Source organism: Pseudomonas sp. TAA207 (assembly GCF_001529285.1).
Taxonomy (GTDB): Bacteria; Pseudomonadota; Gammaproteobacteria; order Pseudomonadales; family Pseudomonadaceae; genus Aquipseudomonas; species Aquipseudomonas weihenstephanensis.
The window spans coordinates 1-57,671 of sequence record NZ_LLWJ01000058.1 but is presented as its reverse complement, the minus strand read 5'-3'; the positions used below and the strand labels follow the sequence as shown (position 1 = coordinate 57,671).

The window sequence follows — 57,671 nt, the reverse complement described above, 5'->3', positions numbered from 1 at the left end:
CATGCCTGTACCGGCAGCAATCAGCACCAGCGGGCCGTCCGGTAATTGGGACAAATGCGTATCACCAAACGGCAGTTCGACGCGGATCATGCCATTGCGCTGCAATTGTTCGATCAGGCTACGGGCGCTGTCTTCGCGTACCAACACATGCAGCTCAAGGTCACGCCCGCTGTGCGGCGCACTGGCCAGCGAGAACGCGGACTTTTCACCGTTCTCGCGCTCCAGCATCACGTACTGGCCTGCGTAATAACGCGGCGCTTTGCCAGCCGGTGCGCGCAGGCGCACCCGCCACACATCGCCGCCCATTTCTACGCACTCAACCAACTGGCACGACACGGTTTTCACCGGCAACTCCCCTAACGCAAGCACACCGTCCCACAACACGATGCAGTCTTCCTGCGGCTGCGCCAGGCAGGTGTAAATCTCACCACGGTCACGCGTCTCGCCCGCCTGCTGCACGCTGCCTTCAACCAGCAAGGCGGCACACACATGGCAATTACCGTTGCGACAGCTTTGCGGGCATTCATAGCCCAAACGCTGCGCCGCATTCAAAATCGGCTCGCCAGGCAAGGTGTCCAACACCGCGCCTGATGGCTGCAAGGTTACTCGCATCAATCTATTCCTAATTGATTCCAGATGTCATCGACCCGGCGTGTCACCGCCTCGTCCTTGACGATGACTCGACCCCATTCACGCGTGGTTTCACCCGGCCATTTATTCGTCGCATCCAGCCCCATCTTCGAGCCAAGACCCGATACCGGCGAGGCGAAATCAAGGTAGTCGATTGGCGTGTTTTCGATCATGACCGTGTCACGTTTGGGGTCCATGCGCGTCGTGATCGCCCAGATCACGTCATTCCAGTCACGCGCATTGATGTCGTCATCGGTCACGATCACGAACTTGGTGTACATGAACTGACGCAAAAATGACCACACGCCGAGCATGACCCGCTTGGCGTGGCCCGGATACGACTTTTTCATGGTCACAATGGCCATGCGGTACGAGCAGCCTTCAGGCGGCAGGTAAAAGTCGGTGATTTCCGGAAACTGCTTTTGCAGGATCGGCACAAACACTTCGTTGAGTGCCACACCCAGAATCGCGGGCTCATCCGGTGGACGGCCGGTGTACGTGCTGTGGTAAATCGGTTTGACCCGGTGGGTGATACGTTCAACGGTGAACACCGGAAAGCTGTCCACTTCGTTGTAGTAACCGGTGTGATCGCCGTAAGGGCCTTCAGGGGCCATCTCGCCGGGGTGAATCACGCCTTCAAGGATGATTTCCGCAGTGGCGGGCACTTGCAGGTCATTGCCGCGGCATTTCACCAGCTCGGTGCGATTGCCCCGCAGCAACCCGGCGAACGCGTATTCGGACAGGCTGTCCGGCACGGGCGTCACTGCACCGAGAATAGTTGCAGGGTCTGCCCCCAGGGCCACCGATACCGGGAACGGCTGGCCGGGGTGTTTTTCACACCACTCGCGGTAATCCAGTGCGCCACCCCGGTGACTCAACCAACGCATGATGACTTTGTTGCGGCCAATCACTTGCTGACGATAAATACCGAGGTTCTGGCGGTCCTTGTTCGGTCCCTTGGTGACGGTCAGGCCCCACGTAATCAACGGCGCCACGTCGCCCGGCCAGCAGTGCTGTACGGGCAACATGGCCAAGTCGACATCATCGCCTTCGATCACAACTTCCTGGCACACCGCGTCTTTGACAACTTTCGGGGCCATGGAAATGATCTTGCGGAAGATCGGCAGTTTGGACCACGCATCTTTCAGACCCTTAGGCGGCTCAGGTTCTTTAAGAAACGCCAGCAGCTTGCCGATTTCGCGCAATTCACTGACCGATTCCGCCCCCATGCCCATCGCCACGCGCTCAGGCGTACCGAACAGGTTGCCAAGCACCGGGATCGTGTGGCCGGTCGGGTTCTCGAACAACAGCGCCGGGCCTTTGGCACGCAGCGTGCGGTCGCAGATTTCGGTCATCTCCAGCACTGGAGAGACGGGAATCTGGATGCGTTTCAACTCTCCGCGCTGCTCTAGCTGCTGCACGAAATCCCGAAGATCCTTGAATTTCATTGACGTTGGCACCCTCAAAATAGGCGTACATCCTACCTGCAATGCCGCCCGCTGGCAGCTTATCGCTGCTTAGCGGGCGCTATTGGCTTCACGCGGGCCAGGCGTGTTTGGCTCGGTCACGGCCTCAAACAGCGCAGCCACCACAGGCAGCATTAACTTGGCACCCACTTCAGACAAGTGATTGTCGTCGGTGTACAACGAGTCACCGTCCCGCTCAGCCCGACATAGACCGGTGGCATCGCACAGCTGTGGTGCAGGGTCCAGCACCTTGACGCCGGGGTCGCTGGCAGCAATTTGAGCGAACAACCGGTTAATAAAGGCCGTGTGTTTGAGGTGATCGGCCAGTGGGAAACCGGTGCCCTCTGTGGGCTTGTTCAGCATCGCTAAACGGCTCAGGCGATAAGGCGGATTGAACGGCTGCAACGGCGCCTCTTTCATCAGCCACACACGATGACCGGCCTGACGCAGCTGTTCAATGCGTGTGCGCAAGCCTTGCGCCAGCTGCTGCTGGGCCACCTCACGGTCGTAATGGCCATCCGCAGCTTTCAGCGCATGACCCCGATCACCTTTGGCATCGCCATAAAGATAAAGGCTCCAGCGTGCCACCAACATCACGTCGCTCACCGGTTCGGTGTTCAATGTGCGCACCACACGACGGTTGTAGGCCGCACATCGAGCGCCGTGCTCCAGCCCTTCAAGGGGCAGACAACCCGCCGAGCTGGCCAACATCACATTGACCCCGTAGCGCTCGGCACTGTCTTGCAACGCAGGGATCAGCGCCGTGGCGTGGCTGTCGCCCCACACCAGTAACTGCGCAGGGGCATCGGGCGTGCCGTATCGGCAAAACGGCGTGTCTGCAGGGCTTTTGTCATCCGTGATGCAGGCCATCAATTCGGGCCGCCAGTGGCTGGCGTTGGCGTAGTGCAACGCCTGCTCTGACAAACGCTGCGGCAAACCATCACTCCAGCGCAGCGCTTGCCCAGCCAAACCCAATACCAGGATGCCCACACCCGCGGCCGCCAGAATCTGCCGCCGCCCGGCTAACAGTCGACGCTCACGAAAGGGCGTTTCGACAAAGCGCCAGGACAAATAGCCCAGGATCAACGTCAGCGCGATGAGAGCGCTGGTCAAGCCCGCGCCAAATTCACCCACGCTGGCATAGCTGCCAAACACAAAGACCGGCCAGTGCCACAAGTACCACGAGTAAGAAATCAGCCCGAGACCGACCATTACCCGCGTGCTCAACAAACGCCCCACCCAGGTGGTGTGATGTTCATTGGCCCAGATCAGTACCACCACCCCCAGTACCGGCAGCAATGCCGCGGCACCGGGGAACGGTGTGCTTTTGTCGTAGCCAAAGACCGCCATCAGGATAAGCCCCAGCCCCAAGAGGCTGAAGCCTTGCGCCGCCGCAGGTGTCAGGCGTTTTTGGGTGACGGGGGCAATGGCCAGCATCCCGCCAGCCAGCAACTCCCACGCCCGCATCGGCAACAGAAAAAACGCCTTTTGCGGGTGTTGGGCAACGGCCCAGACGCTCAAGCCAAACGAAATCAGCAGCAGGCCGAACAACGCCAGTCGCCAGTGCTTAAAGCGAGCCGACAGCACCGTCAGTACCAGGGGGAAGACGATGTAGAACTGTTCTTCAACGGCCAGTGACCAGGTGTGCAGCAACGGTTTCAGGTCGCTGGCCGCGTCGAAATAACCGTCCTGGCGCATGAACAGCAGGTTGGACACGAACAACACCTGGTAGCGCACGGAACGGCCCAGTTCTTCGTAGTCCTTGGGTGCCATCAAAAACCAGCCAGCCACAAGCACTGCCGCCAGCAGTACAAACAAGGCGGGCAGGATACGTCGCGCTCGGCGAGCCCAAAAATCCACGAAACTAAAACGCCCCGCTTCACGCTGGCGCCAGATGATCGAGGTAATCAGGTAACCGGAAATGACGAAGAACACATCAACACCGACGAACCCGCCGGTGAAACCGGGCACCCCGAAGTGAAAAAGCACCACCGCTATCACGGCAATTGCGCGCAGGCCATCAATGTCCCTGCGATAAACAAGTGAACTCATCACGCTCAACACCCGCCAGTACAGTGCTGTTATTGACCGGCGCTCAGCGCAAACCTTCCTTTTTTTTATCCAAAAAAAATGGCGCCCTTGCGGGGCGCCATTTTTTGATCGAGAAACCGTGTTACTTGCGTTTCATCGACAGGAAGAACTCATCGTTGGTCTTGGTCTGTTTCAGCTTGTCGATCAAGAACTCGATCGCTGCGACTTCATCCATCGGGTGCAACAGCTTGCGCAGGATCCACATGCGTTGCAGCTCGTCATCCGCGGTCAGCAACTCTTCACGGCGGGTGCCGGAGCGGTTGATGTTGATCGCAGGGAAGACGCGCTTTTCAGCGATTTTGCGGTCCAGAGGCAGTTCCATGTTGCCGGTGCCTTTGAACTCTTCGTAGATCACTTCATCCATCTTCGAGCCGGTTTCAACCAGCGCTGTAGCGATGATGGTCAGCGAGCCGCCTTCTTCGATGTTTCGCGCCGCACCGAAGAAACGCTTTGGCTTCTCAAGGGCGTGGGCATCAACACCACCGGTCAACACCTTGCCGGAGCTTGGGATCACGGTGTTGTAAGCGCGGGCCAGACGGGTGATGGAGTCAAGCAGGATCACCACGTCCTTTTTGTGTTCGACCAGGCGCTTGGCCTTCTCGATCACCATTTCGGCCACTTGTACGTGACGGGTTGGCGGCTCGTCGAAGGTCGACGCAACCACTTCGCCGCGCACCGTGCGCTGCATTTCGGTCACTTCTTCAGGACGCTCGTCGATCAACAGAACGATCAAGTGAACTTCAGGGTTGTTACGCGAAATGTTCGACGCGATGTTCTGCAACATCAGGGTCTTGCCCGCTTTTGGCGGAGCAACGATCAGACCACGCTGACCTTTACCGATGGGCGCGCAGAGGTCGATCACACGACCGGTCAGGTCTTCAGTGGAACCGTTACCGATTTCCATCTTCATGCGTACGGTCGGGAACAGCGGGGTCAAGTTCTCGAAAAGAATCTTGTTTTTCGCGTTCTCGGGACGATCGTAGTTGATCGTGTCGACTTTCAGCAGTGCGAAGTAACGCTCGCCTTCTTTTGGCGGGCGGATTTTACCGACGATGGTGTCGCCGGTGCGCAAGTTGAAGCGACGAATCTGGCTAGGCGAGACGTAAATATCGTCCGGGCCGGCAAGATACGAGGCGTCAGCGGAGCGCAGGAAGCCGAAGCCGTCCTGGAGGATCTCCAGCACGCCATCACCGGAGATTTCCTCGCCGCTTTTCGCGTGCTTTTTCAGCAGGGAGAAAATCACGTCCTGCTTGCGCGAACGGGCCATATTTTCTATGCCCATTTGTTCGGCCAATTCGAGCAGTTCGGTAATCGGCTTTTGCTTGAGTTCAGTCAGGTTCATATAGGAATGACGTAATCATTTATGGAGGGGGGAAATTAAGCTTTTGGCTTAATGAGGCCGCGCCGCAGAGAAGGCGACAGGATCGCGTACTAATTCGATAAGGAGTGCGTCGGCGACGGCTTGCAGGGGGCAGTGGAGAAACCAGTGCGGGGCCGAATGTAACACTTGCTTTTCATAGCGTCTAGTCCTTGAGCCATGAAAAAGCCCCGCATTTTGCGGGGCTTTTATCGACACTTAAATGTTAGCGTCGAGGAATGCAGCCAATTGCGACTTCGACAGCGCACCGACCTTGGTGGCTTCGACATTGCCGTTCTTGAACAGCATCAGCGTCGGAATACCACGTACGCCATGCTTGGCCGGGGTTTCCTGGTTTTCATCGATGTTCAGTTTGGCAACAGTCAGCTTGCCTTTGTAAGTCTCGGCGATCTCGTCCAGAACTGGCGCGATCATTTTGCAAGGGCCACACCATTCAGCCCAGTAGTCGACCAGTACAGCGCCTTCAGCCTTGAGAACATCGGCCTCAAAGCTAGCGTCGGTGACGTGTTTAATAAGATCGCTGCTCATGGAAGTCTCCGTGGTTGTAAGCAAAAACGTAGCACATCATAGCCGTCATCAACGCGTTCAGGAAGCTGAGGCTTAATTGAGTCTGACTATAAAGAAGCATGAGTCAGAGTATGGCTGATGAATTTAAACATCGCGTCCATGGGTTAACGCCTTTAATGATATGAAGCCAGACGTTACGAAAAATTGCTTGAGCCACATCAAGCCTTCTGACATCACGCGTTGGCGCGAGCGTTTGATCGTGGCACGATGGCGAAGTTATCGACCGAGACCCCTCAACCATGCCCCAATCCCAAGCCAAGAATCCGTCCCTGATCGCCGCCATTGATCTGGGTTCTAACAGCTTTCACATGGTGGTGGCCAAGGCTCAGAACGGTGAAATCCGTATCCTGGAGCGTCTTGGTGAAAAGGTGCAGTTAGCAGCCGGCATCGACGAAGATCGCAAACTCAACGAAGAATCCATGCAGCGCGGGCTCGATTGCCTGAAACGTTTTGCCCAACTGATCAACGGTATGCCTTTGGGCGCCGTGCGAATTGTGGGCACCAACGCCCTGCGTGAAGCACGTAACCGCAATGAGTTCATCGTGCGCGCCGAAGAAATCCTCGGCCACACGGTAGAAGTCATTTCCGGACGTGAAGAAGCACGCCTCATTTACCTGGGCGTGTCCCACACCCTCGCTGACACGCCGGGCAAGCGCCTGGTGGCAGACATTGGCGGTGGCAGTACCGAATTCATCATCGGCCAGCGCTTTGAACCGTTGCTGCGCGAAAGCCTGCAAATGGGCTGCGTCAGTTACACCCAGCGCTATTTTCGCGATGGCAAGATCACCCCGGCGCGTTATGCACAGGCGTACACCGCTGCGCGCCTTGAGATCATGAGCATCGAGCACGCCTTGCACCGCTTGGGCTGGGACGAAGCCATCGGCTCGTCAGGCACCATCCGCGCCATTGGCCTGGCCCTCAAGGCGGGCGGTCATGGCAACGGCGAGGTCAATGCCGAAGGTCTGGCGTGGCTCAAGCGCAAACTGTTCAAGCTGGGCGAGGTCGAAAAAATCGACTTTGAAGGCATCAAGCCTGATCGGCGCACCATCTTCCCGGCCGGGCTGGCCATCCTGGAAGCGATCTTCGATTCTCTGGAACTGCAACGCATGGATCACTGCGACGGCGCGTTGCGTGAAGGGGTGCTGTACGACCTGCTGGGCCGCCATCATCACGAAGACGTGCGCGAGCGCACCCTCAGTTCGTTGATGGACCGCTATCACGTTGACCGCGAGCAAGCGGCACGGGTTGAGCGCAAAGCCTTACGCGCCTTCGACCAAGTGGCCAAGGCGTGGGATTTGAAAGACGGCGTGTGGCGTGAATTATTGAGCTGGGCGGCCAAGGTGCACGAAGTCGGCCTCGACATCGCGCACTATCATTTCCACAAACACGGCGCCTACCTGATTGAGCACTCCGACCTTGCCGGCTTCTCCCGTGAAGACCAGCAAATGCTCGCGCTATTGGTACGCGGCCACCGCCGTAATATTCCCAAAGACAAGTTCGCAGACTTTGGTGAAGACGGCATCAAGCTGATTCGCCTGTGCGTGTTGTTGCGCTTTGCGATTTTGTACCACCACATCCGTGGCGACCAGCAAGCCTCGCAGGTAAAACTGCGGGCCGATGGCGATCACCTTGAAGTGATCTTCCCCGAAGGCTGGCTTGAGCAGAACCCGCTGACCCAGGCCGACTTTGAGCAAGAAGCCCAATGGCTGACACGGGTCGGGATTGTACTGACGGTGTCCTGAATTGAGCCTGCGTAGCCGCTGGCGCAGCGGCTACGACACCGGGCGGTTACTTACACCGATGGGCCGGTGTTGACGGTCAATACCGGCAGGCTCAAACGCTCAAGCAAAGTGGCCTGGGCGCTGCGCGGGTTTTGATTGCCGGTTGGCGTGTTGCGAATGTAACGCCCGTCCGACTGCAAGCTCCAGCTGTGGGTGTTGTCGGTCAGGTAGCACTCCAACTCTTTCTTGACCCGCAAAATCAGCTTTTTGCCTTCAATCGGGAAGCACGTCTCGACGCGCTTATCCAGGTTGCGCTCCATCCAGTCGGCACTCGACAGGAACATCTGCTCTTCCCCGCCGTTGAGGAAGTAGAACACCCGGGTGTGCTCCAAAAAGCGGCCGATGATCGAGCGTACGTGAATGTTGTGCGACACCCCCGCAATCCCCGGACGCAGGCAGCACATGCCGCGCACGATCAAATCGATCCGCACGCCGGACTGGCTGGCCTTGTACAACGCACGAATGATTTTAGGGTCGGTCAATGAGTTGAACTTGGCGATGATGTGCGCAGGTTTGCCCTCCAGCGCGAATTGCGTTTCGCGGGCGATCATATCGAGCATGCCCTTCTTCAGCGTGAACGGCGCGTGCAGCAGCTTCTTCATGCGCAGCGTCTTGCCCATGCCGATCAACTGGCTGAACAACTTGCCGACGTCTTCGCACAGCGCATCATCGGAGGTCAGCAAGCTGTAGTCGGTGTACAACCGCGCGTTACCCGCGTGGTAGTTACCCGTGCCCAAATGCGCGTAACGCACGATCTCGCCTGCCTCGCGACGCAGAATCAGCATCATCTTGGCGTGAGTCTTAAAGCCCACCACCCCGTAAATCACCACCGCACCGGCCGCTTGCAGACGGCTGGCCAGTTGCAGGTTGGACTCTTCGTCAAAGCGGGCGCGCAACTCAACCACAGCGGTCACTTCCTTGCCGTTACGCGCAGCGTCCACCAGCGCGTCAACGATTTCGGAGTTGGCGCCGCTGCGGTACAGCGTCTGGCGCACGGCCAGCACATGCGGGTCTTTGGCGGCCTGACGCAGCAAATCAACCACCGGGGTAAACGACTCAAACGGGTGCAGCAGCAAGATGTCCTGTTTGCTGACCACACTGAAAATATTTTCGCTGTTCTGCAACAGCTTCGGAATCGCCGGGGTAAACGGTGTGTATTGCAGCTCGGGATGGCTGTCCAGGCCCGTGATGCTAAACAACCGCGTGAGGTTCACCGGGCCGTTAACCGTGTACAGCTCGGTTTCGTGCAGATTGAACTGCTTGAGCAGGTAATCCGACAGATGTTTAGGGCAGGTATCGGCCACTTCCAGACGCACCGCGTCACCATAACGACGCGAGAACAATTCGCCGCGCAGTGCACGGGCCAGGTCTTCTACATCTTCAGTGTCGACCGCCAGATCGGCGTTTCGGGTCAGACGGAACTGGTAGCAACCCTTGACCTTCATGCCCTGAAACAAGTCGTCGGCATGCGCATGGATCATCGACGACAGGAACACGTAGTTATCGCCCGGCCCACCGACGTCTTCCGGCACTTTGATTACACGCGGCAGCAAACGCGGGGCGGGGATGATTGCCAGGCCAGAATCACGGCCGAATGCATCAATGCCTTCGAGTTCAACAATGAAGTTGAGGCTCTTGTTCACCAGCAACGGGAATGGGTGCGTAGGATCAAGGCCAATCGGGGTGATGATCGGTGCGATCTCATCGCGGAAGAATTTACGCACCCAGGCTTTGATTTTGGTATTCCAATGACGCCGACGAATGAAGCGCACCTGATGCTTTTCAAGCTCAGGCAGCAGGATGTCGTTGAGAATCGCGTATTGGCGATCGACATGGCCATGCACCAGTTCACTGATGCGCGCCAACGCCTGATGCGGCTGCAAACCGTCGGCACCGGCCTGTTCACGGGCGAAGGTGATTTGTTTCTTTAGACCCGCGACGCGAATTTCGAAGAATTCGTCGAGGTTGCTGGAGAAGATCAGCAGAAATTTCAGGCGTTCAAGTAACGGGTAGGACTCATCCAGCGCCTGTTCCAGCACGCGAATGTTGAACTGCAATTGCGACAACTCACGATGGATATACAGGCTGCTGTCATCTAGGCCCGGAATGGCAATCGCCGGATGCGCCGCGGCATGCGGCTCGGCCGCTGCGGGCGCGTGCACCTCGGGCGTGGGCGGGGTTTCAGAGACCTGCTCAACCATCGGTTGAGGCTCAGTGGCAACGAGTTCTGTCTGTCCTTCGGTATTCATTGAAAGTTCCTGATAAGAGCGGGTTTGACTCTCGTAACAGTTAAGCGGCGCGGCCAGTCAAGTTGACAGCCAGAATGCCACCAACGCCTGCGGGATTAAACCGCTCAAAGGCGCTTTATGCGGGCTGAGGCCTACTTAGAGGGTGATTTCGTGAAATTGTTCTGAGGCCAGTAGCGCGTCGCCGCGACCATTGGGTAACGGACTGTGTAGACGGTTCGACTTTAGTCGGCCAAGCCGTGCGCAGCGCCGTGTTGATCAGCGCCTGAAAAATCCCGTTTGCCCCAGACCTGAACGCGCGCGACCTTTATACCGGCGCCTCATGAACAGCAGATGACAGCGCTCATGACGTAAGTCAAAACCATATGCATTGTAGGATTTGTTCACGGCAAGACACATTTCGATACTTTCATACACGCGCTTGAAGGCGTAGGCTGCGCGTTCATTTCGCCAGCACCCAGACAATGCTCCAACAATTTCTTCAAGAATTCGGCTACTTCGCCCTGTTTCTAGGGACGTTCTTTGAAGGTGAGACCATTCTGGTTCTCGCAGGCTTCTTGGCGTTCCGCGGATACATGGACCTCAAACTGGTGATGATCGTGGCGTTCCTCGGCAGTTATGCCGGCGATCAGCTGTGGTACTTCCTGGGGCGCAAGCATGGCCGCAAACTGTTGGCGCGCAAGCCGCGCTGGCAACTCATGGGCGACAAGGCACTGGAGCACATTCGCAAGCACCCCGACATCTGGGTCTTGAGCTTTCGCTTCGTCTACGGCCTGCGCACCGTCATGCCTGTCGCGATTGGTTTGTCCGGCTACCCGCCGGGCCGCTACTTGCTGCTCAACGGCATTGGCGCGGCCATCTGGGCCATCGCGCTGGCAACTGCCGCCTACCACTTTGGCGCGGTGCTTGAAGGCCTGCTGGGCAGCGTCAAAAAGTATGAGCTGTGGGTATTGGGCGCATTGCTGGTGCTGGGCGTCTGCCTGTGGATCCGTCGGCGCTTCAAAAATGCGCGCCAGGCCAAACAAATCGCCCTTGAAGAAGCCAAACAAAAGGCAGGCGAGGCTAACACTCCGCCAGCGGAGTAACCCTGGCTCTGCACGCGTACAGGCCCATCACGCTCAAGGCGCTGTAACTGAACAGGCCGACCCAGCCCCACGCGCTGGCCGGCCACAGCCCCGCCCACGGGGCCAGCCACACCAGCGGCACGTTCAGCGCCAGGCGCACCCCCTCAAGACGCAATGCCCAGGGCCGATTCTCAAGCCCGGCCCCCAACACAAACAGACCTAGCGCCATGTAACCCCAGCCCAACAGCAATGCCTGGGGCGCTAAATGCTCGCCCAGATTGAGCAGATAACTGCCCAACCCCACATACACCGCAAATTGCAGGGCGATATACACCTGCTGCGGTAGCGGCAGCGCCACCTCAAACTTTTTGAATTGACTCAAATCGGGTTTGTTCACCGGGTGCTTGCCCGCCACATCCGCCGGGCGCCAGCCGGTGGGCATAAACCAGATGCGCACTTTGTCCCACCAGCGCTCAGTGCGCCGCGCATCAGCCAACAGTTGGGCATAAAACTGCCAATTGGCCCACAGCGGGTTCCAGCTCGACAGCGGCGTGGTCACGCCGAAAATGACCGGTTCGGCGTCATCTTCTTCCTGGAAGGTGCCAAACAGGCGATCCCAAAAAATGAACACCCCGCCGTAATTGCGATCCATGTAGAGAGCATTCTGCGCATGGTGAGCCCGGTGATTGGACGGCGAAACAAAGCACCACTCGAACCAGCCCAGCTTGGGCACGTGACGGGTGTGTACCCAGAATTGATAAAGCAAATTGAGCGTCGCCACGGTGACGAACACCAGCAACGGTACGCCAAGCACGGCCATCGGCAGGTAAAACACCCAGCCGAATATAAAACCGGTGCTGGTCTGACGCAGAGCGGTGGACAAGTTGTAGTCCTCGCTTTGGTGATGCACCGAGTGCGCCGCCCACAGCACATTGCGCTCATGCCCAAGGCGGTGGTGCCAGTAGTAGCAAAAGTCATACAGCACGAACGCAAACAGCCACACCCAGCCACTGTCTTCGGGCAGCCTGATCAAGGCCAGATGGTCGAGCGCCAGGGCATAGGTCACCAGACCCACGCCTTTGGTCAGCAAACCGGTGGTGGTCGACAGCACGCCGGTGCTCAGGCTGCTGATGGTGTCGGCCAGCCGATAAGTGCGCATGCCGCGCCAGCGGTCGGCCAGCAGCTCGATCGCGATCAGCACAAAGAAAAACGGCACTGCATACAAAATCAGCTTCATGGCACACCCCGACCAATGTTCCTACAAGCGTAGGCCGGGTTTGCATGAACACCCTATGGCATCAAGTGCCAAATCAGGCGACATTAGCGCCACGTACTAGGAGAACCAACATGACCCAGAAAAAAGTGGCTGTGATTTTGTCGGGTTGCGGCGTCTACGACGGGGCCGAAATCCACGAAAGTGTTATCACCCTGCTGCGCCTCGATCAACGTGGCGCCAAGGTTCAGTGTTTCGCGCCCTACATTGCGCAGCTGCACGTCATCAACCACCTGACCGGCGAAGAGATGCCCGAGTCGCGTAACGTGTTGGTTGAGTCTGCGCGCATTGCCCGTGGCGACATCAAGGATATCCGTGAAGCGAAAGTCGACGACTTCGACGCGCTGATCGTGCCGGGCGGGTTTGGTGCGGCAAAAAACCTTTCAAGCTTCGCCACCGAAGGCGACAAATGCACAGTGCAAGCCGACGTGCTGGCTCTGGCTGAAGCCTTTGCCGAGGCGGCCAAGCCGGTGGGCCTGATGTGCATCTCACCTGCCATCGCCGCCAAAATCTACGGCCCTGGCGTGACCTGCACCATTGGCAAAGATGCCGATACCGCCGGCGCGGTGACCAAAATGGGCGCCATTCACCAAGAGTGCGAGGTGTCGGAGATTGTCGAAGACAAAGCCCGCAAGCTGGTCAGCACGCCTGCCTATATGTTGGCGCACTCCATCAGCGAAGCGGCGTCGGGGATCAACAAGATGGTCGACCGCGTGCTTGAACTGACCCACGAAGGGGATTGATCACGCCCGCGTCAAACGCGTCAGGATGCGGTCCAGCGCATTGGCGAACGCTTGCTTCTCACGTTCGCCATACGCGCCCTGCCCGCCGCCCATTTGCCCTTGCTCGCGCAGGTCGGTAAACAAGTTACGCACCGCCAGCCGTTCACCCATGTTTTGCGGGTCGAACTCTTTACCACGCGGGTCCAGCGCGGCCACGCCCTTCTTCACCAGCCGGTCGGCCAGCGGCACATCGCTGCAAATCACCAACTCGCCGGGCACCGCGTGCTCGACCAGATAATCATCTGCCGCATCCGGGCCACTGGGCACCACGATCAACTTGACCAACGCATACGTGGGTTTGATCTGACTCTGCCCAGCCACCAGCACCACTTCAAACTGACGCTTCAAGGCGAATTTTATGACTTGATCCTTCGCGGCCTTGGGGCACGCGTCGGCATCGATCCAGACACGCATGGTGCGCTCCTGTAAAAAGTAGGGCCTCGCCCTGTGATCAAACAGCCAAGGCCTTTAGGCCCTCACTGCCGCCTATGCCAGCGACTACAGAATGTACATCCCCACGGCGTAGTCGCTGTCGAAGCGCTCGTAACCCATGGTGATCTACGAAGCCTGCACCCGACGTTTTTCAGCCCATTTACTGCGGCTGTACAGCACGATGATGGCCAAAAGGGCGACGGCCTGTGCTCCGAGGGAATAAGCATCGGCATGAATGCCCAGCCAGTCGAACTCGAAGAACGGCACCGGCCGCGTGCCGAAAATACCGGCCTCTTGCAGCGCTTTCACACCGTGGCCTGCGAACACTACCGACAGCGCGCACAACAAGGCGGCGTTAATGCCGAAGAACATCGCCAGCGGCAATTTGGCCGAACCGCGAAGAATGACCCATGCCAGGCCGATCAACAGCACCAGCGCTGTAGCACCGCCTGCCAAGACAGCGTTGTGACCGGCCGGCCCCGCTTGCAGCCACAGGGTTTCGTAAAACAGGATCACTTCAAACAGTTCGCGGTACACCGAGAAGAACGCCAGAATCGCAAAGCCAAATCGCCCGCCACCGCTGACCAAGCTACTTTTGATGTAGTCCTGCCACGCCGCAGCATGTCGGCGGTCGTGCATCCACACGCCTAGCCACAACACCATGACGCTGGCGAACAGTGCAGTGCAACCTTCCAGCAATTCGCGTTGTGCGCCGCTGACGTCGATCACATAAGCCGCCAGCGCCCACGTGGCCAGCCCGGCGACCAATGCCAGCGCCCAGCCCACGTTCACACTGCGCACGGCCGATTGCTGGCCGGTGTTGCGCAAAAAGGCCAGGATCGCGGCCAACACCAGAATGGCTTCCAGGCCCTCACGCAACAAAATAAGCAAACCCGAAATGTAGCTCAACGACCAGCTCAGGCCATCGCTGCCCAGCAAGCCTGCCGACGCCTTGAGCAGCGCTTTGGCTGCCTCCAGACGCTGCTCGACCTGCTCAATCGGCAAGCCGTCCTGCAACGACTGACGATAGGCCATCAGGGCTTTCTCCGTGCTTTTACGCACGTTGCTGTCGACGTTATCCAGTGAGCTTTCAACCAGCTCAAAGCCTTCCAGATAGGCGGCCACAGACAAGTCGTAGGCCTGTTCGCGATCCCCCGCGCGGTAAGCCGCCAGGCTTTTGTCGAGGGTGGCGCTGGTGTAATCGAGCAGTTGCGCAGGGCCACGCACTACCTGCGGTGGTTGCGCGCGTTGTGCACGGAAGGTGGCAGCGGCTTGCGGGCCTTCGGCGGCCAACACTTCATTAGGCGTTTGGCGCGCAAGGTCAGCCAGGTTGTAGGTTTTGTCTGCCTTTGCCGCGTTTGGATCAGCGCTCAGGCCCGCGATATAAGTGGCCAGGTCCCAGCGCTGACGCTCATCCAGCTGGTCGGCAAAGGACGGCATGTCGGTGCCTTCAACGCCCAGCCCCAACGTGTTGTAGATCGCGTACAGGCTCAAGCGGTCGAGGCGCCCTGCGTCGCGCAAATTGGCAGGTGGCGGGGTCATGCCTACGCCAGCCGGGCCATCGCCAGCTCCGGCTTCGCCGTGACACACCGAACAATGCTGGGCGTACAGCGGCGCGCCACGCGTGGGGTCTGGCGTGATGACCGGCGCCTGGCTGACCTCGTAGGCCACGGCCAACTTGGCCCCCAACTGCCGCGCTTCACGGGCCACGGCGGCGCCGTCTTCGCGTTGCTCGATGGCGGTTTGCAGCGCGTTCACGCCCTGCACCAGTTCAGCCCGCTGCGCACGCTCGGGCAAATCGGCGATCAGCCCTTTGAGGACGGCCAAAAACTCCAGTTGCTCGTGATACTCGGTTTCGTCGATGACTTTGCCGTCTTCAACCGTAGGCGGGTAATCGGCACCAATGTAGTCAATGAGGTGAAGTGCCTGTGAGGCACCTTCCGGGGAGTTGGCAGACACAGCAAGGCTGCACAACGCGAGCACGGGCAGCATCAGCCATGCCAAAAAACGCGAGCGGGCGGTCATCGAAAAATCCGGCTGGAAATGAGAAGTAACACATTGTTCACTTCCCTTCCCAATGACTCAAGGTCTTTACGTCGTTGCGCGGTGCAGCGTGGCCAGAAACCCCGCCGCGCCCACAAACAAACCGGCAAACGTGCGATTCATGCGCCGCTGCTGTTTGGGCGTGCGCAGCAAACGCAGCACCTTGGACGCCAACCCGGTGTAGCCGGCCATCACAATCAGGTCGACGCAGATCATGGTCGTGCCGAGGATCAAGTACTGAGACAACAGCGGCGCGTGCGGGTCAACAAACTGCGGTAACACCGCGAGCATAAACACCAGCGCCTTGGGATTGCTGACATTGACCAGGAAGCCGCGAAACACCAGCGCCAGCGGTTTGCCAATAGGACGCACGGCAGCGTCATCGCTGAGGTCGGCGGGCAAGGCGCGCCATTGTTTGATCGCGAGGTAGATCAGGTAGGCCACGCCAAACCATTTGATGGCGTAAAACGCGGTGGAGGACGCGGCGAGAATGGCGCCTACCCCGGCGGCAACGATGGCGATTTGCAAGGCCAGGCCCAGTTGCAGGCCGAGGGCGTTCCAATAGCCGCGCCAAAAACCGTATTGCAGCCCGCATGACATCGACGCAATTGCACCGGCACCCGGCGACAGGCTGATCACCCAGGACGCCGCAAAAAAGGCCAACCATGTTTCCAGCGACATCGCACACCTCTCGGACAAAATCAGTAACACGTCCTTAAAACTAATGCGCTGGCTGAAAATTAACCACTGGTTTTTTTGCGCCACACCTTGCAGGAGCGTTTAAACGTCACCTTCGCGCCAGCGGCGAACAGAACGCTGGAAGAACAGGCTATTGGGCACTTGCACCATGCTGCTGCCACTGCCCGCTTCTGCGGGTTCGATCAGTGTGGTGTAGAGCAAATTGATCGCCACCACCCGGCCTTTGACGCCCGGCTTGTCCAGCGTGTCGAGCAACTCAACCACGTCGCCGATCCGAAACGGGCCGACGGTGAAGATCAGTACCGCGCACAGCAGGTTGGAGAGCACGCTCCACATCGCGAAGAAGGCGATAGCCGCCACCGCGACAAACCCCGAGAGCGCCGTCCACAGCACCGTGGCTGACACCCCGAGGCGCTCCAGCACGATAATCACCGCGCTGCCCATGATGAACCAGCGCAAACCACCGCGCAGCGGCATCAACAACTGCGGCGGCAGCGGGTAACGCTGACCCAGACGGTTAAGAAAACGGGCAATGCCGCGCTGCAAAAAATAACCCGCCAACAGAATCAGCAAGATCTGCACGCCAATCCACAGCGGCGCGATCAGCTCGGCGGGCACGGGCAGGTGCAGAGCTTCCATCAGGACAAGGCTTCCAGTTCTGCTTGCAAGGTTTCAAGCACTTCGAGGGCTTCCATCCAGCGCTCTTCCAACTGGCCTTCGAGCACTTTGAGCTTGGCTTGCTCAGCCAGCAGCTCACGCAGTTCGTCCTTGCGGGCGGCTTCGTAAACAGCGCTGTCGCCGAGGCTGACTTCAATTTTGGCCAGCTTCTCGTTGACCTTGCCCAACTCGCTTTCAAGCTTGTCGGCTTCGCGCTTGTGGGGCGCCAACTGCTGACGCAGCGCGGCGGCGGCCTGACGCTGAGCCTTTTTGTCAGTCTTGTCCGGGTTGATCGGCGTGGTACTGGCCGGCGCGTTGCGCAGGCGGTAATCGGCTAACCAACGCGCATAGTCTTCGAGGTCACCGTCGAATTCCTGCACTTTGCCATCAGCGACCAACAAGAACTCATCCGTGGTGCTTTTGAGCAAATGCCGATCGTGAGACACCACCAGTACCGCACCGCTGAACTCTTGCAAGGCCATGGTCAGCGCCAGACGCATTTCGAGGTCAAGGTGGTTGGTCGGTTCGTCGAGCAGCAACAGGTTGGGGCGGCCCCAGGCGATCAAGGCCAAGGCCAGGCGAGCTTTCTCGCCGCCGGAGAAGTTCAGTACCGGCTCATCACAACGCGGGCCACGGAAGTCGAAACCGCCGAGAAAATCACGCAGGGTTTGTTCACGCTCAGTCGGTGCCAGGCGCTGCATGTGCAGCAACGGGCTGGCCTTGGAGTCCAGCGAGTCGAGCTGATGCTGGGCAAAATACCCGACGACCAGGTTTTCACCGCGGGCCAAACGCCCTGACAGTGGCTCCAGTTCGCCTGCAAGGTTTTTGATCAGGGTCGATTTGCCCGCACCGTTAGGGCCGAGCAGACCGATACGCGCACCCGGTACCAGTTGCAGCTTGACCTTCTCAAGGATGGTTTTTTCGCCATACCCCAAGCGTGCATCAGACAAGTCCAGCAACGGGCTGGACAGCTTCACGGCTTCACGAAACACAAAGTCGAATGGTGAGTCGACATGCGCCGCACTCAGCTCTTCCATGCGCTCAAGGGCTTTGATCCGGCTCTGGGCCTGACGGGCCTTGGTGGCCTGAGCCTTGAAGCGCGCAATGTAGCTTTCCATGTGCGCACGTTGCGCCTGCTGCTTCTCGTAGGCTTGCTGTTGCTGCGCCAGACGCTCGGCACGGGCACGCTCAAAGGCGCTGTAACCGCCACGATAGAGCGTGATTTTGCGCTGATCGACATGCGCGATGTTATCCACCACGGCATCCAGGAAGTCCCGGTCGTGAGAGATCAGCAGCAAGGTGCCGGGATAGTTCTTGAGAAAGTCTTCGAGCCACAGGATGGCGTCGAGGTCCAAGTGGTTGGTCGGTTCATCGAGCAACAACAGGTCGGAGGGGCACATCAAGGCTTGCGCCAGGTTCAGACGCATGCGCCAGCCGCCGGAAAAGTCGGCGACCGGGCGATCCATTTGCTCGTTCGTGAAGCCCAGACCGGCAAGCATTTTGCGCGCGCGGGCATCGGCGGTGTAGCCGTCGGCGCTGTCCAGTTCGGCGTGCAGACGCGCCTGGGCAGGGCCGTCTTCGTCGGCCTCGGCTTTGGCCAGATCGTTTTGCACTTGGCGCAAACGCTGGTCGCCATCGAGCACGTAATCAATCGCGATGCGATCGAGGGTGTCGATTTCTTGCCGCATGTGGGCGATCCGCCAGTCGGCCGGGAGCAGACAGTCCCCGGAATCAGGCGTCAACTCACCCAGCAGCAAGGCGAACAAAGTGGATTTACCGGCGCCATTGGCGCCGACCAGACCGGCTTTGTGGCCGGCGTGCAGGGTCAGCTCGGCGTCTTCTAGCAGACGTTGCGGACCACGCTGTAAAGTCAGGTTCTGAAGTCGGATCATAATGGCCGCGGAGTCTACCAGCTTCCCTCTCAACTGGCGCTAATTGCACTATGCACACTGATCTGTGGAACACCTGTTTACACCTCTACGCCCGACCCGGTGTCGAGCGCGCGTGCCTGAACCTGCAAAGCCAAGGCCTGGACGTGTGCTTGCTGCTGTGCGCGGCCTGGCTTGAGCAACGCGGCGTGAGGTGCGATGACGCTCGTCTTAAGCAATTAAGCGACTGTGCCGAGCCATGGCAGCGCGAAGTCGTACAACCTTTGCGTCATTTACGAACGCAATGGCGCGAAGCGTCTGCGCACGATGAGGCGCTGGGTGCATTGCGAGGGCAGATCAAGGCATTGGAACTGGAGGCTGAGCGAACAGTGCTGCGACGATTGGAGTCGCTGACGCAGTCGTGGCCCTCAGACCAATCGCAAGGGGATTGCGACTGGCTGCAAAGGATGGCGAGCTTGGCTGGCCAACCTGATTGCGGCGCGCTGCAAACGCTGCGCGCCGCAATCAACCGCGCTTAAGAGGCGCTGTTTGGCGTCGTTGCGGAGGTGGTTGCAGGCGCCTGAGCTGGCGTAGACGCTGGAGTGGAAGCTGTCGCTGCAACCGGGGCGGCGGCAGGCTTGGCCGCAGGAGTGGCCGGCTTGGCAGCCACCGGTTTTCTCACTACACGCTTTACAGCGGGTTTGGCCGCAGGTTTGGCTGCTGGCTTGGCAGGCGCTTTTGCCGCTGCCGCTGGCTTGGCAACAGCAGGTTTGGCCACGGCTGGCTTGGCAGCTGGTTTGGCCGCAGCGGTTTTGACCGCAGGTTTGGCGGCTGCTTTTACGGGCGCCTTGGCGGGGGCTTTAACGCCAGCAGGTTTGGCTGCTGCGGTTTTTGCTGCTGGCTTGGCCGCAGCGGCTTTGGCTGCAACAGCCTTGGTCGCAGGCTTTTGCGCAGGCGCTTTGGCCGCAGGTTTGGCCGCAGGTTTGGCTGCTGCTTTTGCGGGTGCTTTTACAGGGGCTTTGGCGGGTGCCTTGGCTGCTACTTTGGCAGGTGCTTTCGCCGCAGACTTCTTGGCACTGGAGGCAGGTTTGGCTTCACGGGTTGTCAGCGCTTTGGCGACTGCTTCTTTCACGCGGCCCACACCTTGAGCCAGCTTCAAGCTTTCTTGAGCATCACGCTTGAGTTGCAGGATGTAATCGCGGGTTTGCGTTTGGCGTTCTTTCAGCGTATCGAGCAGTTGCTCAAGCTCTTTAACGCCAGACTTGGCCTTGGCCTGAGCCTTGGATTTACCGGCATTGGCTGCGTCTTGCAGTTTGGCACGCGCCTTGTGCAGTTTCTCCTGAGCTTTGCCGCGCTGCTTTTCAAGCTTGGCGAGCAGTTTCTCAGCATCAGCCAACGCTTGAGAACAAGCGCTTTCCAAATGCTCAAGCAGGCTGCTTGAGAGCTGTTGGAGCAGGTGCAACGGGGTATTAACGGGCTTCTTTTTGGCCGACATGGTTTACCTCCTGGCTGAAGTGAGTGCGGCTCATACTAGACCTCTGTAGGAACCGCCGCTAGATCATGTTGACACTAACGATAGCTGCGGGTTGCATGGCGTCGAGAAACTTGTGCTGGATCAAGTTTTAGTTATCCTGCGCGCGCGTTTCTATGCCTGATTAAACCCTGTTGCCTGAGGCGAATAAAAACACGATGCCAAAGGCACCGCTGGCATAATCCCCCGCATTTGAGGCTGGAGAGTGACGATGGCGCGATACCTTTTGCTGACCGTGTTTTGCCTTGCACCACTGGTGCACGCAGCCCCGCCAACCAGCAGCGGTGCGGCACACGACCTCGCCTACAGCTTGGGCGCCAGCTTGGGTGAGCGCCTGCGCGAAGAAGTACCTGACTTAGAGCTTAAAGCGCTGATTGAAGGATTGCGCAGCGCCTACCAAGGTAAAGCCCTGGCACTGAGCGATGAGCGTATCGAGCAGGTGTTGGCTGAGCATCAGGCACAGATCGACGCCGCCACGGCGCAGCCGCAAAGTGAATTGGCCCTCTCGGCCGAGCGCGATTTTTTAACCAGAGAAAAGCAAAAACCGCAGGTACGCGAACTGGCAGACGGCATCATTTTGACCGAACTGACACCGGGCAGCGGCGTAAAGCCTGATGCACAAGGATGGGTGAAAGTGAACTATGTGGGACGCCTGCCTGATGGCACCGTGTTTGATCAGAGCACTCAGGCGCAGTGGTTTCGTCTCGACAGCGTGATCGCAGGATGGCGCAGTGCACTGGTGCAGATGCCAGTGGGTGCAAAATGGCGACTGGTTATCCCGTCTGATCAGGCCTATGGCGCCGACGGTGCAGGTGATTTGATTGCACCTTACACACCGCTGGTATTTGAAATCGAGTTGCTCGATACCAAAAAGTAAAAGGCCCCGATCACTCGCGCCTGGAGTGGAGGCCTCGCATACTTATCAGGCTTGAATCGCTTGGGCTTGAGGCGCGTTTTCAGGTTCGTGTGCGTTGTGCAACACTTCGATCAGGCAGTCTTCCAGATAGAAACGTTCGCGCAGCAAAGCACCCAGTTCGATGAAAGCCTGCGCCAGATCTTTACAATCGGGGCGGTGTTTCTTGCCATCGCAGCGGTCGTTGAAGTCCACGGCCCGTTCGGTGATTTTATCTATTCGAGGGTAAATCTGATTGGCTAACACCAGCGCGTGCTTATCACCAAAGGCATTCGCTTCGGCGGTCAATTGTTCATAAATCTCGAAATGTCCTGCGGACATATAGTCCATCAGAACACCGCAAAACTCTTTTTGAGGGCCACGCTTGGGATTAAGACCATGGATCTCAGACTGGACGGCGTCGTAAGCCTTCACCAGCTCATGGCGCTTGAGCAGCCAGTTATCAATCAGCTTATGGACGCCAAAAAAACGTTCCTGAGCATTCTTGCAACTCTCGAGCATGGTGATCTCTCTTCCCTTGTGGGTTCATGCCACCCGCGTTAGCCGGGCCTGTGCGAACCCAAACGTGCGCAAGCGCAACCATGTTGGGCGGCATATTTCCAATACAGCGTGCGGGCCAGATTATGCCCGCCAGCCGACTGCTTCAAGGTACGCACGAGAGAAAATTCATACAAGCGTTTAATCCCCCCTGCTACCTCGCGTCGCAGGGGGACCTTTTGGACGACTGAAAGTCAGGCGAATAATCTGCGCACCGCTCAGCAGACACATCCCGGTAAAAGCCAGCAGGCTTAACTCGGGCACGCTCAGCCCAAAAACCGTCCAACTCACGCGCAGGCAGGCTTCGGAGCCTCGATAGAGCGCCAGGAACCAGTTGCCAAACGACAGGTATTCCCACATGCACGCCAGGTCAGGCTGGCAAAACATCAGTTGTTCTGGCTCAAGTCTTTGTAGCAGCACTTGACGCAACGCACCCACGACGCCACCCACGGCCAGCGCCATAGACAGCGTGGCACAGGCCCACACACTCTTGAGACGAGAGGCGTAGAGACAGGCGAACAGGTTCACCAGACAGAAGGCCGTCAAGAAAAAGCGCTGCACCAAACACAACGAACACGGCTCAAGGCCAGACCCGTACTCCAGATACAAGGAGGCGCTCAGCACCAGAAAACTGGCCAAAAATGTTAAGAGAAAAATGAAACGTGAGCAGGCCAAAAACATGGCTTTTCCGTAACAAAAGAGACAGGCAGTTACGGTAGAGGAAAGCTGTTAACCCTTTCAAGGTGGGCCCCGGTGGAAGCGTCCTTAAGCCTGTAAGGATTAACCGACAGAAGCCGAAAGACAATTGGACACATCAAGTAGGAAAATTACCTTTAGTGGTTTCCGTAAGAGTTTTCCTTTCGAAGCCCGACTTACGCACCCACGCAAGTCGGACAAAACCCGTTATATACCACTTGCCGTGGCAGGCAGAGGCAACGCTAACAGACGTTCATCCAACAAATTCAAACCTTCTTGAAACAGTTGATTGCTGCGCGCAGTGTCGCCCAGTTGAGCCAGCAGCCGGGCCAGTTCAGCGCACGCTTCGGGGTTGCGTTCAAGTTTCAGACTGCTCTCCAGGTAGTCACGCGCTTTGCCCCACAAACTGTTTTGCAGGCACAAACGGCCCAATGTCAGTAGCAGGCTCGGGTCTGCCGGATGCGCTTTGAGCCAGCCTTCAGCGGTTTGCAATTGCTTGACCGGGTCGTTGCCACGCAACAAGCCATAAAGCCGCACAAGGTGGCTGTCGTAGTTGCGTTTTAACGCGCCACGCAACACGTCTTCTGCCTCGCCTTGCGCACCCAGTTGGCGCAACTGTTCGGCGTAGGCCAGCACCAATGTCGGCTCCTGACGCTGGGCCGACGTGAGCTGCTGCCACGCACGCTGCAATGATTGCAGCGCCGCCTCGCCTTCGGTTTCGCGCTGCGCTGCAAGGCTGAGGTTTTGGCCCCAGGCACGGCGCTCCAATTCGGCCAGTTCTTTGGCCGGCAATACTTTGTCTTTGCGCAGCTCTGGCAATAAACGGATCAACGCGGTCCAATCGCCACGTTGCAAGTGCAGGCGTTGTAACTGACGCAGCACCTGCACGTTGTGCGGATGACGCTCGTGCATGGCTTGCAGGGTGTTTAGCGCGCCGTCGGTGTCCGCACGGTCGACCTGCAATTGCGCATGGCTCAGGGCAATCGCCAGTTCGGCTTGAGGTTGGCGCTGCAACGCGCGCTCAAGCAGTTTGTCGCTCTCCTCGTAGTGGCCCTGTTCATTGGCCGCACGGGCAGCGCCCAGATAAAACAGCAACGGTTGGCGTTCAGCCTGCGCCGCACGCGCGAGATTTTTTTGCGCACTGGCCCAACGGCCTTCGGCGAGGTCCATTTGCCCCTGTTCAATGGCGATCTGTACTCGACGACTGCGGTTACGTCGCGACCACGGATTGACCAGCCCTGTCGAGGCCGTCACCAGTTCGACCAACAGTTTGATGCCCCAAATCAGCAGCCAGAGCACCACGATCAGTGCCAAGGTGGCCCATACACTGGATTCATAACGGAAACTTTTATAAGCCAACAGCACGTAGCCCGCATCTTCGGCGATTGCCAGGCCGATGCAGGCAGCGGCTGCAATCAACAAAAATACAATCACATAGAAGCGTTTCATGGACGCGCCTCCTGCGCGGGGCTACCCGCCGCCTGACCCGGCTCGTCGGCACTGACATGCCGGCGCTCAAGGTACGCCTGCACGGCACTCAAGGTGCCAGACAGGTCCGGCGTTTTAACCGTGACCGGCTGCTGACGAAGTTCAACCACCTGTTGCAGCAGTTTCTGGCTTTGCGGGTTGTCCTGGTTGAAATTACCTTTGAGCACCTCTTCGGCTTGGGCCAAGGCTTGGGTATACACCGGCTCCTGGCCATTGAGGGCAGCCCATTGCGCTTGCTCAAGCGCCAGGCTCAAGGCCAGCCTCACTTGCGTCAGGCTTTGACCTGCCAACAGAGGGCGCACGTTCTTGTCAGCGTTGAAATCAATGCGGATGTAGTGCGAGATTTCATCCCACCACTGCGCCCATCGGCTCGCGCCGTCGCCGTCCGCTGTCAAACCCAAAAGCGAGTCGCCCTGATCCTGATAAGCCGGTGCCAAAGCATTGAGCTGTGCCACTTGATCGCGCAACGCCGCCAAGCGCAGGAACAGCCCGGTGCGGTCCGGTTGTTCAACACTGCGCAAGGCCGCGAGGCTTTTGGCCAACTGCTCACGGGCAGCAAAAGAACCCGGATCATTTTGCTCGCGCAAAATCGCATCGGCGCCCTCTACCAAGGCTTGAGCGCTGGTGATGTCTTGCAGTGCGGACAGGCGCAAGCTGGCCAGACGCAGCAAATGTTCAGCCTCAGCCAGGCGCCAGTCTTTGCGGCTTGCGCCTAATACCGTTTCGAGACGCTGATTCAAACGTTGCTGATCGCCTTGTAGCTGCACCACCAACTGGCGCTGATCGTCCAGCTCGCTGGCCGAAGGCAATTGATTCAGACGCGTCAGCAGCTTTTGCTCACCTTGCTTGATCGACAGCGTTTGCGCGCCCAGCGCCTGGACTTCACTCAGCTGTTGCGCGGTGTCGGTCTGCAAATGACGAACCTGCCACACCCCCCAACCGCCCACCGCTACACCGGCAGCACCCAGCAACAAGGCAAAAACCGCCAGACCATTGCCCCGGCGCTCAGGCTTTGAGGCAGTTTTGTCATCTGGCACTTGTGGCGCAGGCTGCACAGGTTCTTTGGTCAAGATTGTTTCGCTCACGTATCCATCCTTTGCATTAAAGAGCAGGTACGGGGTACTCCCGTAACGCCGCCAGCAAAGCCGCGGCGCTCGCGCCACGACAATCCACAACATGTTGGGCCCCGGCGCTACGCGCCATATCAGCCACCCGAGGGCTTGGAACAAACAACGTTAACGCTGCCAAGTGGGGCCAGGCGTCACCTGCCAATTGGCGTAAATGTTCGAGCCCTTGTCCACTGCTGACCACCAGCGCGTTCAGGCGTTCCACTTTCACGCGTTGGCACAGCGTGTGCGGCGGGTATGAGGGTAGCTCACGCCGATAGAGTTCAAGGTAGTCGACCTGCGCGCCAAGGCTGCGCAGACGGTCGGCCAACATCTCGCGGCCACCCTCCCCGCGCATAATCAACACCTTGGGCTGATCACACGCTACCGATTGCGTAAATGCCGGCATCGCCAGCAATGCTTCACTGTCATCGCCGCATTGAGGGTAGCTAACATCGAGCCCGTAGTCGGCGAGAATCTGCGCCGTGGCGGCACCGACACTGAACCACTTCTGTGCAGGGGCTTGAGGCCCGCATTGACTCACCAGCGCCAGCCCCAAGCGTGCCGCGGGTTTACTGACGACGATCACTGCGCAATAACGATCCAGGGCCGTGATCACGGCGCGTTGTGCGCAGGTCACAGCCAATGGCTGGATCGCCAGCAACGGTAAGCTGCTGCTGAACACGCCAGCTGATGCCAACTCACTCGCCAGTGCCGCCGACTCTTCAGCCGGGCGGGTCAGCAACACGCGCCACCCTGTCACGCGTGGCCTGCCTCACCATAAACGGCTTTCAGGATGTCGCCTGCACCTTGGGCCAGCAACGCCTCGGCCACCTGCACGCCCAGGGTTTGGGCCTCACCACGCGGCGCCCTCGCATCAGCACTCAATAAAGTCCCGCCGCTTGGCTCGCCGACCAGGCCGCGCAACCAGATTTGCTCGCCTTCAAGCACCGCGTAGCAGGCAATCGGGACTTGGCAGCCGCCGTTCAAATGCTTGTTAAGCGCACGCTCGGCTGTCACACGCACGGCCGTGTCGGCGTGGTGCAACGGGGCCAGCAAGGCGTGGATGTGAGCGTCTGCACTGCGGCACTCAATACCCACGGCACCTTGGCCACCGGCTGGCAGGCTGTCTTCGATGCTGATGGCAGAGGTGATGCGCTCTTCAAAGCCAAGGCGAATCAGACCGGCCGCCGCAAGAATGATGGCGTCGTATTCGCCTGCGTCGAGCTTGGCCAAACGGGTGTTGACGTTGCCGCGCAGGAAGCGGATTTCGAGGTCTGGTCGACGGGTCAGCAATTGAGCCTGACGACGCAGGCTGGAGGTGCCGACCACACTGCCCAGAGGCAAGTCGTCGAGGCTGGCATAGGTGTTGGAGACAAAGGCATCGCGCGGGTCTTCACGCTCACAGATGCAAAACAGGCCCAGGCCTTCAGGGAAGTCCATCGGCACGTCTTTCATCGAGTGCACGGCGATGTCGGCTTCGTTTTCGAGCAAGGCTGTTTCCAGCTCTTTGACGAACAGCCCCTTGCCGCCGATTTTCGACAGCGGCGAGTCGAGCAGCTTGTCGCCACGGCTGACCATGGGCACCAGCGTCACCACAAGACCGGGGTGGGCCTGCTCCAGACGGGCTTTGACGAATTCGGCCTGCCACAGAGCCAGGGCGCTTTTACGGGTAGCGATGCGGATTTCGCGAGAGGACATGGATCAATCCGTACTGAAAAGATACGGCGGATAATAACAGCTCAGACAAATCTGCTTTGACTTGTGTCAGAAGTGCACGGCCTCCCTGGCCCAAAACGGGGCGCACGCGCCCTTTTTGGCGCGTGCTACAGCTGTTGCATCATCTTGCGCACACCGGCGACATGGCGACGGCTGACAATCAACGCATCACCATTAAGCCCTTTGAGGAACAACTGGAAGTGCCCCAGCGGCGTACGTTGCAGGCGCTCGATGCGCTCGCGGGCCACCAGCGCATTACGGTGAATGCGCACAAAGCGTTCGCCGAATTCGTCTTCCAGGGCTTTGAGCGGTTCATCGAGCAACACTTCCCCGCCCTCGTGACGCAGGGTCACGTATTTGTGGTCGGCAATGAAGTAAATCACCTGATCGATCGGGATCAGTTCAATGCCTTTGCGGGTGCGCGCACTGATATGGCTACGCGGGCCGCTGCCGGTCTGGGCGGCGGGGCGTGTGAGTGCAGCCAGTTGAACGCGGTTAGGCCGGTGCGCCTCTTTCAAGGCCGCGCTCAAGTCTTGGGCATTGACCGGTTTGAGCACGTAGCTGACGCCGCTGTCTTTGAGGGCCTGCTCCGGAAATTCGTCAGGCGCGATACAAAACACCACCGAAGGCGGCAGTTCGCGCTCGCACAATTTGGCTGCTACTTGCAGCCCGTCCAGGCCCGGCATGCGCACGTCGAGCAACACGACGTCCGGTTTCAGGCTTTCGATCAGGCTCAACGCCTCTTCGCCATGAGTGGCGCCAGGCTCCAGCAGCGTGTAGCCCTCAAGCGAGCCAATCAAATGGCTCAAATGCTCGCGGGCCAGGGTTTCGTCATCAACGATCAGGACATTCATATAGCGCTGTATTCCTGCGTGAGTCTCGCACAAGGATAGCGTAGACAGGTGAAGTGACGGCTGTCACGGCGATCGATGCTAAGACTAGCGCGAAGGCCAAAAAGTGCCGCAAAACGCACAGCAAAATTCACCTGTGTCTGTTGCTCGTTTTAAATTCAAATAAGCCGGGGTTTATGTAAACACCTGTAACGACTTATTCATACGACCAACTGTAGACGGTTGCCAAGCCGAACGTATTCAAACGATACATTTCGTTTCGGTATTTTGTTTATACCTCAGTTAAGACAAAAACCTGCCGACCTGCGTCAACGCCACGAATGGCAACCCTGTTATGATTCGCGGTAACTTTTTGTGTAACTCCCCTCAGCCGATTACGAGCGAATCCATGAGCACCGACAAGACCAATCAGTCCTGGGGCGGCCGCTTCAGTGAACCCGTCGACGCCTTCGTTGCGCGCTTCACCGCCTCCGTCACGTTCGACCAACGCCTTTATCGTCACGACATCATGGGCTCCGTGGCTCATGCCACCATGCTGGCCAAGGTCGGCGTGCTGACCGATGCCGAGCGCGACAGCATCATCGACGGCCTGAAGACCATCCAGAGCGAAATCGAAGCCGGTCAATTTGACTGGCGCATCGATCTGGAAGACGTGCACATGAACATCGAGGCGCGCTTGACCGATCGCATCGGCGTGACCGGCAAAAAGCTGCACACCGGGCGTAGCCGTAACGATCAGGTCGCCACCGACATTCGCTTGTGGCTGCGCGATGAAATCGACCTCATCCTGGCTGAAATCACCCGCCTGCAAAAAGGCCTGCTGGAACAAGCCGAGCGTGAAGCCGACACCATCATGCCCGGCTTCACGCACCTGCAGACCGCGCAGCCGGTCACGTTCGGCCACCACATGCTGGCGTGGTTCGAGATGCTCAGCCGCGATTACGAGCGCCTGGTAGATTGCCGCAAGCGCACTAACCGCATGCCGCTGGGCAGCGCCGCGCTGGCAGGTACCACCTACCCGATCGACCGCGAATTTACCGCGCAACTGCTGGGCTTCGACGCGGTAGGCGGCAACTCGCTGGACAACGTGTCGGATCGCGATTTCGCCATCGAATTCTGCGCCGCTGCGAGCATCGCGATGATGCACTTGTCGCGCTTCTCCGAAGAACTGGTGCTGTGGACCAGCGCGCAGTTCCAGTTCATCGACCTGCCTGACCGGTTCTGCACCGGCAGCTCGATCATGCCGCAAAAGAAAAACCCTGACGTGCCGGAGCTGGTACGTGGCAAAAGCGGCCGTGTGTTCGGCGCGCTGATGGGCCTGTTGACTTTGATGAAGGGCCAGCCACTGGCCTACAACAAAGACAACCAGGAAGACAAAGAACCCCTGTTCGATGCTGCCGACACCCTGCGCGATTCGTTGCGCGCGTTTGCCGACATGATCCCTGCAATCAAGCCCAAACACGCGATCATGCGTGAAGCGGCCCTGCGCGGGTTCTCGACAGCGACTGACTTGGCGGACTACCTGGTACGCCGTGGCCTGCCGTTCCGCGACTGCCACGAAATCGTGGGGCACGCGGTGAAATATGGCGTTGAAACGGGCAAAGATTTGGCTGAAATGAGCCTTGAGGAACTGCGCCGGTTCAGCGACCAGATCGAGGAGGATGTGTTTGCCGTATTGACGCTTGAAGGGTCGGTGAATGCACGCGACCACATCGGCGGTACGGCACCGGCTCAGGTTAAAGCGGCCGTTGTGCGTGGCAAAGCGCTGTTGGCCAGCCGCTAAAAATCGGTAGGCGCTGTCGCAGGCTGCGAGCTTTTAGGATCAAAAGATCGCAGCCTGCGCAAACGGGTGCGTTGAGCGCCCGTTTTTTATCCCGCCGTTTTAATCCGCTCCAGGAACAACGGAATATCCGCCGCCCGCTCTGCGGCCACTTTCTGCACATTCGGATTTTTGGCCAGCAACTCAAGCAGAGCACCTGCTTTGGGCATCTGCGCCAGCACGTCCAGATCGAACAGCTTTTTCGCGACTTCTGCCGCCAAATCCACGCTGTAAAGAAAGTACACATCCGCCAAGGTGAACTGATCGCCCATCACGTAGGGTGAAAATTTTGCGCGCCGCGACAACGCTGTAAAACCCTTGATCAAATCCCTTTGCGCCTTGCGCTTGAGCGCCTCGGGGGTCGGCCGCCCGCCAAACATGACTTCGGCGTAACACAACCGTGCAGGCAGCTCGATATAAAGCTCGATTTCTTTGGCCATGGCGCGTACCTGAGCACGTGCGAATGGATCGCGTGGTAATAACGCCGGCCCGCTTTGGGTTTCTTCCAGGTAATCAAGAATCGCGTCGGTCTCACTGAGAAACCCGTGCTCGGTCTCCAGCGCCGGGACTTTGCCCCGCGGGCTGACCGCAAGAATGGCGGGGTTCTGGCAGCCATGAAAAGGCACGATCTCGTAGGCAATCCCCTTCTCCAGCAACACCAGCTTGACCATGTTGAAATAGTTACTCGCTGCAAATCCATAAAGCTTCAGCATCATACGTCGTCCTTAAATAGTGACCCCATCAACACTATTCAGGCTAAAGCCTGTGGCAGTTTTCGCACTAAACGAGCTATTACAAGATGCATCCAGATGAGTGCATTTATCGCTGAAACACAGAGAAATCCCCTACATCTACACTCAAAAAAACGCCAGCACGATGGCTGGCGTTCATAAACACTAGAGCTTTATTTCTTACTGCTGATCCAGGCCAGAAACTTCGGCATTGCCGCCTCTCTGTCCGCAGCAATACGCTGCACATGCGGATTTTTCTCAAAATGCTCCAACAAGGCTTTGGCCGCTGGCAACTCCGCCAACAGGTCCATACCAAAGACTTTATGCCCTACGGCGCTAGCGAGACTGACGCTGTAGAGGAAGTAAATATCCGCAACGCTCAGCGTTTCTCCGGCCACATACGGTGCGAACTTTCCTTGCCGACCGAGCGAAGCAATGCCCTGTAGCAATTCCGCCTTGGCTTTGCTCTTGATCGCGTCGGGCACTTGCATCCCGAAGAATGCTTCGGCGTAGCACGCGCGAGCGGGAAGCTCGATGTACAACTCGATTTCTTTGGCCAGCGCCAGCACTTGAGCACGTTCAAACGGGTCTGTGGGCAGCAGTTTCGGGCCAGGCTGGGTCTGCTCGATGTACTCAAGAATAACGTTGGTTTCGTTGATGAAACCCTGTTCAACCTCTAGCGCAGGCACTTTTGCACACGGGCTTACCGTCAGCGCCTCAGGGGTTTGCGCGGCGAAAAAGGGCACTTCTTCAAACGGCACGCCTTTTTCCAGCAGCGCCAGTTTGACCATGTTGTAGTAGTTACTGACCGCGAATCCATAAAGCTTGAGCATTGCAAAGCCTCCAGGCCGTGTTGGGGTTGGCAGCCGTTGTTATAGAGCTTCACCGCTATGCTGGCTAGCAGCATCATTGTGCTGAATGCAGTTAGACTGCCGGTCTTTACTTAAGGAGCCTGCCCATGAGCGAGCCAACAGACATCGATAACGACGAAGAAGCGTTCGCCGAAAATACCCTGATCGAAGCCATCGAGAACCAGATCGAGGCCGATAACCCGCCAGCGGCCAAAGCCACGTTCAACAAGCTGACGCTGGTGGGCTACGAGCGTGAAGATATTTTGAACATGATGGCCCACGTGCTGGCTGTGGAGATTGACGCGATCCTCGAAGAAGACCGCGCCTTTAATACCGAGTGGTACGAAGCCGCGTTGCGCGCACTCCCTGAGTTACCCCCCGAGAAAAACTGAGCCACGGCTCAGGGGCGAATCGTTGGCGCCCGCTGCCAGTCCAGTTCACGGGCGGGCATCGGGCGGCCAAACCAGTAGCCTTGCCCCAGGTCGCAGTTGTAGTCGAGCAGGAACTGCGCCTGCTCGACGTGCTCAATCCCCTCTGCATGCACCTGCATGCCCATGCTTTGGGCCAATGCGATCACCGCACGCACAATCGCCACGTCGTCATCGTCACCCGGCAGCCCCGCGACAAACCCCTGATCGATCTTGAGCTTCTGCACAGGTAATTGCTTGAGCCGCAGCAGCGATGAAAAACCGGTACCGAAGTCATCAATGGCCAGTCGCAGGCCCAGCTCACGCAGACGGTGCATCTGCTCAAGCGCCACTTCGGAGTTGTCCATGACCGCGCTTTCAGTCACTTCCAGCTCCAGCAATGCAGGGTCGAGTCCCGTGTCGGCCAACACAGTCGAGACCAATTGGTACAACTCTGGCCGTGCAAACAGGCGACTGGAAATGTTCACCGCCACAAATGACAAATTCACCCCCGCTGCCTGCCATTGGCACATTTGCCAGCACGCTTGCTCCAGCACCCAGGCGTCGATTTCGGCAATCAGCCCGGTACGCTCGGCGATCGGGATAAACTCTCCCGGCGCCACCAATCCCCGCTGCGGGTGTTGCCAGCGCACCAGCGCCTCAACGCCGACCAGGCGGCTGGTGGTCAAGTCATGCACCGGCTGGAAATACACGCGCAGCTCATGCTGCTCCAGCGCACGGCGCAAATCGCTGGCCACCTCAATGCGGTATTGCGCATGGGCCGTCAACTCTTCGGTGTACAAGGCGTAGCCTTCGCGCCCGGCGCTTTTGGCTTTAAACAGGGCCGAGTCGGCATTGCGCAACAATTGCTCGGCATTCAAGGCATCGTTAGGAAATAAGCTGATGCCAACGCTGGCACTCATGAAAAGCTGGTGGCTATCAATGATGAACGCGCCCTTCATCACCTCCAGCACTTTTTGGGCAAAACCGGCGGCTTGCGCGACCTGATTACAGTGCTCGATCAGCACGGCGAACTCATCACCCCCCAGGCGGGCAACCGTAAAGCCTTTGCCGAATACACTGAGCAGTCGCTCACCCACCGCTTTGAGCAACAGATCACCGACGTTATGGCCCAGGCTGTCGTTGATGATTTTGAAATGATCGAGATCGATCATTAATAAGGCACAGCCCGACTTATGGCGCTGAGCGTAGGTCAGCGCTTGTTCGGTACGGTCGGTAAATAACAGACGGTTGGGCAAGTCGGTCAAGGGGTCTTGATGGGCCAGGCGCATCATTTCGGTTTGCGAATTCTTGATCGCTGAAATATCCGAAAACACGGCCACGTAATGGCTGACGTGGCCTTTGAGGTCGCGCACAGCACGAATGGTCTGCCACTGCGGATAGATTTCGCCGCTTTTGCGACGGTTCCAGATCTCACCGTGCCATTCGCCGGTTTTTTGCAGCGACTGGAACACCGCCTGATAAAATTGCGCCCCATGATGGCCTGACTTAAATAGGCTAGGGCGTTGGCCCAGCACTTCTTCGGGCGTGTAGCCGGTGATTTTAACCAACGCCCGATTAACGTGGACGATCACGCCGTTGCGGTCACTGACCAGTACCCCTTCACGGGTGCAATCGAACACCACTGCCGCTTGGCGCAAGCGTTCCTGGTCTTGGCGCTGGCGTTTTAAACGTGCGCCCATGCCCAGAAAACTGAACAGACGCGCCCGCGCAACGAAAATCAGGGCCGCACTGACAAACACCCACACGTAGCTATTTATGAGTTGCCAGCGTGCCAGTTGCGCTGAATCATCGAAATAACTGTTCAATAAATGATCAGTCAGCAAGAGCCATAAAACCGACAGCAGCCCGTACAGCATGGCTGCACGCATGGCATCACGATAAGAAACCGACATAAGAAAGTTAAAACGCCTACAAAAAAAGGGGAATTATAGAGTAAGAAACATCCCGCGACTGTTATCTGAAAGGCCGACTGGTTTTATCTGGCTGCATAGTGATAATGCGTGTTGCAGTTTTTTTCATTTTTCCGAGGGCCAAACAGCCTATGTGGTACAACGGTTTTCTCGACTTGTCAGCCTGGCAACTGGTGGCAGTCACTCTGTTGATGACCCACGTGACCATTATTGGTGTCACGGTTTATCTGCATCGCTACTCAGCTCACCGCTCGCTGGAGCTTAATGGTGGCCTGAAACACTTCTTCCGCTTCTGGCTGTGGCTAACCACCGCTCAGAACACCCGCGAGTGGACCGCTATCCACCGCAAACACCACGCTAAATGCGAAACCGTTGATGACCCGCACAGCCCGGTCATAAAAGGGTTATCGACCGTTTTGCGCAAAGGTGCAGAGCTTTACCGTGACGAAGCGCAAAACCCTGAAACCTTGCGCATTTACGGCAAAAACTGCCCTGAAGACTGGGTTGAACGAAACATCTACTCGCGCTACAAGCTGTTGGGCGTGGCAATCATGCTGGCTATCGACCTGCTGCTGTTCGGGGCCATCGGCCTGACCATCTGGGCCATCCAGATGATGTGGATTCCGGTGTGGGCCGCAGGCGTGGTGAACGGTTTGGGCCATGCGGTGGGTTATCGCAACTTCGAATGCCGCGATGCGGCCACCAATCTGGTGCCGTGGGGCATCCTTATTGGCGGCGAAGAGCTGCACAACAATCACCATACCTACCCGAACTCGGCCAAGCTGTCGGTCAAGAAGTGGGAGTTCGACCTCGGTTGGGCGTGGATCAAAGTGTTCAGCTTCTTGCGACTGGCCAAAGTTCAGCGCGTGGCGCCGATTGCCCATCGAGTCGAGGGCAAGGGCAGCCTGGACATGGACACTGCCATGGCAATTCTGAACAACCGCTTCCAGATCATGGCGCAGTACCGCAAATTGGTGATCGCGCCGCTGGTGCAGCAAGAACTGGCCAAGGTCGATCACTCAGTGCGTCACCAGTTCCGCCGTGCCAAGCGCCTGCTGTCGCGTGAAACCAGCTTGCTGGACGATCGTCACCACCAGCGCATTGAAACGCTGCTGGAGCACAGTCAATCGCTGAAAGTGATTTACGAGAAGCGTTTGGCGTTGCAGCAAATTTGGGTCAAGACCAGCTCCAACGGCCACGACATGCTGGCCGCGATCAAAGAGTGGGTACACGAGGCCGAAGCCAGCGGGATTCAGTCGCTGCGTGATTTCGCCAAGCAATTGAAGACCTACTCGCTGCGGCCTGCGGCGGTGTAAAAGCGGATGCGGGGCCGGTTTTCCTCACCCTTGCCGCAGGCTACGTTCGGCGACAAGGGCTGCTCAGAACTCCGGCACTGCGGCTGATCTGATCAAGTGCCTCCTCTTTAGGACGGCTCTGAGACAGGACGTCGCCTTCGGCAACTGCTACACGGTTATTCAGGTTTTTTTGATCAGCCGTGACAGCTCGGGTACGCCGATCTTCAACAAGCGTGCCGTTTTACTCTTGGCCAACGCGTCCATGCCTTCTTCAGGCTTCAAGTTGGCCACTTGCCCGGCAAGGTTCATCAGCAACGCTTCGCGCGAATACACCCCGCCCCCCAAGTGATAAATCGCCGCAATCAACTCGCGCAGCTCCAGCGGCAAGCGCCAGCGCGTGCGCAACGCCGAACCATAGGCGGCGCCGAATTCAGCCAGTGACTCATCAATGGCGCGGGTATCCAGCTCCCCTCCGGCTTGCAGCCACTCTTGCAGGCAACGCAACAACGCTAAATCGCCCAAACGATGCAGCAAACCGGCGCAATAACAGCGCTCCTGATCCAAGTTGAGCATGCGCGCCAGCGTGCGCCCGTACTCGGCGGTGTGCAGCGACGCGTTCCAGTAGTGTTCGGCGTAGTCGGCCAGGCATGGGTCGCTCAGGCGGGCACTGCGTTTGAGGGTCAGCCCCAACACCAGGTTCATGCTTTGCGCCGGCCCCAAGCGCTGCAACGCCTGAGCCAGGGTTTGTACCGGGCTGACGCGGTGCTGGGCAGCGCTGTTGGCAGCCGCAATCAGTACAGCGGTGATTTGCGGGTCAGTGCGCACTTCCTGCTCAAGCAATTTGAGGTCCAGTCCGCCAGGGTTAAGGCTGCGCTTGACCGCCAGTTGCACATCGGCCAGCAGCGGCGCGCCGTCGGAGGACGCGCGGCGGTGCTCCAAAAAACGCTTAAGGGTCATGCCCGGCGTCAACGCGGGCACATCGCACGCAACCTCTTGCCCCGCGCTGAGTAGCAGGCCTTGCAAGCGCTGTGTCAGGCCGGGCATGTCCAACGGCTTGGTCAGGTAAGCGGTGGGCGCCAGCGGCAACGCTTCACGCACGCTGGCGCTGTCATTGCGGCTGCTTAACAAGATGAATGGCAATACCGGCTGGCGGCGGCGCTGACGCACATTGCGCAGCAGGTCCAACCCACTCACGCCCGGCAAGTCCCAGTCCGCAATCACCAGGTCATAGTCCTTTTCACTCAGCAACGCGAGTGCTTGCTGGCCTTCGCCACACACGTCCAGTTGCGCGTCGCAACGCACGCTCAGCACCACTTGTTTGAGCAGGTCCCGAGACCAGGGGTCAGTCTCGGCAATCAGCACGCTCGGCGTGGCGGATACTTCAACAGCAGTCATGAATGCACTCCGAGGGATGTCCATGCACCTTAGTCAATGCCACGCGTCGGATACAGGCAAAATGCCTTAAATGCGTTTCACAGACGAAAAAAAACCGCCGAAGCGGTTTTTTTGTGTAGCCGATCACAACTCAGACGTTAAGACTCACGCCAATTCAGCGAAGCATTCTTCGATGATGGCCAGACCTTTGTCCAGTTGCTCGTCAGGCGAGGTCAGCGGTACTAGCACCCGCAGCACGTTGCCGTAAGGACCACACGACAACAGAATCAGACCTTTCTCACGCGCCTTGGCGACTACTTGAGCCACGGCTGCCGCGTTAGGTTTGTGCGAGTCGCCGCCTTCAAACAGCTCGACAGCGATCATCGCGCCCAGCGCACGGACATCACCGATGACCGGGTACTTGGCCTGAATCGCTTTGAGGCCCGTCACCAGATGCTCGCCGACCGCTTTGCAACGGTCCAGCAGGTGCTCTTCTTCAAACACTTCGAGCACCGCCAATGCAGCGGCACAGGCAATCGGGCTACCGGCATAGGTGCCGCCCAGACCGCCTGGCGCAATGGCGTCCATCAGTTCAGCCTTGCCGCACACACCGGCCAGCGGGAAGCCGCCTGCGATGGATTTGGCAAAGGTGGTCAGGTCGGCGGTCACGCCCATCTGCTCCATGGCGAAGAAGGTACCAGTACGACCGGCACCGGTTTGCACTTCGTCGGCGATCAGCAGGATGCCGTGCTTGTCGCACAGCTCGCGCAGGCGTGCCATGAACGCTTTTGGCGCCACATAGAAACCACCTTCGCCCTGTACCGGCTCGATGATGATGGCGGCGATGTCTTTAGGCTCGGCGTCGTTTTTGAAGATGCGCTCGATGCTGGCGATGGAGTCATCCACGCTGATGCCATGCAGCTCGCACGGAAACAGCGCACGGAAGATGCCGCCTGGCATCAGGCCCATGCCCGCCGAGTACGGCACGACTTTACCGGTCAGGCCCAGGGTCATCATGGTGCGACCGTGGTAAGCGCCGGTGAATGCGATGACACCCGCGCGACCCGTGGCAGCACGGGCGATTTTCACGGCGTTTTCGACCGCTTCAGACCCCGTGGTGACCAGCAGGGTTTTTTTCTCGAAATTACCCGGCACCTTGGCGTTGATTTTTTCACACAGCTCAACGTACGGCTCGTAGGCCAGTACCTGAAAGCAGGTGTGAGTCAGCTTGGTCAGCTGCGCTTGCACGGCCGCAATGATTTTTGGGTGCAGGTGACCGGTGTTGAGCACGGCGATACCGCCTGCAAAGTCGATGAACTCACGACCTTCAACGTCAGTCACGGTCGCGTTGTGGGCCGACTCCGCGAAGATCGGGTGAATCTGGCCAACACCGCGCGGGACAGCGGCTTCACGGCGTTTCATCAGGGATGCGTTGGTCTTGTTGCTCATGGTGTTCCTCATTCGCTGCTCATCAAGCAGCGTGGTTCAAGGCTGACGCGCCAAGGAGACACTCATGCCAGCATGCGATGATCGACTGGCATGGCGCACCCGGCCACAAAAGTTAACAGTTTGAAACGCAGAAGAAGCATCGCTCTCGTGCCCCTTCTGCTTGAACCACCCGCCGGGTTTAGATCCCCAGGCAGAGATATTTGATTTCCAGGTAGTCTTCGATGCCGTACTTGGAGCCTTCACGGCCCAGGCCCGACGCTTTGATGCCGCCAAACGGCGCGACTTCGTTGGAAATCAGACCGGTGTTGACACCGACCATGCCGTATTCCAGGGCTTCTGCCACACGGAACACACGGCTCAGGTCGCGTGCATAGAAGTACGAGGCCAAGCCGAACTCGGTGTCGTTGGCCATGGCAATCACTTCGGCTTCGTCTTTGAAGCGGAACAGCGGCGCCAGCGGGCCAAAGGTTTCTTCCTTCGCCACAGCGGCATTTTTCGGCACGTTAACCAGAATTGTCGGCTCGAAGAAGCTGCCTTCGAGGCTGTGGCCGCCGGTCAACAGGGTGGCACCTTTGCTCAGTGCGTCGGCAATGTGCTCTTTGACTTTGGCCACGGCCTTTTCATCAATCAGCGGGCCGGTGGTGGTGCCCTCTTCCAGACCGTTGCCGATTTTCAGCTTGGCCACTGCGACTTTGAGCTTTTCAGCAAACGCGTCGTACACCGAATCTTGAATGTACAGACGGTTGGCACAGACGCAGGTCTGGCCATTGTTGCGATATTTGGAAATGATCGCGCCCTCGACGGCCTTATCCAGATCGGCGTCGTCGAACACGATAAATGGCGCGTTGCCGCCCAGTTCCAGCGAGACTTTTTTGATGTCCTTGGCGCATTCAGCCATCAGTTGGCGACCGATCTCGGTCGAACCGGTGAAGGACAGTTTGCGCACGATCGGGTTGCTGGTCAGCTCACCGCCGATGTCGCCAGCGCTGCCGGTGACCACGCTCAGCACGCCTTTAGGGATGCCTGCGCGATGCGCCAGCTCAACCAGTGCCAATGCCGAGAACGGGGTTTGCGAAGCAGGCTTGATCACCATCGTGCAGCCAGCCGCCAGCGCCGGGCCGGCTTTACGGGTGATCATGGCCGCCGGGAAGTTCCACGGGGTGATTGCGGCCGTTACGCCAATGGGCTGTTTGATGACGATCAGGCGCTTGTCCGGCTGATGGCCGGGAATCACATCGCCATAAATACGCTTGGCTTCTTCGGCGAACCACTCGATGAACGACGCGGCGTAAACGATTTCGCCCTTGGCTTCGGCCAGCGGCTTGCCTTGCTCCAGGGTCATCAGGCGACCCAAGTCGTCCTGGTGCTCAATCAGCAGTTCAAACCAACGGCGCAGTTTGGTCGCACGTTCTTTGGCAGTCAGGGCACGCCAGGCGGGAAGTGCTTTATCAGCAGCTTCAATGGCGCGACGGGTTTCGGCAGCGCCCATTTTTGGCACCGTACCGAGAATGTCACCGGTGGCCGGGTTGTTGACCTTGATTGTCTGACCGCCGTCCGCGTCTACCCAAGCACCATCGATATAGGCTTGCTGGCGGAACAACTGTGCGTCTTTGAGCTGCATGGTGGGCTTTCCTTAACAGCACCGCGCAGGCGCGGGGCAAATTATTGAGTGTAGAAAGGCGCCAGAGATGGCTGCCGTCAGGAAGTCATTCACTGCCAAAGTGTTCAAAAAACGCACAACACACACGGCGTGCGGTTTAGCACTCAGACAAGAGCGTTTGAAATCTCAAACGAATCCTAGGAGTAAAGGGGGTAAAGGACAATAGGTTGTTCGAAAAAAAGAACAAGCGACTGTGTTTCCCCTTTTTTCACACGGCCTCCATTAATAGCCCATATTGACGCAAGAAACACCTGCACAATCAGCGGCATGGACGGGTGACACGCAGATGAGTATCATGGCGCCCGCGTTGCACCAGTAGCTCAGCTGGATAGAGTACTGCCCTCCGAAGGCAGTGGTCGTGGGTTCGAATCCCGCCTGGTGCACCATATTTCCGCCTGGACCTGTCTCAGACAGTCTGCGCCCCCAAGAAGCCCGCCCTGTGCGGGCTTTCTTGTTTCTGGCTCAAGCCTCTGTCGCGGGCGCGGGCAGCGCGATGCCTCGCTGCACGGCGGGCCGCGCCGCGACCCGCTCGTGCCAGGCACTCATGTGTTTATGCACACTGAAGTCGAAACCGATGATGCGCGCGATGTGGGTCCAACCAAACTGGGCTATATCGGCGATGGAATACGCCTCGCCCGCCAGATAGGGGTGCGCTGCCAAACGACGGTCCAGCGTGGCAAACGCTTCATTCACCAAACGTCGGTAATGAGCAATGGCTTCAGGGTTTCGGGCTGCGGCAAACAGTTCAAAATGCACTCGCTGCCCGATGATTGGCCCAACGCTTGCGGCGTTAAACATCAACCATTGAATCGCTTCCCAGCGCATCGTGGGGACTGAGGGCAGCAGTTGCCCCGTCTTGTCGGCCAGGTAGAGCAAGATGGCTGCCGATTCGAACAGCGTTATGCCGCTGCTGTCATCTACCAGTACAGGGATACGCCCGTGCGGATTCAGGTGCAGGAAATCGGGCCGCCTGTTTTCGCCCTCTGCGATTTTGACGTGTCGTAACGTGTACGCCAGCCCCAGTTCTTCCAGGGCGATGGTGATCTTGAAACCGTTGGGTGAGCTATCGGTATAGAGCGTGATCATCTTGCAACCTCCCACCCTGCGGCCTTGCCCGGCAGGATGATCGCGGCACCTACAGCGCCTTTGATTTAGTTTTTCTACAGTCGTTCAGTACCTCTAAACGCGCTGTATTATCAGGGCCACGCTGGCTCAGTAGAAACGATACGTTCTACGCACTGTATTTAGGAAAACTAAACTCGATGGCGACTTCACTGCCCCTGCTCGCGCTACGTTGCTTCGTTGAAGTGGGTCAACGAGGCAGTATCAAGCACGCTGCTCACGCGTTGAGCGTGACACCAGGCGCGGTTAGCCAACAGATTCGGTTGTTGGAGGATCGGGTCGCAATGGCGCTTTTTACCCGCGAGCGAAGTGGCCTGCGTCTCACAGAAGCCGGAGCCAGCGTTCATCCCGCCCTGCTCCAGGCTTTTGAGCAAATGCAGGAGGCCATGAATTCTCTGGAGGCGATCAAGTCGCGGCAAACCCTGACGGTCAGCACGGTCGCCACCTTCGCCGCCTCGTGGCTGGTACCGCGCCTGGGCCGCTTCAATCAGCGTCATCCACACATCGAAGTACGGGTCGAGGCGACTTCTGCGGTGATGGACTTGCGCCGTGATCGAATCGATGTAGCGTTGCGCCATGGTCTGGGGGTCTATCCCAACCTGCACGTCACGCAGTTGATGGCGCCCGTTTTAGTGCCCGTCGCCAGTCCTGCCTTTATGGCTGCGATCCCCCGGCTGATGGAACCGCAGGATTGCCTCAACTTTGCCCTATTGCACGACTCTGACCGGGCAGACTGGGCCTTGTGGCTCGCAGCGCATGGCGTAGCAAAAGACCCTCGCGCAGAACGCGGGACGGCGTTTGAAGATGACTTTTTACTTATTCGCGCAGCAGAGGCAGGCCAGGGGCTGGCGTTAGTGGCGCAAGAGCACGCACGCGAAGAAATCGCTGCGGGGCGTCTCGTACAGGTGCTGGATAAACCCTGGCCTGCACGCTTCGCCTACTACGTCGTGACCCGACCCGATGCCATGCAACGCGATGAAGTCAAAGCGTTCGTGGAGTGGATCATGGAGCAAGCTCAGGGTTCAATCTGAGCCAACACCTGTCGATACTTGGGTGCCGCCTGTAGTCGTTGACACGTCATGCGAGGCTGCGCTCGGGCGCGTAGCGGTCGTAAACCGTTCAACCCGGTGCCTCAAAGGCACCGCGGTAGTCGGGTTTACGATCGCTTCGCAGTCGAGCGCGGTGTGGGCAATGGCTACGTCTTGGTCGGTTATTGCATCGGAGCGTTGAAGCGCATCGTCATTTGGGTGATGAAGTCTTCAAGGCTCATTTTCTGGCCATTGAAGTCCACCTGCCCTGCTGCGTAGTTCAACGTCGCCAGGATGTTAGTGCCTTCAACTTTTGCCAGGCCCGTGCCCACGGCAAGGTTGCTGACCATGTCGCTGGTCATGGTGCCAACCTGAGCCAGGGCCTGCGGATCAGTTTGCCCTGCCAACTGCGCCTGCACACCGGCAAGATCAGCAATCATCGGCTTGGACAATTGCAGCTTGGCGTCCAGCGAGGTCAGCAGTTGCTTGGTGACTTCTACCGGCGGCTGGTCAAGTGCGGCGGGCTGAGCCAGCGCAACGGCCAGGTTGAACTCACTTTCGCCATTAGGTGTTTTTACGCTGAGCTTCTCCACGGCCATCTTCGGCTTGGCGGCCAGCAAGGTTTCGAGCTGGGTTTGCAACTGGGTTTGCTCAGCCAGCGTCAGCTCGCGGGCGGGCAACGTGCCGTCAGCCTTGGGCTGGAATTTGGTCTGGTAAATCTGAAACAACGCCTGCATGGCCGGAATGTCCAGGCTGCTGGCACTCATGACCAGTTGTGCGGTGCCCACCGGGTTGTTGTTGAGGGTCACGTCACCCACCTTGTAGTCCAACCGCCCGGACAATAATTGACCCTTGGCGGAGGTGGAACCGGAGTATTCAAAGTTGTTGAGCTTGAGCACCGACTGACGATCACCAAAGGTGATTTGGCTTTCACTCAGTTTCAGGAAGTTCTGGCCGAGGAAGAAACCAAACTCGCTTTTGTTCAAGTCACTGGCCGCGGTCAGGCCATTGAGTTCAACCAGCAAAGGCGGTCTGTTAGGGAACACGGCATTGAGCTTGAAGTGGTCCATGTAGCCTTTGCCTTTGAAGTTTTGACCTTCGGCATCGGACTGCCCTTCCATGCTCATGCCCGAGAAGCTGAGGCTGGAGTTGGCGTCCAGGGCCATTTCCAGAGGCAGCAGCTCCATGTGGCCTTCTACTGCGCGGTTGTAAGCCAGCGTGACCTGACCTTGCAACGGCGACTGCTCTTTGGCGGCAGCAAACCATTTTGCAGTGAACGGGGTTTTTACCAGCGAATAGTTGCTGGTGGCCATCACCGGCATCCATTTAAAGGTTTTGATACGCGACCACGGCAACGGGCCGTGCTCAATGTGGTCAACGAACAGCAACTCCACAGGCTGGGCACCCGGCCCGGCGGAGTCGTCCGACATTTTTACCCGGTAGTTGGCGGTGCTGCTGTAGAGATGACGATCAAGCGATACCAGTTCGATCGAGCCGTGGGTTGGCGTGCCTTGCAGTTGCGACGCGAGTTCTTTGTTGGCTTCCTGGATCGACGTTTGCAGCACGCCTTCCAGTTTGGTCCCGGTGTACCAAGCGCCAGCGGTGTTCAGAGCACCTGCAATAACAACAATCCCTACTAGCACGCCTAATGGTTTATTCATCAGTTGACCCGTTCAATGTCCGTTGTGTTGAAAGTAATAGCGGTCTTTGCCAAGCCCGTCGTGGGCCGAAAAGTGGCAGCAGGGTAACACTGGCGACCCGCCGGTCGCCTGTTTCAGTCACGCAAAATTCATGAGGAGTGGGCGTAGAGACGGTCGATTTCATCCAGACGATGGTCAAAAGCCTTGAGGCTGGCGCTCCAGGTGTACACCAACACTTCGAGGTCGTGATCAATGCAGATTTCACCTACCGGATTTACAGATGAGTCTGAGTAATCCAGCTGATAACGCTCACGGGCCATTGCGGCCGCGACGTCAGATAACTCACGCGCGCAGTCGAGCCATTGGCGCTCCTCCGAGGGCAGGGCTTTGTCGAGTTTCAGGCATTGGGTTTTCAAGGCGTCGAGGCTTTTTTCCAGCGGGGTGCCGGTGAGTTCGCCCATAAATTCCTGGAACGTGCGGCCCGGCTGCCAATAACTGCCCCAAAAGTAGCGGTCGAAAACGGTTTCGACCCGCCGCAGCGCGACTTTGGCGTCCCAGATCAAGACCCGGGTCTGGCCCTCTTCGACCTGGCGCTTTTTGATGTGCCGGGTTTGCACCGTCGCCCACGCCACCATCGCAATGGCCAGTACCGCAATCAACGCACTGGCGCTGTCGAGGAAAAACATCGCCTTATCGATCTGGTGCGCCAGCATGATGCCGTAGAAATAGGTCGCAGACAGCAGCACCACCGCGACCACCGCACACCAGAAACCGGGAGCATAAGGGTTTTTCATTATTAGTATCCCCATCAAGCATTGCCTGCGCGATGGGGAGGGCTAAAAGACCCGCGACGCCCTGAGCCATCGTTTTGATACCGACCTCTCAGAGCATAGCAACGCCCTCAGGGTTTCGCGTTGGCCGGGGCTTGCGTTCGTCCACTTTCCCAGCCGCCGCCCAGGGCCAGAAACAGGTCGATTTGGCTCATGGCTACCTGGGTGTTAGCGGCCGACAGTTGCGCGCGCATGTCGGTGTAGGTGCGGGTCGCTTGCAGGTCAGCCAAAAACGACTCGCGCCCTGCCTGAAAGAACTGATGCGTTTGATCGGCTGCGGTTTTGGCCGACGCTTCGGCTTCTGCCAAGGCATCGCGGCGCTGCAACAGCGCGGTGTATTGCACCAGGCTGGTTTGGGTTTCACGGATGGCGTTCAGCACCACACCGTCGAACTTGGCCAGCGCGCCTTGGGTGACGGCTTCGGCTTCACGGATCCGCGCCCGCGAACCGTTGGTAGGAATGGTCCAGCTCAACAGCGGGCCAAAGCCCCAGCGGTTGGTGGGTGCGGTGCCCAGATTATCAATGATGCCGACGGTCCCGATGCTCGCGCCAATGCTGATGTCCGGGTACAGCGAGCCGGTGGCCACCCCGATTTCAGCCGTGGCCGCCGCCAGATGACGCTCTGCTTGGCGCACATCCGGGCGGCGTTTGAGCAACGCAGCGCCATCGCCCACCGGCAGCAATTGCGCGATATGCGGCAGCTCGGCGCAGGTGGCAACGCCAGCGGGCAGTTGGTCGAGCGGCTTGGCCAGCAACATCGACAAACGAAACAGGCCGGACTGGCGCAAGGCTTCGTAGCGCGGCAGTTCCGCGCGCAACGATTTGAATTGCGTCTGCGAACGGGTGACCTGGGTTTCGTCGCCGCGCCCCGCATCCCGCAACTGTTGGGTCAGGTGTGTGCTTTGCGCTTGCAGCGTGAGCGACTCTTCGGCGATGTGGTGCTCTTCGTTTGCCGCGCACACTTGGGTGTAGGCCCGAACCACGTCCGCCACCAAGGTAATGCGCGCGGTGTCGGCGGCGGCCTGCGTCGCATCGGCGTTGGCTTGTGCGGCCTCAATGCCGCGCTGCAAGGTGCCCCACAAATCGAACTGATACGAGGTGCTGATACCCAGATCACCCACGTTGGCGACCGGGACTTTATCTGCCAGCAAGAACGCTTCGCCGGACTCTTGCAAGCGCTGGGCACCCGCCTTCACCGAGCCGCTCCAGCCACCTGCCGATTGCGCTTGTTCAACTTGCGCCCGCGCCCGCGACAAGTTTGCCGCCGCGACCCGCAAGTCGGTGTTGGAGGCCAGCGCCTGGCGCACCAGCTCATTGAGTTTGGGGTCTTGATAGAGCTTCCACCAATCGGCGGGCACGGGAGCCGACATCACGTTGGCGCCCTTGCCCGCAAACTCACCCTGTACATCCGCGCGCTGCAATGCGGCGTCTTTGGGCAGGTGGTAATCAGGCCCCACCAACTGACAGCCCGACAGCAGCAAACCCAGCCCTACGGCTGCCAGGTGAACAGCTTTCATTGCGCGTTCTCCTGCGCAGGTTTGGCCTTGGGGGAGTCTTCGATGATCGAGACAGTGGCGGTACGCCCGGCGATCATGCGGAAATCTTCGGGCACGTCGTCAAACACGATGCGCACGGGAATCCGTTGCGCCAAACGCACCCAGCTGAACGCCGGGTTAATGTTGGGCAGCAGGTTCTGGCCGCTGCTGCGGTCACGGTCTTCGATACCGGCCACGATGCTTTCGACATGCCCGCGCAGGCGCGCATTGTCGCCAATCACGCGGATATCGACGCTTTGGCCAACGTGGATGCCGTCGAGTTTGGTTTCTTCAAAGTAGCCGTCGATGTGAAACGAACTGCTGTCAACAATCGACAACACCGGTCGCCCGGCGGTCACGAACTCATTGACCCGTGGCGCGCGGTCGTTGACATAGCCGTCCACCGGGCTGCGCACCACGGTGCGGTCCAGGTTGAGCTGGGCACTGTCCACGGCCACTTGAGCTTCGGTGAGGGCCGCTTGGGCGCGCATTTCGCGGGACTGGCTTTCTTCCAGTTGCTCACGCGCGACCAGATTGCCCAACCCTTTGTTACGACGGCTTTCGCGTTGCGCCTGAGCCAGGGTTTCCTTGCGGTCTGCCACGGTGGCTTGGGCCTGGCGCAAGGCCAATTTGAAACGCTCCTGATCGATCACAAACAGCACTTGATCACGGGTGACGGGCTGGTTGTCACGCACCTCAACCTGCTTGATCAGGCCCGAAACGTCGGGAGCAATTTGCACCACGTCGGCCCGGATGTGGCCGTCCCGCGTCCAGGGCGCAAACATGTAATACATCGTCATGCGCCAGACCACGACGCAGGCAAACGCCACCACCAGCAAGGTGAGAACGACGCGGCCCAAGGTCAATAAAGGTTTTTTCATGTCATCAAATATCGACTAAACGAATCCACAACGCCAAGCAGCAGAGCGTAGAGACCGACGTTGAACAAAGCCCGGTGCCAGACCAGGCGGTAAAAGTGCACACGCGTAAGCACCGCGTGAATCACCAAAAACAGCAAGTAAGTGATGCCCATCAGCACCAGAAGTGTGGGCAGGAACACGCCACTGACATCCACATCACCGATCATAACGGCGCTCCATCAATGCCTTGTACATGGGGCTGGGGCAGGTCGTCGTTGTCGACTATAAATTCGACGCCGGGCAACAGCGCCAGCCGCAAACCGCTTAACGCGTGCAGCAAGTGAACGCGTGCGTCACCTTCGTCCTGCAAATCGGTGGCATTGAGCGCACGGCGCGTACGATCCATCGTCATCTGCAACCCCGCAGGCACGGGCAAGCGTTCGCCCGACATCAGGCAGGCGCGAAAATAATCGCCCACGTCACTGACCACCTGACGCAGCAGCAGTTGCGGGCCGCCGGTCACCCGAGGCGCATACGCGAGCAGGTCCAGCAGGTTGAGCGCCACGCGCAGCTCACGCACTGCAATGCCGGTGTCTTGGCCCGTCATGGCCAGACGCGGTAAATGTTGCATCAGGCGGTCGAGCATTTGTGCGCCCATCTGCCGGTGTTCCGCCAGGGTCGCCGGTTTGGTAAGGCGTACGATGTCGCGCCAACTGAACCGTGTCAGGCGTTTGGCCGCCAGTTCAGCGCCAAAAGGCCGCGCGATGAGGGTCCACACAAACGCAAACAACAAGCCTATCGGGCCGGCCAGGTTGGCGTTCATGAACACCATGAAGTCGGCGTCGTAGGCACCCTGAATGCTGATAAACGATGCGGTGTTCACAATCGTCAGCAACGTGCCCAGATAGAAGCGCGGTTGCACGGTGAGCGTGCCGACACAAATAAAGGGCACCGCGAACGCCAGCACCAGCATCGGAAAATCATGCAGGTTGGGCAGGATCACGAACAGGTACAAACTGGCGAACAACACCGACAGCGAGGTCCAGAAAAAGAACCGGTAAATCTGCGGGGCCGGGTCGTCCATCGCGGCAAAAAAACTGCACGCGACGGCCGCCAGAATCACAGCACTGGCGCCGTCGGTCCACCCGAGCAAAATCCACAACACGCACGCCACAACAATGGCGGTTACGGTGGAGAACGCCGAATAGAGCATCAGGCCGCGGTCCAGAAACGGCGTCAGGCGGCCCAGGCGCCAATGCCGATACACCGCGCGCCAGACCTCTTGATCGCCGGTGGTGATGGCTTGTTGCAAGCTGCGGCAGTCTTGCCACAAATCGATCCACTCACCCAAGCGGTAGAGCACGTTGGACAACAACAGTTGGCGGCGATCATCGAGCGCCGCCGCGCCGGGTTGCAGCGCTTCAAGTTCGTGGCGCAGGGCTTTCCAGTGCTCGACGGGCGCCCCTTGGCTTGTGCTGTCCAGCCATTGACGTGTGTGGTCGAGCAGCGGGGTCACTTTTTCCACCAGCTCGGGGGTGCGCCGTTCGAGGGCGTATAACGCATCGTCGAGGGCATCCACCACGGGCAGCAGGTGGATCATTCGCCCACGCAGTTCTTTTGTATTGCGCACGGTCTGCGGGTGCGCGCCCTCGTGGGGCAGCTGACCAATCATCAACTCAAGCGTGTTGAACGTCGCCACCATCGAGGAGCGCAAGCCGCTGGCTTTGTTCGGCTCTACATCGCGGGCCAGAAAGTGTTTGCTGTAGTTGGCAGCGTCACCAAACCACTTGCCTGCGGCATCGATAAATACCGGGGTCAAACGGCGCGGCCAGAACATGCTGCCCACAACGGCCGCGCAAACAATACCGAGCATGATTTCTTCGGTACGCGAGATGGCAATGTCGAAAACGTTGAGCGGATTATCGACGATGGGCAAAGCGATCATGGGCATGGTGTAGCCCGCCAGCATGAAGATGTAACTGTTGGCGGTGCGCAGGTGCAGCGACAGGAACAACAGGATGCCGGTCCACAGAGCAATCACCAGCACCAGCAAAAACGGGGTTTGCACAAACAGCGGCACAAAGAACACAGCCGCCGCGGCACCCAGCAAGGTGCCGAGGGCGCGGTACACGGCCTTGGAGCTGGTTGGCCCAACGAAGGGGCTGGAAACGATGTAAACCGTTGCCATCGCCCAATACGGACGCGGCATTTCCATGAGTAGGGCGATGTACAGCGCAATCATCGACGCGGCGAAAGTACGTACGCCGTAAAACCAGTCGCGGGCTGGCGGCATGCTGCTGAAAAAACCGTTCAAGAGCCGGCTCCGTCAGTCAGTTGACCGGCTGCTTCGAAGGCTTTAATCACCCGCAACGCAGCTTGCTGGTCGGCCAGCGAGATATCGGCCAGCGCCGCGCGGCGCAACTGCACCAATTGCGCTTCAATCGCCTGCGCCAGCGCTCGGCCAGTGTCGGTGAGGCTTAAGGTCTTGGCGCGTCGGTCACTGGCGTCTTCGCAACGGCGCACATAGCCGTCTTTGCACAGTTGATCGAGCAGGCGCACCAGCGACGGGCTTTCCATACCCGCAGCATGGGCGACGGTCACTTGCCGCACGCCCTCACCCAAACGCCCGATGATCAGCAGCGGCATGGCGCAGGCTTCGGAAATACCGTAGTTGATCAGCGTGGTTTGGCACACGCGTCGCCAATGGCGAGTCGCGACCACCATCCCGGTGCTGAGGCTCATTTGGAGTGAATCAAGAGTGTCAGGCAAGAGAAGTGTCACATAATGTTAGTTTGCTAACTATTAATACTGCGCGGCGAGCCGGTCTCAGTCAAGTGTTGCAAATTAATTCTTTAACAGATTATTGCTGGCTTCCAATGGCGACCGATCACGCTCGCGCCCGCATTCGCCCGTGTCACAGGTCAAATATAGACGAGCCTGGGTGTCATCGAAGGTCAGGTCTTGCGCCTTGCGCCAGCGCGCCGGGATAGGCGCAAAATCGTCAGGCTGCTCACTGCTGCTGATCAACCAGACTCGCCCGGGGCCGGACGGCAGGTCTTGCAGCCGATCGACATAGAGGCTTGCGTCAGCGTGCGTCATCAACGTGCCAAAACCATAAGCGTTCGGCCGCCCTGACGCGCCGTCGTGGGTCGGCGGCGTGTACAGCATGGGCTGCGAACCGGTCTTGTTGTAGTAGACGTAGCTGAAGTACCAAAACAGATCGCTGACAACGATCCGGTCACCGGGTAAAAACTGCTGATTGACGTGCCCCACCAAACGGTCGAAGTGATCGGCCTCGTTGCTGAAGTTGCTGCGTAGACCGAGCAGCTCAGCCCCGATGAATATCGTCAGTAAGCCCACTTCCACAACGCGCCAGCGCGGGTACAGGCGGTCAGCCACCAGCGCTACGATCATCGGCAGCCCCAGCGCAGCAAACATCAGGTAACGCTCAATAAAGAGCGGCGAAATAAACGACACCACATAAATCAGCAGAATCGGCAGCACGGTGTAAATGACCAGAAGCGTCGGCAATTTGTAGGGTGTGCGATCACGCAGTGCAGCACCCGCCAGCACGCCCAACAGCAACAACGGCCCGAGCCAGAACAGAGGCCAGGGTAGGTCGTCGCCTTCATCCTGAATCAAAAACTGCCACGTCATCGCGGGCAACGAGCGTGCATCCACGGCAGGCTCCCAGCCCACATCACCGCCTGCTTTGAGTTGGTCCATGTGTTGCAACAAATCAACAAGCCCCGGCAACCAGGGCAAAAACAACACCACAATCGCCACATTGGCGACCCACCACGCGGGTCGTTTGATCAGCGCATCGGGACCGGTTTTGCGGGCACTGAGCAACAGCACATACAGCCAATGGGCCAACACACAGAAGGCGCTGAAGTAATGGGTGTAGAACGCGGCCGCCATCAGTGCGGCATACGCCAGCAGATATCGGTTTTTAGCTGGAGTTTTAACCCAATACACCAAGGCAATCGTGGCCGCCATCAGCCACACACCCAGCCATGCGTACATGCGCACTTCCTGGCTGTAACGTACGGCCGTCGGTAGTAGCGCCAGCAATAGGCCCGCGAGCAAGGCCGCGCGTTGGGTCGAGATCAGACGCATCCACCACATGCCAAGAAACACCGTGGCAATACCGGGTAATACGCTCAGGGCGCGAATGGAAAACAGGTTGTCTGCGAACAGTGCAATCCAACCATGCAACAGCATGAAATACAGTGGGGGGTGCACATCGCGGGCGGCATGCAGCCAGATGCCCGCCAGCGAGAATTGGCTCAACAGCAGGCTGGAGCCTTCGTCGCACCAGATAGCAGACGCGGTGGAACCATAAAAACGCACCGCCGAGGCGAGCAGCAAAATAGCCCAGAGCCACGGCAGACGAATCAATGTGGCCAGTACACCGTGAGGCTGCTGCGAAATACGAGGCACAGGCTCGCTGACATGGTTACGGCTAAGTACGCCCATCCTTCACCTGCTAACTGTTGAAACTGCGTAATGGGCTGTTGTAATGCGGCCAAGTGTAGGCCACAAATCCCTTTAAAAGCAGGGTCAGGCGCCCCCCCGCACGAGGAGTCTGCCGCCAATCAATTGTTGGCCTATGCTCACATCATTGTGTTCGTCGTGACCTTGAGGGGGCTGTTCAATGTTCTACGTGCAACGTGATGCCCAAGGTGCGTTAAGTCGGGTTGATGCGCTTGAATTTGCAGGCGCCAGCGCAACGCTGCCTGCTGACCACCCTGAAATACTGGCGTGGCAAACCAATGTGATCGTTGAAAAGCGTTTGCAGCAACTGCGCCAAAGTGACCTGGAAATGATCCGGGTACTCGACGACCTGATTCAGGTACTCACGCAAAAAGGGGTCATTCGTGTCACCGACTTACCGGCGGCGGCTCAAGCCAAGTTGATGGACCGCACGCAAGCCCGTGAAGCACTCGATGGCCTGAACCATTTAATTACCGATGATGAAAGCGGGCTGATTTGACCCGGCATTACTTCCAGAGCGCGGGCGAGCCGAACAGTTGACCTTGCACGCCCCATAAACCCATGTCGCGGATGACCTTCAACTCACCTTCTGTCTCGACACGCTCAGCGATCAGCGGCAAATCAATACTGTGGGCGGCATGCTGAATCGCCTCGATAAACAGACGCTTGTCGGGCTCCTGATCAATGGCGCGGATATAACTGCTGTCGATCTTCAAATACGCGAGGCCCAGGCTCGCCAAGTTGCCGATCATGCTGAAGCGCCCGCCAAAACGTTGCAGGCTCAACGAAAAGCCCAACTCACGCAGACGACGGGTGATCTGCTCCAGCACCGCTTGTTCCGGGAGGTGTTCTTCGGCTATTTCCAGCGTGAGCCGAGGGCCAAGGTCACGGTTTTTATGCAGCAGTTGCATCAGTCGGTCTAGCGACTGCGGATCAGCCATAGACGCTGGCGACAGGTTCAACGCCAAGGACTGGTCGTGGTCTCGCATTTGCTCCAGCACCCGGTCAAAGATCAGGCTGTCCAGCCGGTCAGACCAGCCAAAGCGTTCCAGCCAAGGCAGAAAGCGCCCCGCAGGGATCGCTTGGCCGCCATCGTCGAGCAAACGCGACATGACTTTGTAATGCAACACCATCGCGGGATTCTGAGCGGCCACGACCGGCTGGAAATACAGTTCAAAACGGCGCTGGCTCAATGCCTTCTCAAGCAGGCTGTGCCACGCGTGGTGATCCTCGCTCACGGCCAGCCCTTCGCCTTGTTCAATGCAGACCCAACAGTGCTCGGTATGAGCATCGGCTTGTGCCAACGCTTGATCCGCTAACCCAAGCACCGCTTGTGGCGGGTCCCCGGCCACATAAGACACAACACCAATGGTGGCGATCGGTGCCAGATCCGAGGCGCCTGTGGTCTGAAGGCTGACAAAGTCTGTTTCCAGCGCCTGCGCCAGTTGCAAGGCCTCTTCGTGGACCAGGCCGGGGGCCAGTACGGCAAATTCGCCCCCGCGCACACGGGTGATCATGTTGTGTGTTTCGGGGTATTTGGCGCACTGGCGCATTAACAACTGGGCAACGGCTTGCAGTAACTGATCGGTGTGTTGCCCGCCCAGGCGCTGATTGAGCCCAGCCAAATCTTTTACCCGGATCATGAGCAGATAGCCCGAACTGGCCCGCTCGCCATGCGTGACGCGGTCATGCAACTGCATTTCAAAATAACGTCGATTGGCCAGCCCGGTCAGCTTGTCCTGATAAGACTCGATGCGCAGGCGTTCGCTGCGTTCGGCCTGCTCCTTGAACAGGGCTTTGAGTTTTTCGACCATTTGGTTCATGGCTTGCACCACGCGGCGCAGTTCCGGAGTGCGCGGCAGTTCAGGCAGGCTGAGAAACTCTCGCCGGGCAATGGCTTGAGACTGTTCAACCATATAATCCAGCGGCTTGAGCTGACGACGCAGCAGCAAAGCCCCCAGTATCGCGCTCACAACACCGCAGAGCAGCAACCACGCCAGACTGCCCAATGCACTTTGCCAAAGCTTGGCGAGGGCAAACATGGGATGGCTGACCACCTCTACCCGTGCAGCTTGCTCCCAGCCGCGACTGACAATGGCATCGCCGCCGGCCGGTTCCAGGCCGATCAGTTTGACGAACCATGACGGTACCTGGCTGCTATTGGGTGTCGCGCTGCGTTCGACCAGGACCTTGCCGTCCTTGGCATCGACCACCCGAATGCTGGCGTAGTAGCCGCTGTCGAAAATCGAGCTGACCATTAATTCGGTCATGGCGGGATCGTCGATGTTGGGGGTCAAGGACACGGCCAATGCGGTGGCAGCATCCTGAGCATGGGAGCGCAGTTGGTTGACGTATTGCGCGCGCGAGCTTTCAAGGCTGACCATAAAGCTGCCACTGAAGGCGATCACCAGAAACAAACAGATCGCAATTAACAGTTGTTTGAACAGGGACATGGTTGCTCCAGGTTATTGGCTGGTCTCAATCGGAAAACCTTCTGCCTGCATTTTTTTCAGTACATCCTGCCAGCGAGACAAACGTTTGGTGTCGCCCACTTTCTTGGTGTTATTGGCGCCCGGTAGCCAGAGGCCTTGTGCATTGAAAGAATAGACCGGTAACAAGTCAGTGCGCTGGTTGGCGGGTTTGATGGCGTCCATCAAACTGTCGAGTACCAGCGGCATGGCATTGGGGCTTGGGTAGTAGGTGAGCACCATGTGCGCGCGGTTCAGGCTCAGGGCTTTTACGTACGTGATTTGCAGCTTCTCACTGGGTACACCCAGGTGCCGGAGGCTGAAATACTTGGCGATCGCGTAATCTTCACAATCACCCGCGCCTTTCCAGAGCGCTTGAATCGGCGTGGCCCAGTAATCCTCCTGATGCCACAAATCGATGTCTTCGCGGTATTTGAGCTGTGCGTTGAAGAACTGGTTAACCACCCGCAGCTTTTCAGCTTCTGGGATTTGTTTTTGGGTGGCTAATAATTGTTGCCAGGCATCAATCCGTTTGCGGCCCTCGCCCAGGGGCCCGTAAAGCGTTTCGGCACGGCGGCTGATCACGGAAAAATCCCAATCAGCGTGCAGGCCGCCCAGCAAGGTGCCAGCCAGCAACAAGGCTGTTAACAACCAGCGCAAGGGTAAAGGAAGGCTAAACCGGCGAGCCAACTGCGTATTCCATCAAGCGGCACCTAAGAAGAATCTGTGCAAAGTGGGCCCAGAAACAAAAAAAGACAATGGCACCTTGCGATCACTGGGAGTGTAGTCGCGTTAAACTCGCTGTAACGAGGTTTGACAAGGATTCGGTCTGTACCTACTTTGAATTGGATCCAAATAAGCAGCTGGTTATCAGCCGTGGGTGCGCCAACGTGGCCGTCAAACTAAACCCCTTAAGCAGTATCGAAGTGCACGCTCCGGTTGCGGCTCATCAAGCCCGTTCGGTGATAGAAGAATCCTTGCGCAATGCCATCCTTGATGGACGCCTGCCCTGTGGCACTGCCATTCGACAGGAGGCGCTGGCTACGTTGTTTGGTGTGAGCCGCATGCCGGTGCGCGAGGCACTGCGTCAGCTTGAAGCTCAAGGCTTACTGCGCGTGGAGCAGTACAAAGGCGCGGTGGTAGCACCCTTGATTGAGGACAGTTCGCTGGAGTCTTACCAACTTCGTTTATTGTTGGAATCCGAGGCGCTGCGCTTGTCAGTGCCTTTATTGGATGAACAGGACTTTGCAGACGCCGCGGCGTATATCCAGGCGCTGGAAGTCGAAACAGACTTGAGCAAAGTGGGCACCCTCAATCGTTTGTTCCACCAAGCGCTCTACAACAAAGCACCCAACAAGAAGCTCTTGGCGTTAGTGAATGTTGGCTTGGTAGAAGAAGAGCGCTTTTTGCGTTTTAACCTGCAACAAATGAACTTGGGGCCGCTGGCTCAGGATGATCACCGCACCCTGTTGCAACTGGCCCGCGGGCGTGAGGTGCAAGCGTGTGTCAAAGAGCTGGAGCTTCATTTACACCGGGCTGTTAAAGCAATTACTCAGTATTTGGGCAACCAAAAACAAAACAGCCCTGACGTTTAAAACGACAGGGCTGTGGATAACTAACCGCGCGTTGAATCAGATCTTGAAGCTGTCGACCAACTGCTTCAGGCGACTGGCTTGTTGCGACAAAGCATCGCAATCTTTGAGCGTTTCGTTGAGATTAACCACACCTTGCTGGTTCAGCAGGTTGATCTGGTTGATATCGACGTTGAGCGTTTCAACTACAGCCGTCTGTTCTTCAGTCGCGGCTGCAACCGACTGGTTCATGCCGTCAATTTCTTCGATACGCTGAGTCACGCTGATCAAACGGGCGCCGGCCTGGTTGGCCACCTCAACGCTCTCTTCACTGGAAACCTGACTGGCGTTCATGGTGGTCACCGCTTCTCGCGAGCCCACTTGCAGTGAAGTGATCATTTTATGGATCTCTTCTGCGGACTCCTGAGTGCGGTGAGCAAGGTTGCGCACCTCATCCGCTACAACAGCGAAACCACGACCCGCTTCACCTGCACGCGCTGCTTCAATGGCGGCATTGAGGGCCAACAGGTTGGTTTGCTGGGAAATCCCTTTGATCACGTCCAGGATATGGCCAATGTTGTCGGTGCTGGCATTCAGGGTTTCGATCTGGGCACAGGACAAGCTAATTTTCTGCGACAGTTCGGTCATGGCCTGAATGGTCTGTTCAACCACCTGACGCCCATCATCCGCTTGCTCACTTGCGCCGCTGGCGTGCTGCGAAGCATCAGCGGCGTTGCGTGCGATTTCTTGTGTGGCAGCACCCAACTCGTTGATGGCGGCAGCAACGCTGTTGGTACGCGCACTTTGCTCATCCGAACCCAGGATCGAAGCATTGGACGACGCCATCACCCGCTGGGACAAATCATGCACCTGACGGGTTGCCGAAGACACTTCGGAAATCGATGCGTGAATACGTTCTACAAACTGGTTGAAAGAGCTGGCCAGCAAGCCGAACTCGTCTTTGCTCTCAATCACCAAGCGACGTGTCAGGTCACCTTCGCCTTGCGCAATGTCCTGCATCGCGCGGCCCATCGTAGTCAAAGGACGCATCAGGAACTGAATCAACAGACTCAGCAGCACGGCAATCACGGCGACCGCAATAAACATCGCGATAAATGCAGAGGTACGGAACTTAGATAGCGGTGCGTAAGCTTTTTCTTTATCGAGCGATTGCCCGATATACCAATCCGCAGGCAAGCCGGTTACAGGCGTGAAGGACATAATCCGCTCATGGCCATTGAGGCTCACTTCCTGGATGCCTTTCTGAATGCGCAGCGCACTCGACGGGTAGATGTCTTTCAGGTTTTTCATGACCTGATCTTTTTCAGGACTCACGATAACCTGGCCGTCACCGCTGACCAGGAACGCGTAGCCCAAACCGCCTGAATCTACCGAGTTGATGATTTTTACCAAGCTGTCCAGGCTCAAATCGCCACCGACAACACCCAGCAACTCACCGTTCTTTTTGACTGGCATGGCGATGGTCACAATCAAACCACCGACTGCTGCCATATACGGCGGTGTCAGCATGGTTTGACCGGCAATGACACCTTGCTTGTACCACGGCCGCTCACGCGGATCGTAACCGTCTGGCATCTTGGCGTCTGGGCGTTGGGTAAACACGCCGTTTGCCTGACCCACATAGGTAAATTGAAAGTTCGACGTGAAGGCGGGCTGATCAACCAACCCAGGCAAATCAGCCTGGCTGCCTTGATGCGCCACATTTTGCGCGAGGCTTTCGAGCACCAGAATACGACCAGTCAGCCAATTTTGAACGCTGCTGGCAGTCAGGTTGCCAGCTTGTTGCACTGACGACTCGATGTTTTGCTTGATGGTGTTTCGCTGCAGGTAGTCGTTGTACAACGTGAACAACGCAAACGCCAGAACCACGACGCCTGAAGCGGCCAGAAGGATTTTATGGCTGAACTTGAGATTCATTTCATGGGACTTCTTATGCCAAGAGTGGGGATGCGTACGGGCGTAACATTCCGTGTAACAGCGCAGGCAGCCTTTTTCCGGCAGCTCTACTAAAGCACGCATTGCTCAAGAGGCTGTCGGCACCAAACTCGGAAAACTTAGCCATTTGTGATGGCATTTTGTTTAATCCGACGAAAGATAAACACTTGGTGTTTAAAACCAGGTGCACACGGCCATTCAGGGTGGCGCAGATATGCAGCATGCTCAGCCTGCGAGAACACGAGGCAGGTTACGTTTTTGGTCGGCGGATGCTGAGCGGGCGCTGTGTGGGGTTGGCACAGCGCTTAGGCGGCTCAATCGGGGCGTGAGCGAATTCTCTGAAATGGTACGTCGCTGGTTCGTTGCGAGTTGGAAGACGCGCAGCAGCGCTGATGGATCTGTATGTCTACTTGAGCTCGACTATCAACGCAGCGGGCTGGAGGAGCCAGGGAGTTGTTGCCGCATCATTGGCAATCGATTGAGTTACGCAGGACGGGAACCGAGCGTGGGGCAGCCAGGGCCGCAATCTTAAGATTTATCGTGCACAAAAACAAAACCCCTGTCTGCGTGAGCAAACAGGGGTTTTGGAATTCAATCTTGACGATGACCTACTCTCACATGGGGAAACCCCACACTACCATCGGCGATGCATCGTTTCACTGCTGAGTTCGGGATGGGATCAGGTGGTTCCAATGCTCTATGGTCGTCAAGAAATTCTGTGACAGATCCGTTAGTGAATAACGTGTCTGTGAAAACTTGGGACTTCTATAAAAACAAAATCCCCATCTGCGTGAGCAGACAGGGATTCTGGAATTTAATCTTGACG

The 57,671-nt window shown here is 58.1% G+C and carries 49 protein-coding genes, 1 tRNA gene, 1 rRNA gene and 1 pseudogene (1 of these 52 running past the window's edge); 12 read left to right on the top strand and 40 right to left on the bottom strand.

Annotated features, from left to right (window positions below; translation table 11 throughout):
• From AP059_RS05950 to trxA, 5 genes are all read right to left on the bottom strand, one after another.
• On the bottom strand, positions 1 to 612 hold the 5' portion of the coding sequence (locus AP059_RS05950; protein WP_059762244.1) for a CDP-6-deoxy-delta-3,4-glucoseen reductase. It extends 357 nt beyond the left edge of the window; 612 of the gene's 969 nt are visible here — the first part of the coding sequence; the start codon lies at positions 610 to 612; its stop codon lies beyond the left edge, outside the window.
• The gene (gene ubiD / locus AP059_RS05945; protein ID WP_048364701.1) at positions 612 to 2,078 is read right to left on the bottom strand and encodes a 4-hydroxy-3-polyprenylbenzoate decarboxylase; all 1,467 of its coding nucleotides are present in this window, start codon (positions 2,076 to 2,078) and stop codon (positions 612 to 614) included. The genes AP059_RS05950 and ubiD overlap by 1 nt, the downstream gene beginning before the upstream one ends.
• 69 nt (positions 2,079 to 2,147) lie before the next feature.
• Positions 2,148 to 4,148, bottom strand: coding sequence for an acyltransferase family protein (locus tag AP059_RS05940; RefSeq protein ID WP_059762243.1), 2,001 nt, complete (start codon positions 4,146 to 4,148; stop codon positions 2,148 to 2,150).
• 121 nt (positions 4,149 to 4,269) lie between these two features.
• Positions 4,270 to 5,529, bottom strand: a complete 1,260-nt coding sequence (gene rho / locus AP059_RS05935; RefSeq protein ID WP_047272818.1) for a transcription termination factor Rho — start codon at positions 5,527 to 5,529, stop codon at positions 4,270 to 4,272.
• Positions 5,530 to 5,763: 234 nt separating this feature from the next.
• Positions 5,764 to 6,093: a thioredoxin TrxA gene (gene trxA, locus AP059_RS05930; protein WP_016783018.1), complete on the bottom strand. Its 330-nt coding sequence runs from the start codon at positions 6,091 to 6,093 to the stop codon at positions 5,764 to 5,766.
• A gap of 278 nt (positions 6,094 to 6,371) precedes the next feature.
• Between trxA and ppx the strand changes: the two genes are divergently transcribed.
• The gene (gene ppx / locus AP059_RS05925) at positions 6,372 to 7,874 is read left to right on the top strand and encodes an exopolyphosphatase (protein WP_059762242.1); all 1,503 of its coding nucleotides are present in this window, start codon (positions 6,372 to 6,374) and stop codon (positions 7,872 to 7,874) included.
• Between the two features lie 50 nt (positions 7,875 to 7,924).
• Here the strand turns inward: ppx and ppk1 are convergent, their stop codons facing one another.
• Positions 7,925 to 10,162, bottom strand: a complete 2,238-nt coding sequence (gene ppk1, locus AP059_RS05920; protein ID WP_059762241.1) for a polyphosphate kinase 1 — start codon at positions 10,160 to 10,162, stop codon at positions 7,925 to 7,927.
• A 461-nt stretch (positions 10,163 to 10,623) separates the two neighbouring features.
• Here ppk1 and AP059_RS05915 point away from each other — a divergent pair, with 461 nt between their 5' ends.
• Entirely contained in the window at positions 10,624 to 11,244 is a 621-nt protein-coding gene (locus tag AP059_RS05915) for a DedA family protein (RefSeq protein ID WP_059762240.1), read from the top strand.
• Here AP059_RS05915 and AP059_RS05910 read toward each other — a convergent pair.
• Positions 11,222 to 12,460 carry a sterol desaturase family protein gene (locus tag AP059_RS05910; protein ID WP_059762239.1) on the bottom strand — a complete coding sequence of 413 codons (1,239 nt, stop codon included), beginning with the start codon at positions 12,458 to 12,460 and terminating at the stop codon, positions 11,222 to 11,224. The two genes, AP059_RS05915 and AP059_RS05910, sit on opposite strands and share 23 nt — an antisense overlap.
• 110 nt (positions 12,461 to 12,570) lie before the next feature.
• On the opposite strand from AP059_RS05910, the gene elbB reads away from it, so the two are divergent.
• On the top strand, positions 12,571 to 13,239 hold the full coding sequence (gene elbB / locus AP059_RS05905) for an isoprenoid biosynthesis glyoxalase ElbB (protein WP_059762238.1): 669 nt from the start codon (positions 12,571 to 12,573) through the stop codon (positions 13,237 to 13,239).
• Here the strand turns inward: elbB and AP059_RS05900 are convergent, their stop codons facing one another.
• The 5 genes from AP059_RS05900 to AP059_RS05880 form a co-directional block, all read right to left on the bottom strand.
• Positions 13,240 to 13,692, bottom strand: coding sequence for a YaiI/YqxD family protein (locus AP059_RS05900; protein WP_059762237.1), 453 nt, complete (start codon positions 13,690 to 13,692; stop codon positions 13,240 to 13,242).
• A 144-nt stretch (positions 13,693 to 13,836) separates the two neighbouring features.
• On the bottom strand, positions 13,837 to 15,735 hold the full coding sequence (locus AP059_RS05895) for a cytochrome c/FTR1 family iron permease (RefSeq protein WP_059762236.1): 1,899 nt from the start codon (positions 15,733 to 15,735) through the stop codon (positions 13,837 to 13,839).
• Positions 15,736 to 15,801: 66 nt separating this feature from the next.
• A complete protein-coding gene (locus AP059_RS05890; protein WP_059762294.1) occupies positions 15,802 to 16,434 on the bottom strand; it encodes a LysE family transporter in 633 nt (210 codons plus the stop codon).
• Positions 16,435 to 16,533: 99 nt separating this feature from the next.
• Positions 16,534 to 17,091: a mechanosensitive ion channel family protein gene (locus AP059_RS05885; protein WP_059762235.1), complete on the bottom strand. Its 558-nt coding sequence runs from the start codon at positions 17,089 to 17,091 to the stop codon at positions 16,534 to 16,536.
• On the bottom strand, positions 17,091 to 19,001 hold the full coding sequence (locus AP059_RS05880; RefSeq protein ID WP_048364712.1) for an ATP-binding cassette domain-containing protein: 1,911 nt from the start codon (positions 18,999 to 19,001) through the stop codon (positions 17,091 to 17,093). Before AP059_RS05880 ends, AP059_RS05885 begins: the two co-directional genes overlap by 1 nt.
• A 50-nt stretch (positions 19,002 to 19,051) precedes the next feature.
• On the opposite strand from AP059_RS05880, the gene AP059_RS05875 reads away from it, so the two are divergent.
• The gene (locus tag AP059_RS05875; RefSeq protein WP_059762234.1) at positions 19,052 to 19,516 is read left to right on the top strand and encodes a TIGR02444 family protein; all 465 of its coding nucleotides are present in this window, start codon (positions 19,052 to 19,054) and stop codon (positions 19,514 to 19,516) included.
• Here the strand turns inward: AP059_RS05875 and AP059_RS05870 are convergent.
• Positions 19,513 to 20,472, bottom strand: a complete 960-nt coding sequence (locus AP059_RS05870) for an AlgP family protein (protein ID WP_059762233.1) — start codon at positions 20,470 to 20,472, stop codon at positions 19,513 to 19,515. The two genes, AP059_RS05875 and AP059_RS05870, sit on opposite strands and share 4 nt — an antisense overlap.
• Positions 20,473 to 20,719: 247 nt before the next feature.
• Here AP059_RS05870 and AP059_RS05865 point away from each other — a divergent pair, with 247 nt between their 5' ends.
• A complete protein-coding gene (locus AP059_RS05865; RefSeq protein WP_059762232.1) occupies positions 20,720 to 21,385 on the top strand; it encodes an FKBP-type peptidyl-prolyl cis-trans isomerase in 666 nt (221 codons plus the stop codon).
• 45 nt (positions 21,386 to 21,430) lie between these two features.
• Here the strand turns inward: AP059_RS05865 and AP059_RS05860 are convergent, their stop codons facing one another.
• The 8 genes and pseudogenes from AP059_RS05860 to AP059_RS22240 form a co-directional block, all read right to left on the bottom strand.
• Positions 21,431 to 21,922, bottom strand: coding sequence for an Rsd/AlgQ family anti-sigma factor (locus AP059_RS05860; RefSeq protein WP_059762231.1), 492 nt, complete (start codon positions 21,920 to 21,922; stop codon positions 21,431 to 21,433).
• Positions 21,923 to 22,099: 177 nt separating this feature from the next.
• The gene (locus AP059_RS05855; RefSeq protein WP_059762230.1) at positions 22,100 to 22,639 is read right to left on the bottom strand and encodes a disulfide bond formation protein B; all 540 of its coding nucleotides are present in this window, start codon (positions 22,637 to 22,639) and stop codon (positions 22,100 to 22,102) included.
• A gap of 222 nt (positions 22,640 to 22,861) precedes the next feature.
• On the bottom strand, positions 22,862 to 24,103 hold the full coding sequence (locus AP059_RS05850; RefSeq protein WP_059762229.1) for a heme biosynthesis protein HemY: 1,242 nt from the start codon (positions 24,101 to 24,103) through the stop codon (positions 22,862 to 22,864).
• Complete coding sequence (locus AP059_RS05845) at positions 24,100 to 25,227, bottom strand: uroporphyrinogen-III C-methyltransferase (protein ID WP_059762228.1); 1,128 nt, start codon at positions 25,225 to 25,227, stop codon at positions 24,100 to 24,102. The genes AP059_RS05850 and AP059_RS05845 overlap by 4 nt, the downstream gene beginning before the upstream one ends.
• A gap of 16 nt (positions 25,228 to 25,243) precedes the next feature.
• On the bottom strand, positions 25,244 to 26,011 hold the full coding sequence (locus AP059_RS05840; RefSeq protein WP_059762227.1) for a uroporphyrinogen-III synthase: 768 nt from the start codon (positions 26,009 to 26,011) through the stop codon (positions 25,244 to 25,246).
• A complete protein-coding gene (gene hemC / locus AP059_RS05835; protein WP_059762226.1) occupies positions 26,008 to 26,949 on the bottom strand; it encodes a hydroxymethylbilane synthase in 942 nt (313 codons plus the stop codon). The genes AP059_RS05840 and hemC overlap by 4 nt, the downstream gene beginning before the upstream one ends.
• Before the next feature lie 125 nt (positions 26,950 to 27,074).
• On the bottom strand, positions 27,075 to 27,821 hold the full coding sequence (locus AP059_RS05830) for a LytR/AlgR family response regulator transcription factor (protein ID WP_059762225.1): 747 nt from the start codon (positions 27,819 to 27,821) through the stop codon (positions 27,075 to 27,077).
• Positions 27,818 to 27,940, bottom strand: a pseudogene (locus tag AP059_RS22240) (sensor histidine kinase); the annotation flags it as partial. The gene AP059_RS05830 and the pseudogene AP059_RS22240, both read right to left, overlap by 4 nt.
• A 266-nt stretch (positions 27,941 to 28,206) precedes the next feature.
• Between AP059_RS22240 and argH the strand changes: the two are divergent.
• Positions 28,207 to 29,601, top strand: coding sequence for an argininosuccinate lyase (gene argH, locus AP059_RS05825; protein ID WP_059762224.1), 1,395 nt, complete (start codon positions 28,207 to 28,209; stop codon positions 29,599 to 29,601).
• An 86-nt stretch (positions 29,602 to 29,687) separates the two neighbouring features.
• Here argH and AP059_RS05820 read toward each other — a convergent pair whose 3' ends face one another.
• Positions 29,688 to 30,350: a glutathione S-transferase family protein gene (locus AP059_RS05820; protein WP_059762293.1), complete on the bottom strand. Its 663-nt coding sequence runs from the start codon at positions 30,348 to 30,350 to the stop codon at positions 29,688 to 29,690.
• A 191-nt stretch (positions 30,351 to 30,541) separates the two neighbouring features.
• On the bottom strand, positions 30,542 to 31,201 hold the full coding sequence (locus AP059_RS05815; protein WP_059762223.1) for a glutathione S-transferase family protein: 660 nt from the start codon (positions 31,199 to 31,201) through the stop codon (positions 30,542 to 30,544).
• A gap of 125 nt (positions 31,202 to 31,326) precedes the next feature.
• On the opposite strand from AP059_RS05815, the gene AP059_RS05810 reads away from it, so the two are divergent.
• On the top strand, positions 31,327 to 31,611 hold the full coding sequence (locus AP059_RS05810) for a hypothetical protein (protein ID WP_059762222.1): 285 nt from the start codon (positions 31,327 to 31,329) through the stop codon (positions 31,609 to 31,611).
• Between the two features lie 8 nt (positions 31,612 to 31,619).
• Here AP059_RS05810 and dibA read toward each other — a convergent pair whose 3' ends face one another.
• The gene (dibA, locus tag AP059_RS05805; RefSeq protein WP_059762221.1) at positions 31,620 to 33,542 is read right to left on the bottom strand and encodes a phosphodiesterase DibA; all 1,923 of its coding nucleotides are present in this window, start codon (positions 33,540 to 33,542) and stop codon (positions 31,620 to 31,622) included.
• 149 nt (positions 33,543 to 33,691) lie between these two features.
• Between dibA and desA the strand changes: the two genes are divergently transcribed.
• On the top strand, positions 33,692 to 34,876 hold the full coding sequence (desA, locus tag AP059_RS05800) for a delta-9 fatty acid desaturase DesA (RefSeq protein WP_048364769.1): 1,185 nt from the start codon (positions 33,692 to 33,694) through the stop codon (positions 34,874 to 34,876).
• Positions 34,877 to 35,035: 159 nt separating this feature from the next.
• On the opposite strand, the gene AP059_RS05795 is transcribed toward desA, so the two are convergent.
• The 3 genes from AP059_RS05795 to gabD form a co-directional block, all read right to left on the bottom strand.
• A complete protein-coding gene (locus AP059_RS05795) occupies positions 35,036 to 36,250 on the bottom strand; it encodes a response regulator (RefSeq protein ID WP_059762220.1) in 1,215 nt (404 codons plus the stop codon).
• Positions 36,251 to 36,394: 144 nt separating this feature from the next.
• The gene (gene gabT, locus AP059_RS05790; protein WP_059762219.1) at positions 36,395 to 37,678 is read right to left on the bottom strand and encodes a 4-aminobutyrate--2-oxoglutarate transaminase; all 1,284 of its coding nucleotides are present in this window, start codon (positions 37,676 to 37,678) and stop codon (positions 36,395 to 36,397) included.
• Positions 37,679 to 37,856: 178 nt separating this feature from the next.
• Complete coding sequence (gene gabD, locus AP059_RS05785) at positions 37,857 to 39,299, bottom strand: NADP-dependent succinate-semialdehyde dehydrogenase (protein WP_059762218.1); 1,443 nt, start codon at positions 39,297 to 39,299, stop codon at positions 37,857 to 37,859.
• 348 nt (positions 39,300 to 39,647) lie between these two features.
• Between gabD and AP059_RS05780 the strand changes: the two genes are divergently transcribed.
• A tRNA-Arg gene (locus AP059_RS05780) sits at positions 39,648 to 39,724 on the top strand.
• Positions 39,725 to 39,800: 76 nt separating this feature from the next.
• Here the strand turns inward: AP059_RS05780 and AP059_RS05775 are convergent.
• Positions 39,801 to 40,424, bottom strand: coding sequence for a glutathione S-transferase family protein (locus tag AP059_RS05775; protein ID WP_059762217.1), 624 nt, complete (start codon positions 40,422 to 40,424; stop codon positions 39,801 to 39,803).
• A gap of 176 nt (positions 40,425 to 40,600) precedes the next feature.
• Here AP059_RS05775 and AP059_RS05770 point away from each other — a divergent pair, with 176 nt between their 5' ends.
• The gene (locus AP059_RS05770; RefSeq protein ID WP_059762216.1) at positions 40,601 to 41,491 is read left to right on the top strand and encodes a LysR substrate-binding domain-containing protein; all 891 of its coding nucleotides are present in this window, start codon (positions 40,601 to 40,603) and stop codon (positions 41,489 to 41,491) included.
• A 179-nt stretch (positions 41,492 to 41,670) separates the two neighbouring features.
• Here the strand turns inward: AP059_RS05770 and AP059_RS05765 are convergent, their stop codons facing one another.
• The 8 genes from AP059_RS05765 to AP059_RS05730 form a co-directional block, all read right to left on the bottom strand.
• Entirely contained in the window at positions 41,671 to 43,149 is a 1,479-nt protein-coding gene (locus AP059_RS05765) for a YdgA family protein (RefSeq protein WP_059762215.1), read from the bottom strand.
• Between the two features lie 128 nt (positions 43,150 to 43,277).
• Positions 43,278 to 43,922 (bottom strand): hypothetical protein, encoded by a 645-nt coding sequence (locus tag AP059_RS05760; protein ID WP_059762214.1) that lies wholly within the window; start codon positions 43,920 to 43,922, stop codon positions 43,278 to 43,280.
• 107 nt (positions 43,923 to 44,029) lie between these two features.
• Entirely contained in the window at positions 44,030 to 45,475 is a 1,446-nt protein-coding gene (locus AP059_RS05755; protein ID WP_059762213.1) for an efflux transporter outer membrane subunit, read from the bottom strand.
• The gene (locus AP059_RS05750; RefSeq protein WP_048364733.1) at positions 45,472 to 46,374 is read right to left on the bottom strand and encodes an efflux RND transporter periplasmic adaptor subunit; all 903 of its coding nucleotides are present in this window, start codon (positions 46,372 to 46,374) and stop codon (positions 45,472 to 45,474) included. The genes AP059_RS05755 and AP059_RS05750 overlap by 4 nt, the downstream gene beginning before the upstream one ends.
• Positions 46,371 to 46,580, bottom strand: a complete 210-nt coding sequence (locus AP059_RS05745) for a DUF1656 domain-containing protein (RefSeq protein ID WP_048364734.1) — start codon at positions 46,578 to 46,580, stop codon at positions 46,371 to 46,373. Before AP059_RS05745 ends, AP059_RS05750 begins: the two co-directional genes overlap by 4 nt.
• Positions 46,577 to 48,667: an FUSC family protein gene (locus AP059_RS05740; RefSeq protein WP_059762212.1), complete on the bottom strand. Its 2,091-nt coding sequence runs from the start codon at positions 48,665 to 48,667 to the stop codon at positions 46,577 to 46,579. Before AP059_RS05740 ends, AP059_RS05745 begins: the two co-directional genes overlap by 4 nt.
• The gene (locus AP059_RS05735) at positions 48,664 to 49,095 is read right to left on the bottom strand and encodes a MarR family winged helix-turn-helix transcriptional regulator (RefSeq protein ID WP_059762211.1); all 432 of its coding nucleotides are present in this window, start codon (positions 49,093 to 49,095) and stop codon (positions 48,664 to 48,666) included. Before AP059_RS05735 ends, AP059_RS05740 begins: the two co-directional genes overlap by 4 nt.
• 102 nt (positions 49,096 to 49,197) lie before the next feature.
• Positions 49,198 to 50,832: a glycosyltransferase family 39 protein gene (locus AP059_RS05730; RefSeq protein WP_059762210.1), complete on the bottom strand. Its 1,635-nt coding sequence runs from the start codon at positions 50,830 to 50,832 to the stop codon at positions 49,198 to 49,200.
• A gap of 178 nt (positions 50,833 to 51,010) precedes the next feature.
• Between AP059_RS05730 and AP059_RS05725 the strand changes: the two genes are divergently transcribed.
• Positions 51,011 to 51,349: a hypothetical protein gene (locus AP059_RS05725; protein ID WP_059762209.1), complete on the top strand. Its 339-nt coding sequence runs from the start codon at positions 51,011 to 51,013 to the stop codon at positions 51,347 to 51,349.
• Positions 51,350 to 51,356: 7 nt separating this feature from the next.
• On the opposite strand, the gene lapD is transcribed toward AP059_RS05725, so the two are convergent.
• Together lapD and lapG are read right to left on the bottom strand one after the other, a co-directional pair.
• Positions 51,357 to 53,303, bottom strand: a complete 1,947-nt coding sequence (lapD, locus tag AP059_RS05720) for a cyclic di-GMP receptor LapD (protein WP_059762208.1) — start codon at positions 53,301 to 53,303, stop codon at positions 51,357 to 51,359.
• 12 nt (positions 53,304 to 53,315) lie between these two features.
• On the bottom strand, positions 53,316 to 54,008 hold the full coding sequence (gene lapG / locus AP059_RS05715; protein WP_048364740.1) for a cysteine protease LapG: 693 nt from the start codon (positions 54,006 to 54,008) through the stop codon (positions 53,316 to 53,318).
• 200 nt (positions 54,009 to 54,208) lie between these two features.
• Here lapG and AP059_RS05710 point away from each other — a divergent pair, with 200 nt between their 5' ends.
• Entirely contained in the window at positions 54,209 to 54,913 is a 705-nt protein-coding gene (locus tag AP059_RS05710; RefSeq protein ID WP_059762292.1) for a GntR family transcriptional regulator, read from the top strand.
• A 36-nt stretch (positions 54,914 to 54,949) separates the two neighbouring features.
• Here AP059_RS05710 and AP059_RS05705 read toward each other — a convergent pair whose 3' ends face one another.
• The gene (locus AP059_RS05705; RefSeq protein ID WP_059762207.1) at positions 54,950 to 56,827 is read right to left on the bottom strand and encodes a methyl-accepting chemotaxis protein; all 1,878 of its coding nucleotides are present in this window, start codon (positions 56,825 to 56,827) and stop codon (positions 54,950 to 54,952) included.
• Positions 56,828 to 57,440: 613 nt separating this feature from the next.
• Positions 57,441 to 57,556: ribosomal RNA gene (gene rrf / locus AP059_RS05700) — 5S ribosomal RNA — on the bottom strand.
• Between the last annotated feature and the right edge of the window lie 115 nt (positions 57,557 to 57,671).

Coding starts and splice junctions, on each gene's coding strand:
- ubiD (WP_048364701.1), bottom strand. CDS start 2,078: ATGAAATTCAAGGATCTTCGGGATTTCGTGCAGCAGCTAGAGCAGCGC.
- AP059_RS05940 (WP_059762243.1), bottom strand. CDS start 4,148: ATGAGTTCACTTGTTTATCGCAGGGACATTGATGGCCTGCGCGCAATT.
- rho (WP_047272818.1), bottom strand. CDS start 5,529: ATGAACCTGACTGAACTCAAGCAAAAGCCGATTACCGAACTGCTCGAA.
- trxA (WP_016783018.1), bottom strand. CDS start 6,093: ATGAGCAGCGATCTTATTAAACACGTCACCGACGCTAGCTTTGAGGCC.
- ppx (WP_059762242.1), top strand. CDS start 6,372: ATGCCCCAATCCCAAGCCAAGAATCCGTCCCTGATCGCCGCCATTGAT.
- ppk1 (WP_059762241.1), bottom strand. CDS start 10,162: ATGAATACCGAAGGACAGACAGAACTCGTTGCCACTGAGCCTCAACCG.
- AP059_RS05915 (WP_059762240.1), top strand. CDS start 10,624: ATGCTCCAACAATTTCTTCAAGAATTCGGCTACTTCGCCCTGTTTCTA.
- AP059_RS05910 (WP_059762239.1), bottom strand. CDS start 12,460: ATGAAGCTGATTTTGTATGCAGTGCCGTTTTTCTTTGTGCTGATCGCG.
- elbB (WP_059762238.1), top strand. CDS start 12,571: ATGACCCAGAAAAAAGTGGCTGTGATTTTGTCGGGTTGCGGCGTCTAC.
- AP059_RS05900 (WP_059762237.1), bottom strand. CDS start 13,692: ATGCGTGTCTGGATCGATGCCGACGCGTGCCCCAAGGCCGCGAAGGAT.
- AP059_RS05895 (WP_059762236.1), bottom strand. CDS start 15,735: ATGACCGCCCGCTCGCGTTTTTTGGCATGGCTGATGCTGCCCGTGCTC.
- AP059_RS05890 (WP_059762294.1), bottom strand. CDS start 16,434: ATGTCGCTGGAAACATGGTTGGCCTTTTTTGCGGCGTCCTGGGTGATC.
- AP059_RS05885 (WP_059762235.1), bottom strand. CDS start 17,091: ATGGAAGCTCTGCACCTGCCCGTGCCCGCCGAGCTGATCGCGCCGCTG.
- AP059_RS05880 (WP_048364712.1), bottom strand. CDS start 19,001: ATGATCCGACTTCAGAACCTGACTTTACAGCGTGGTCCGCAACGTCTG.
- AP059_RS05875 (WP_059762234.1), top strand. CDS start 19,052: ATGCACACTGATCTGTGGAACACCTGTTTACACCTCTACGCCCGACCC.
- AP059_RS05870 (WP_059762233.1), bottom strand. CDS start 20,472: ATGTCGGCCAAAAAGAAGCCCGTTAATACCCCGTTGCACCTGCTCCAA.
- AP059_RS05865 (WP_059762232.1), top strand. CDS start 20,720: ATGGCGCGATACCTTTTGCTGACCGTGTTTTGCCTTGCACCACTGGTG.
- AP059_RS05860 (WP_059762231.1), bottom strand. CDS start 21,922: ATGCTCGAGAGTTGCAAGAATGCTCAGGAACGTTTTTTTGGCGTCCAT.
- AP059_RS05855 (WP_059762230.1), bottom strand. CDS start 22,639: ATGTTTTTGGCCTGCTCACGTTTCATTTTTCTCTTAACATTTTTGGCC.
- AP059_RS05850 (WP_059762229.1), bottom strand. CDS start 24,103: ATGAAACGCTTCTATGTGATTGTATTTTTGTTGATTGCAGCCGCTGCC.
- hemC (WP_059762226.1), bottom strand. CDS start 26,949: ATGTCCTCTCGCGAAATCCGCATCGCTACCCGTAAAAGCGCCCTGGCT.
- AP059_RS05830 (WP_059762225.1), bottom strand. CDS start 27,821: ATGAATGTCCTGATCGTTGATGACGAAACCCTGGCCCGCGAGCATTTG.
- argH (WP_059762224.1), top strand. CDS start 28,207: ATGAGCACCGACAAGACCAATCAGTCCTGGGGCGGCCGCTTCAGTGAA.
- AP059_RS05820 (WP_059762293.1), bottom strand. CDS start 30,350: ATGCTGAAGCTTTATGGATTTGCAGCGAGTAACTATTTCAACATGGTC.
- AP059_RS05815 (WP_059762223.1), bottom strand. CDS start 31,201: ATGCTCAAGCTTTATGGATTCGCGGTCAGTAACTACTACAACATGGTC.
- AP059_RS05810 (WP_059762222.1), top strand. CDS start 31,327: ATGAGCGAGCCAACAGACATCGATAACGACGAAGAAGCGTTCGCCGAA.
- dibA (WP_059762221.1), bottom strand. CDS start 33,542: ATGTCGGTTTCTTATCGTGATGCCATGCGTGCAGCCATGCTGTACGGG.
- desA (WP_048364769.1), top strand. CDS start 33,692: ATGTGGTACAACGGTTTTCTCGACTTGTCAGCCTGGCAACTGGTGGCA.
- AP059_RS05795 (WP_059762220.1), bottom strand. CDS start 36,250: ATGACTGCTGTTGAAGTATCCGCCACGCCGAGCGTGCTGATTGCCGAG.
- gabT (WP_059762219.1), bottom strand. CDS start 37,678: ATGAGCAACAAGACCAACGCATCCCTGATGAAACGCCGTGAAGCCGCT.
- gabD (WP_059762218.1), bottom strand. CDS start 39,299: ATGCAGCTCAAAGACGCACAGTTGTTCCGCCAGCAAGCCTATATCGAT.
- AP059_RS05775 (WP_059762217.1), bottom strand. CDS start 40,424: ATGATCACGCTCTATACCGATAGCTCACCCAACGGTTTCAAGATCACC.
- AP059_RS05770 (WP_059762216.1), top strand. CDS start 40,601: ATGGCGACTTCACTGCCCCTGCTCGCGCTACGTTGCTTCGTTGAAGTG.
- AP059_RS05765 (WP_059762215.1), bottom strand. CDS start 43,149: ATGAATAAACCATTAGGCGTGCTAGTAGGGATTGTTGTTATTGCAGGT.
- AP059_RS05760 (WP_059762214.1), bottom strand. CDS start 43,922: ATGAAAAACCCTTATGCTCCCGGTTTCTGGTGTGCGGTGGTCGCGGTG.
- AP059_RS05755 (WP_059762213.1), bottom strand. CDS start 45,475: ATGAAAGCTGTTCACCTGGCAGCCGTAGGGCTGGGTTTGCTGCTGTCG.
- AP059_RS05750 (WP_048364733.1), bottom strand. CDS start 46,374: ATGAAAAAACCTTTATTGACCTTGGGCCGCGTCGTTCTCACCTTGCTG.
- AP059_RS05745 (WP_048364734.1), bottom strand. CDS start 46,580: ATGATCGGTGATGTGGATGTCAGTGGCGTGTTCCTGCCCACACTTCTG.
- AP059_RS05735 (WP_059762211.1), bottom strand. CDS start 49,095: ATGAGCCTCAGCACCGGGATGGTGGTCGCGACTCGCCATTGGCGACGC.
- AP059_RS05730 (WP_059762210.1), bottom strand. CDS start 50,832: ATGGGCGTACTTAGCCGTAACCATGTCAGCGAGCCTGTGCCTCGTATT.
- AP059_RS05725 (WP_059762209.1), top strand. CDS start 51,011: ATGTTCTACGTGCAACGTGATGCCCAAGGTGCGTTAAGTCGGGTTGAT.
- lapD (WP_059762208.1), bottom strand. CDS start 53,303: ATGTCCCTGTTCAAACAACTGTTAATTGCGATCTGTTTGTTTCTGGTG.
- AP059_RS05705 (WP_059762207.1), bottom strand. CDS start 56,827: ATGAATCTCAAGTTCAGCCATAAAATCCTTCTGGCCGCTTCAGGCGTC.